The 47,222-nt window shown below is 45.1% G+C and carries 42 protein-coding genes; 12 read left to right on the top strand and 30 right to left on the bottom strand.

Annotated features, from left to right (window positions below; genetic code table 11):
- Nucleotides 1-419 precede the first annotated feature (419 nt).
- A complete protein-coding gene (locus QUB10_RS23925; protein ID WP_333205729.1) occupies nt 420-950 on the top strand; it encodes a hypothetical protein in 531 nt (176 codons plus the stop codon).
- A 224-nt stretch (nt 951-1,174) separates the two neighbouring features.
- On the opposite strand, the gene QUB10_RS34300 is transcribed toward QUB10_RS23925, so the two are convergent.
- Together QUB10_RS34300 and QUB10_RS23920 are read right to left on the bottom strand one after the other, a co-directional pair.
- Nucleotides 1,175-1,453 carry a helix-turn-helix domain-containing protein gene (locus tag QUB10_RS34300; RefSeq protein ID WP_333365235.1) on the bottom strand — a complete coding sequence of 93 codons (279 nt, stop codon included), beginning with the start codon at nt 1,451-1,453 and terminating at the stop codon, nt 1,175-1,177.
- Complete coding sequence (locus QUB10_RS23920) at nt 1,426-1,644, bottom strand: hypothetical protein (protein ID WP_332986362.1); 219 nt, start codon at nt 1,642-1,644, stop codon at nt 1,426-1,428. The genes QUB10_RS34300 and QUB10_RS23920 overlap by 28 nt, the downstream gene beginning before the upstream one ends.
- A gap of 403 nt (nt 1,645-2,047) precedes the next feature.
- Between QUB10_RS23920 and QUB10_RS23915 the strand changes: the two genes are divergently transcribed.
- A complete protein-coding gene (locus tag QUB10_RS23915) occupies nt 2,048-2,230 on the top strand; it encodes a hypothetical protein (protein WP_333205728.1) in 183 nt (60 codons plus the stop codon).
- Nucleotides 2,231-2,304: 74 nt separating this feature from the next.
- Nucleotides 2,305-2,850, top strand: a complete 546-nt coding sequence (locus QUB10_RS23910; RefSeq protein WP_333085761.1) for a site-specific integrase — start codon at nt 2,305-2,307, stop codon at nt 2,848-2,850.
- 35 nt (nt 2,851-2,885) lie between these two features.
- On the opposite strand, the gene dnaB is transcribed toward QUB10_RS23910, so the two are convergent.
- The 4 genes from dnaB to QUB10_RS23890 form a co-directional block, all read right to left on the bottom strand.
- Nucleotides 2,886-4,241, bottom strand: a complete 1,356-nt coding sequence (gene dnaB, locus QUB10_RS23905) for a replicative DNA helicase (RefSeq protein ID WP_333205727.1) — start codon at nt 4,239-4,241, stop codon at nt 2,886-2,888.
- 116 nt (nt 4,242-4,357) lie between these two features.
- Nucleotides 4,358-6,061, bottom strand: coding sequence for a hypothetical protein (locus QUB10_RS23900; RefSeq protein ID WP_333205726.1), 1,704 nt, complete (start codon nt 6,059-6,061; stop codon nt 4,358-4,360).
- Nucleotides 6,062-7,196: 1,135 nt separating this feature from the next.
- Nucleotides 7,197-8,540 (bottom strand): helix-turn-helix domain-containing protein, encoded by a 1,344-nt coding sequence (locus tag QUB10_RS23895; protein ID WP_333205725.1) that lies wholly within the window; start codon nt 8,538-8,540, stop codon nt 7,197-7,199.
- A 63-nt stretch (nt 8,541-8,603) separates the two neighbouring features.
- Nucleotides 8,604-9,209, bottom strand: coding sequence for a Uma2 family endonuclease (locus tag QUB10_RS23890; RefSeq protein WP_333183569.1), 606 nt, complete (start codon nt 9,207-9,209; stop codon nt 8,604-8,606).
- Between the two features lie 1,111 nt (nt 9,210-10,320).
- On the opposite strand from QUB10_RS23890, the gene QUB10_RS23885 reads away from it, so the two are divergent.
- Nucleotides 10,321-10,539, top strand: coding sequence for a hypothetical protein (locus tag QUB10_RS23885; protein ID WP_333205724.1), 219 nt, complete (start codon nt 10,321-10,323; stop codon nt 10,537-10,539).
- Nucleotides 10,540-10,765: 226 nt separating this feature from the next.
- On the opposite strand, the gene QUB10_RS23880 is transcribed toward QUB10_RS23885, so the two are convergent.
- Together QUB10_RS23880 and QUB10_RS23875 are read right to left on the bottom strand one after the other, a co-directional pair.
- Nucleotides 10,766-11,566, bottom strand: a complete 801-nt coding sequence (locus tag QUB10_RS23880; protein WP_333205723.1) for an HIRAN domain-containing protein — start codon at nt 11,564-11,566, stop codon at nt 10,766-10,768.
- 115 nt (nt 11,567-11,681) lie between these two features.
- Complete coding sequence (locus tag QUB10_RS23875) at nt 11,682-11,897, bottom strand: hypothetical protein (RefSeq protein WP_333205722.1); 216 nt, start codon at nt 11,895-11,897, stop codon at nt 11,682-11,684.
- Between the two features lie 29 nt (nt 11,898-11,926).
- Between QUB10_RS23875 and QUB10_RS23870 the strand changes: the two genes are divergently transcribed.
- Nucleotides 11,927-12,133 (top strand): hypothetical protein, encoded by a 207-nt coding sequence (locus QUB10_RS23870; RefSeq protein WP_333205721.1) that lies wholly within the window; start codon nt 11,927-11,929, stop codon nt 12,131-12,133.
- Between the two features lie 34 nt (nt 12,134-12,167).
- Here the strand turns inward: QUB10_RS23870 and QUB10_RS23865 are convergent, their stop codons facing one another.
- Nucleotides 12,168-12,545, bottom strand: coding sequence for a hypothetical protein (locus QUB10_RS23865; RefSeq protein WP_333205720.1), 378 nt, complete (start codon nt 12,543-12,545; stop codon nt 12,168-12,170).
- A gap of 104 nt (nt 12,546-12,649) precedes the next feature.
- Here QUB10_RS23865 and QUB10_RS23860 point away from each other — a divergent pair, with 104 nt between their 5' ends.
- Complete coding sequence (locus QUB10_RS23860; protein ID WP_333205719.1) at nt 12,650-12,985, top strand: XisI protein; 336 nt, start codon at nt 12,650-12,652, stop codon at nt 12,983-12,985.
- Between the two features lie 383 nt (nt 12,986-13,368).
- Here QUB10_RS23860 and QUB10_RS23855 read toward each other — a convergent pair whose 3' ends face one another.
- Both QUB10_RS23855 and QUB10_RS23850 read right to left on the bottom strand, forming a co-directional pair.
- Entirely contained in the window at nt 13,369-14,514 is a 1,146-nt protein-coding gene (locus QUB10_RS23855; protein WP_333205718.1) for a ParB/RepB/Spo0J family partition protein, read from the bottom strand.
- A 120-nt stretch (nt 14,515-14,634) separates the two neighbouring features.
- Nucleotides 14,635-15,465: a ParA family protein gene (locus QUB10_RS23850; RefSeq protein WP_333183573.1), complete on the bottom strand. Its 831-nt coding sequence runs from the start codon at nt 15,463-15,465 to the stop codon at nt 14,635-14,637.
- Between the two features lie 661 nt (nt 15,466-16,126).
- On the opposite strand from QUB10_RS23850, the gene QUB10_RS23845 reads away from it, so the two are divergent.
- Complete coding sequence (locus QUB10_RS23845; protein ID WP_333147403.1) at nt 16,127-17,284, top strand: transposase; 1,158 nt, start codon at nt 16,127-16,129, stop codon at nt 17,282-17,284.
- A 28-nt stretch (nt 17,285-17,312) separates the two neighbouring features.
- On the opposite strand, the gene QUB10_RS23840 is transcribed toward QUB10_RS23845, so the two are convergent.
- From QUB10_RS23840 to QUB10_RS23800, 9 genes are all read right to left on the bottom strand, one after another.
- Nucleotides 17,313-17,867 (bottom strand): hypothetical protein, encoded by a 555-nt coding sequence (locus QUB10_RS23840; protein WP_333205717.1) that lies wholly within the window; start codon nt 17,865-17,867, stop codon nt 17,313-17,315.
- Nucleotides 17,868-17,917: 50 nt separating this feature from the next.
- Nucleotides 17,918-18,232, bottom strand: coding sequence for a hypothetical protein (locus tag QUB10_RS23835; RefSeq protein WP_333205716.1), 315 nt, complete (start codon nt 18,230-18,232; stop codon nt 17,918-17,920).
- Between the two features lie 467 nt (nt 18,233-18,699).
- Nucleotides 18,700-21,087 (bottom strand): ATP-binding protein, encoded by a 2,388-nt coding sequence (locus tag QUB10_RS23830; RefSeq protein WP_333205715.1) that lies wholly within the window; start codon nt 21,085-21,087, stop codon nt 18,700-18,702.
- Between the two features lie 496 nt (nt 21,088-21,583).
- Nucleotides 21,584-22,387 (bottom strand): hypothetical protein, encoded by an 804-nt coding sequence (locus tag QUB10_RS23825; RefSeq protein WP_333205714.1) that lies wholly within the window; start codon nt 22,385-22,387, stop codon nt 21,584-21,586.
- Between the two features lie 106 nt (nt 22,388-22,493).
- A complete protein-coding gene (locus QUB10_RS23820; RefSeq protein ID WP_333205713.1) occupies nt 22,494-24,497 on the bottom strand; it encodes a hypothetical protein in 2,004 nt (667 codons plus the stop codon).
- Nucleotides 24,498-24,666: 169 nt separating this feature from the next.
- On the bottom strand, nt 24,667-25,371 hold the full coding sequence (locus tag QUB10_RS23815) for a hypothetical protein (protein ID WP_333205712.1): 705 nt from the start codon (nt 25,369-25,371) through the stop codon (nt 24,667-24,669).
- A gap of 130 nt (nt 25,372-25,501) precedes the next feature.
- Nucleotides 25,502-26,587, bottom strand: coding sequence for a hypothetical protein (locus tag QUB10_RS23810; protein WP_333048758.1), 1,086 nt, complete (start codon nt 26,585-26,587; stop codon nt 25,502-25,504).
- A gap of 350 nt (nt 26,588-26,937) precedes the next feature.
- On the bottom strand, nt 26,938-27,924 hold the full coding sequence (locus QUB10_RS23805; protein ID WP_333205711.1) for a hypothetical protein: 987 nt from the start codon (nt 27,922-27,924) through the stop codon (nt 26,938-26,940).
- A 14-nt stretch (nt 27,925-27,938) separates the two neighbouring features.
- Nucleotides 27,939-31,142 (bottom strand): hypothetical protein, encoded by a 3,204-nt coding sequence (locus tag QUB10_RS23800; RefSeq protein ID WP_333205710.1) that lies wholly within the window; start codon nt 31,140-31,142, stop codon nt 27,939-27,941.
- An 88-nt stretch (nt 31,143-31,230) separates the two neighbouring features.
- Between QUB10_RS23800 and QUB10_RS23795 the strand changes: the two genes are divergently transcribed.
- Entirely contained in the window at nt 31,231-31,689 is a 459-nt protein-coding gene (locus QUB10_RS23795; RefSeq protein ID WP_333151780.1) for a four helix bundle protein, read from the top strand.
- A 282-nt stretch (nt 31,690-31,971) separates the two neighbouring features.
- Here the strand turns inward: QUB10_RS23795 and QUB10_RS23790 are convergent, their stop codons facing one another.
- The 3 genes from QUB10_RS23790 to QUB10_RS23780 all read right to left on the bottom strand — a co-directional run bounded on the left by QUB10_RS23790 (nt 31,972) and on the right by QUB10_RS23780 (nt 38,928).
- Nucleotides 31,972-32,583, bottom strand: a complete 612-nt coding sequence (locus tag QUB10_RS23790; protein ID WP_333109686.1) for a hypothetical protein — start codon at nt 32,581-32,583, stop codon at nt 31,972-31,974.
- A gap of 136 nt (nt 32,584-32,719) precedes the next feature.
- Entirely contained in the window at nt 32,720-35,125 is a 2,406-nt protein-coding gene (locus QUB10_RS23785; RefSeq protein WP_333205709.1) for a hypothetical protein, read from the bottom strand.
- A gap of 233 nt (nt 35,126-35,358) precedes the next feature.
- Nucleotides 35,359-38,928: a hypothetical protein gene (locus QUB10_RS23780; protein ID WP_333205708.1), complete on the bottom strand. Its 3,570-nt coding sequence runs from the start codon at nt 38,926-38,928 to the stop codon at nt 35,359-35,361.
- Between the two features lie 174 nt (nt 38,929-39,102).
- Here QUB10_RS23780 and QUB10_RS23775 point away from each other — a divergent pair, with 174 nt between their 5' ends.
- Complete coding sequence (locus tag QUB10_RS23775; protein ID WP_333151774.1) at nt 39,103-39,342, top strand: hypothetical protein; 240 nt, start codon at nt 39,103-39,105, stop codon at nt 39,340-39,342.
- Nucleotides 39,343-39,489: 147 nt separating this feature from the next.
- Here QUB10_RS23775 and QUB10_RS23770 read toward each other — a convergent pair whose 3' ends face one another.
- Nucleotides 39,490-40,113 carry a siphovirus Gp157 family protein gene (locus QUB10_RS23770; RefSeq protein ID WP_333205707.1) on the bottom strand — a complete coding sequence of 208 codons (624 nt, stop codon included), beginning with the start codon at nt 40,111-40,113 and terminating at the stop codon, nt 39,490-39,492.
- A gap of 2 nt (nt 40,114-40,115) precedes the next feature.
- Nucleotides 40,116-40,289, bottom strand: a complete 174-nt coding sequence (locus tag QUB10_RS23765) for a hypothetical protein (protein WP_333205706.1) — start codon at nt 40,287-40,289, stop codon at nt 40,116-40,118.
- A 65-nt stretch (nt 40,290-40,354) separates the two neighbouring features.
- Here QUB10_RS23765 and QUB10_RS23760 point away from each other — a divergent pair, with 65 nt between their 5' ends.
- The 3 genes from QUB10_RS23760 (at nt 40,355) to QUB10_RS23750 (ending at nt 42,106) form a co-directional block, all read left to right on the top strand.
- A complete protein-coding gene (locus QUB10_RS23760; RefSeq protein WP_333205705.1) occupies nt 40,355-41,428 on the top strand; it encodes a hypothetical protein in 1,074 nt (357 codons plus the stop codon).
- Nucleotides 41,429-41,501: 73 nt separating this feature from the next.
- A complete protein-coding gene (locus tag QUB10_RS23755) occupies nt 41,502-41,756 on the top strand; it encodes a hypothetical protein (RefSeq protein WP_333205704.1) in 255 nt (84 codons plus the stop codon).
- Nucleotides 41,757-41,857: 101 nt separating this feature from the next.
- Entirely contained in the window at nt 41,858-42,106 is a 249-nt protein-coding gene (locus QUB10_RS23750; RefSeq protein ID WP_333205703.1) for a hypothetical protein, read from the top strand.
- 150 nt (nt 42,107-42,256) lie between these two features.
- On the opposite strand, the gene QUB10_RS23745 is transcribed toward QUB10_RS23750, so the two are convergent.
- The 5 genes from QUB10_RS23745 to QUB10_RS23725 form a co-directional block, all read right to left on the bottom strand.
- Entirely contained in the window at nt 42,257-42,589 is a 333-nt protein-coding gene (locus tag QUB10_RS23745; protein ID WP_333205702.1) for a XisI protein, read from the bottom strand.
- The gene (locus tag QUB10_RS23740) at nt 42,577-42,993 is read right to left on the bottom strand and encodes an element excision factor XisH family protein (RefSeq protein WP_333205701.1); all 417 of its coding nucleotides are present in this window, start codon (nt 42,991-42,993) and stop codon (nt 42,577-42,579) included. Before QUB10_RS23740 ends, QUB10_RS23745 begins: the two co-directional genes overlap by 13 nt.
- Before the next feature lie 442 nt (nt 42,994-43,435).
- A complete protein-coding gene (locus tag QUB10_RS23735) occupies nt 43,436-43,774 on the bottom strand; it encodes a hypothetical protein (RefSeq protein WP_333205700.1) in 339 nt (112 codons plus the stop codon).
- Nucleotides 43,775-44,065: 291 nt separating this feature from the next.
- Nucleotides 44,066-45,670, bottom strand: coding sequence for a relaxase/mobilization nuclease domain-containing protein (locus QUB10_RS23730; protein WP_333205699.1), 1,605 nt, complete (start codon nt 45,668-45,670; stop codon nt 44,066-44,068).
- 65 nt (nt 45,671-45,735) lie between these two features.
- Nucleotides 45,736-46,149, bottom strand: a complete 414-nt coding sequence (locus QUB10_RS23725) for a plasmid mobilization protein (protein ID WP_333205698.1) — start codon at nt 46,147-46,149, stop codon at nt 45,736-45,738.
- Nucleotides 46,150-47,222: the final 1,073 nt, after the last annotated feature.

The raw sequence follows: 47,222 nt of genomic DNA, 5'->3' as shown, positions 1-47,222 counted from the left end.
ACCTAATTACGCACTTGATTTAGCCCAATACTTCATCTTATCATGTTTTAGGTTGAAATTAAGATGCGTTTACCCTGGACGGTATACTGAGATTTAAAGAGTTATGAAAGGGAGCATCCCGGTTTTGCAAATATGCAGAAGTATGATATTTTTGTAAAATTTTTCAACCTCCCTACTAGAACTTTGCCGAAAAATCGGTTTTAGGGTCAATGACTTATTTTATATTCGGCGAATAATAGAATGGCTCAAGAGTTACAATAGTCAAGGAATAATTTTTAGGAATCCAACATGACACCGGACGAACAAGAACGTTTAGAAGCCTATACTGCTGAAATTGCCAAAACTTTATATAAAAACACTCCCCCCGAGGCATTAGATAGCGAAAGAAAGCATAGAAAGACACCTTAGAAAACAATGGCTTGAAATGGTGGGACCCCAAGTCGCTTTTTTTTATCAAAGAAACAACGGGAACAGAAAAAGGACGTCCCCGCACCGTAAAAAGCTGTGTGGGTGAGTTAACAATAACTGAAAAACAAGCGGAACAATTAAACCTCAAAAAATCGACTCAATTAGCTCCATTTTTTGAAAAATGCTGCCTGCGACAAGTAGCCAACTTATCATATTCCAAGGCGTCCCAAGAAATTGAAGTACAGACGGGAGTTAAGATAGGTCATACCACTTTACATAGATTGGTAGAAAACCAACAATTGGTTGAACCAAGAGCCGAATTTCCCATTAAAGAAACCAGCGTAGACGGAGGGAAAGTTCGGATTAGAGGACCAAAAGGGGAGGGGTGTCACTGGCTTGATTATAAAGCTGTTCGGCTTCATGACAGCTTTTATGCTGGATATTTTCAAGAAAATGAAGTCTTGATTGATTATGTCAATCGTCAGCCGTTAAATTCCCTAGTCCAGATGAGTAAACTCGTAAAAAAATCCTTCTCCTGTTAGCGGCTCTACTGCTCCGTACAGCCACATATAAATAAAATCCCATTGTACTTTTCCTTGCGGTTTGATTCCGCGATGAGTTAACTTTCTTCTCTGAATTGTATGTAACCCCATCCGACTTTCATCTTCACTCCCATATCGCACTTTTTTCCACGGCTTTAAAAAGCTCTCACTCTGACGAGCGACTGCTTTTGATTAGAGATGACAGTTTTTTTAAAATTCTTCTACTACTCGCAACTTTTCTGTTTTTCACTCACGGGACGCGGGACTTTTAATTTCCCTTTTAGCCGATATCTTGTCCACTGGTGTACTGTCCGATATGCCACTTTTACTTCACAGCAGCTTGTCAACCATTGATGTACTTCTTTGTAGCTACTGAATCCTTCTGGGTCTTGCAATTCCTTTGATAACTTCTCTATAGTTTCAGGATTCATTATTTTTGGTCTTCCCGAACGAGGTTTCTGGAATAATAATTTTTCTATTCCTCCTTTTCTATAACTAGACAACCATTTTTGTACCGTGGTACGATGTTTCCCGTGCGCCGCACAGCAGCAGACAATACGGTTTCTACCGTTTGGGTTTTGAGCCAATACAGAAGAAGCAGTTTTTCGTGGCGGTGAGCGTCTTTCTCTCTCCCCAGAAGAGCTTTCAGTTCTTCTTCTGTTTCCCGGATATCAATTTTAACCACTCCTGACATTTTTCCGACTTCTGTTTGGGTACTAACTTACAAAAATGACCTCTACTAATTGTAGCACTACTTTAGGAAATTGGTATAACACTGGTCGATTAGCCTTTAGGGATTGAGCCTTAGCCTTGTATTTATTGAACAAAAGGTGCGCGTTCGGCGTTAAGAGTGGCGATCGAAAAGTTTCGCTCACCAACCAATTAACCAGCCCGCTCGTTTACCCTCTGAAACTTATAACAATGCTTTTGCTCGCCGACTGCAAGGGCATTTTTTTTGCATGAGTGAGGGAAGCTCTTTTCCAAAAGATTCATAACTTTTTATTGAGGAACGAAAATAGCAAAAAAACTTGCAAGTTGAATCAAAAAATAGTATAATTAAATTGTTACGAGCGCAAGTTATATTTAATCGTGCTGTTATGGTGGCCCTTGAACCTGTTACCTTCGGAGACATCATCGACGCGATCGCTACCTTGCCGATTATCAACTTTCCCGAGAATTCGAGTCAGTTGAATAGCAATAAGCGGGAAGTAAGTTGCAACAAGCGCCTCCGATTGCCCAGAAAGCGATTGAGCCGAATTTGGTTGGCCATCAAAGAATAGAAGCCAGTTAGCCTACTTGACGTAAACCCCCTTTCGTCCAATAATGAAGGAATTTACGCTAAGAGGGCTGCGCCGTGAAGGTTCAAGGGAATGGGCGCGCTAAGATTTTGACGCCCGCAGAAATTGACCGACTGTTTGACCGGGGTTTTATTACAGCAAGGGACAGGCTTTTGTTTGCTGTAACTTTTTACTGCGCCTGCCGCATTTCAGAGGCGTTAGCTTTAACAACTCACGACATTGTTGGGGGGTCAGTCACGTTGCGGAAAGCGACGACAAAGGGGAAATCAGCAACGCGAACGCTGCCGCTCCATCCTATGCTGGCTAAGTATTTAAAGGCTTACAATCCAGATGTAGGTTTTTTGTTTCCGGGGCGAGACAATACGAAGCCTTTGACTCGCGCCGCATCGGATGTGATTTTTAAAGAAGCTTGCAAGCGGGTAAGAATTAAGGGGGCTTCAACACATTCGATGCGGCGGACGGCGCTGACTAATTTGAGCAATGCGGGGGTGCCGCTGCGGGTGATTATGGAGATTTCGGGACACAAAAATTTGTCGAGTCTCCAGCGCTATTTGGAGGTACAGCCGGAACAGCTTGTCAAGGCGATTGGGCTCTTGAAGTAAGGCGACAGAACTCAATATTTTCCTGTCCTTTAATATTACCGGAGTTTATAGATATTCCGAAACCGACAGCATTCAGCATCAAACAGCAACTTAACCGTTCCCGTTCCGCTATTGCGCCCTTTCAATCCAATAATTTCAGCCATTCCTCTATCAGGAGAATCAGGATTGTAATAATCGTCCCTGTAAACTCCAAGCACAACATCCGCATCCTGTTCAATTCCACCAGAGCCACGCAAATCCGATAAAGTTGGACGTTTATTTGTGCGAGTCTCTACCCCCCGATTGAGCTGGGAAAGCAGCACAACCGGCGCGTCAACCTCGCGAGCCAAAATCTTCATCTGCCGCGTAATTTCGCTGATTTTATTGACAAAATTTTCATCGGCTGAATTCACCATCAATTGCAGGTAATCAACAATTACCAAACCCAAGGGGCCGCGCTCACAAACAAACTCCCTAACTCTGGAACGAATCTCCAAGGGAGACGGTTCCAAACTTTCGTCTATCCAAAAATCAGCATCGCTAACTTTCCCCAAAGCCGAAGCTAGCACTTCGTACTTACCAGCTAGGTTAACTTGCCTGATATCTTTCACCGACACCCCACTCTCAAGTGCCATTAACCGCGCTGCCAAGTCCCGACCCGGCATTTCCATCGAAAACATCAAAACCCGACCGTTCCTGGGGAGAGAAGCAATGTTGTACCCAAGCGCGCAAGCCAAAGCTGTTTTGCCGCTGCCGGGGCGACCTCCTATGACAATCAATTCGCCTCGATAAAATCCCCCTCCCAAGAGGTCGTCGAGGTCGTAAAACCCCGTGCTGATTCCAGGACAGTAGTTAGCAGTCTCCAAGCGCTGTTCCTCAATTTCATCTAGATATCGCCAAAGTTCGTGGCAGTATTCCGAAAGAGGCCGAATAGCTTTCTGTCGCTCTTCTTTGTACTTATTGAGGACAAAAATCTTTTGCTCGGCTTCATTTAGTATGGCATCCAATTCGGTGGAAGTTTCGTAGCCAAGCTGCACCAGGTCATTACCAATTTTGATGAGTTCGCGCCGGACAAATTTGTCCACGACTAGCAAGGCATATTGGTCGATGTTGACGGCTGAAACAGTTCGGTCTACCAGCATTACCAGTTTGGTTTGACCCCCTACTACTTCCAGCAGGTTGTGGTCGTCGAGAAAAGTGGTGACGTTCATCAAGTCTGTGGGCTGCTCTTTAGAGTGCAGCGCTAAAGCGGCCCGATAAATGTGTTGGTGGACTGTAATTGCTAACGCTTCGGGACGCAGAATATTTGCGACTCGGTTAATCGCGATTGGATCAATCAGAATTCCGCCTAAAATTGCTTCCTCTGCATCAATGTTAGTCGGCATAATTTTGTCAACAAAACTGACTCCCATATCTGGTACTCTCCTTTGAAATTGTTGTTACTTGAACTGTGTTGTTAGTTGCCTACAGAATTGGAAACTGTCTACAGGAATTGAATAATCAGTGTTTTCACAGCTAAACCTCATAGCTAAGTAGTAGACAATTTGTTCAAAATTTGTTTTAGTTGCTGAGGAAATCGATGCATCCACTGCAAGTAAATTTGCTGCTGAATACCTAGCGCTGCAAAAGCTTCTTTGCCTAGTTGCTGGAACTGTTCGCATAACGTTCGGTGAGTTTCTAATGGCATATAATGAGGGTCAACATAATCCTCAGTTATTCTTGTTGTCTGTGCAGAAGGAGAATCTTTTGGAGTTGGACAAGAGCCTGTTGAAGCTGGAGACGAAACAACATTTGTTGGGTTTGAGTTTTGAAAACCGTTAGTTTTTTCCCACCAGCGACCGCGTAAACAATCAACGACCCACCCTGAAGGGTTGGATATTTGCTTTGTTTGGCTTCGGACTTGCAGCAAGTTTATGGCGGCTTGGATTTCGTTTAAGCTGTGCTGGAGTACACAAATTTTTAATTCGGGATTCATGCCTCCTGTAGCTCGCGTAACGGCTTCGACAATTTCAGTTGCATCGGGATTGGCAATTGGAACAGCTTCGAGAATTTCAGTCGCATCAGGATTAGTAATTAGACCAGCTTCGAGAATTTCAGTTGCATCGGAATTGGCAATTGCAATTGGTTGGACAGTTTCAGTTGCATCGGAATTGGCAATTGCAATTGGTTCGACAGTTTCAGTTGCATCGGGGTTGGCAATTGCAACCGCTTCGATAATCTCAGTCGCATCAGGATTAGTAATTGGAACGGCTTTGACAGTTTCAGTCGCATCAGGGTTGGCAATTGCAACCGCTTCGACAATCTCTGTTGTATCGGGGTTGGCAATTGCAACCGCTTCGACAATTTCAGGAACTTGGGGAGTAACGGTCGAAGATATTTCAGGACTTAACGGAACAGCTTTATTGATAGGTATTGGTGATTTGGCGGCAGAGATTGTTGGATTGTCGAGGCTGTTGAGTTCTGTCAGCAGTTTTTGCGGGGGTTTAGAGGTCAAACCTATTTGTTCTGAAGTGCAAGGCATTGCCACATCGACTGCCTGACTGTTATCTGAATTAATAGTCAGACATTCAGCGGTTGCGGCGGAATATTTGTTTTCAGTAAGGGTTTTTAGTTCTTGTTCTGAATTTTTATTTAATTCAGTGTTTTTAGATTTGAGCCCAGTTATAACCTGTGGTTTTTTATCTGGTGATGTTAAATTTTCTCCCTCTTGATAAAAATTTAAAAAAACAGCAGCAACATTTTCAGTGCTTTGCTGTCCTTTTTTATCCTCTGTAAAGAGTACGGCACCATCAGGGTTTGAACCCCCTGTTTGCTCAATTTTTGGCTGGTTCAGTCGATTTTTTGACTGCTTGCTCAGTTTTTGGAATTTTGAATGGGTATGAGTGAAGGGGCGAACGTCGCCCAGGTGCTGCACTGCTATGCGGAAAATGCCACGCCCGTAGTTTTTGAGGATTTTGACTAAGCCGAGTTTTTCGAGCTGTCTGAGGGCTGCCCGCCTGGTGTTAGGGCTATAGGGTTTGCCGTTTCTGACTGGGGTGGCTCGTTTTTCGCCCAAGGGGATGCAGTTGATGTCGATTTCCTCTGGTTTGCCACCGATGCAGGTTCTGTAGAGGTAGAGGGCGAGTTTGAGGGCGCTGGGGGTAGCGCCTTCTAGTATGTCGGCTAGGGCTTCGTAAACTGCGGCGTGTCGGGCGAATGGCGGTTTGTGCCAGGTAGTTGTATCTGCAACCATTTTTTGTTCCGAGGTAAAAATGAGCGTAAATGTCCTTTCATGCGACTGTGACAGCCGCAAGGTTTGCCAGAGGGGTTGTTGTGAATTTGACCGCGGGCTATTGAGCGCTAATGCAGCGCTCGCTGCACTCAATAGGATTTCGGGTTGGCTTCAACAACCAGGTGTGGTAGTTGCGCCGGAACCCGATTCATAGCGCCGTCGCTTGAACTATCGGCAAACTTTAGTGAAGCGGTTTTAAGGTCTTGTACTTTTGCGATCGCTTTTTTGTAGCGATGCAGTTGTCCTAAGTCCAGCAGTGTTGAGACTGACCGCCCCGCTAAAAGATGAGAAAGGGTGCGCGACTATTTTTTCAATCCTGCCAGACCAGCCGACACGGGATTTGGTGGCGAATCAGTCTTATTAGACTGATCAGAGTTGTTCTAAAGGCTGAAAACTTTACGTGGTAAGAGTTTCAAAAATGACTTGTCGCGGCATTCTAGAGGTTTTGTCGCGGCATTCTAGAGGTTTTGTCGCGGCATTCTAGAGGTTTTGTTCTAACGGTCAAACTTATATGGGGTATGGATTTGAGAGCTATTTTCAATACCTATTTTTTTTAGAACAAGTTTCAGAACAGTCCGAGCATTCTTTGCTGAAAAAAAAACCAGCCGGGAAAGGTGGGTTTGTAGGGTCGCTTTGGTGAGAGTTATGTCCTGGACACACGGGTGGTCATCACCTAGCCCTGTCTGGCGTGTTAAATCTGAACCGGAGAAAAAGGATAAAACCGCTATTTCACGTTCGGGTTTTTGAGACTTCGATCAAAAAAAATTGTTTTTCGGAACTTGGACTCACAATCAAAACGCTGAAACTTAGTAACCTCGTTCCTCACGCCAGACAGGGCTAGTGGTCATCACCTGAGTTTGATGGACGAGAATACAGAGGCTACAGCCCTTGAACCGGGGAAAAAACTAAGGTTATGGCGATGTTAGTCAAGCTCTGCTTGCTGTCGCTGTTTGAGCGTAGAATCCCCGTCTCTTGACTAGCGGGGAGTATGTCAAATTAGGACTAAGGCTAAGCATCATCAGGATAGAGGCTCTTCAGGGGGGGTTGCCCCTACTTTCACACCGTATATTGAGGCTGTGCGTAAGTCCTAAATATGTCAATCTGAAATGCTTAACAGATGCCAGATTTGGGATTCTAGTTCTGGTGCAGGGATTCGCTCCCCACGTTCCAACATAGATACATAACGCTGCGACACCCCTAGCCAGCCAGCCAATTGTGCTTGACTCCAACCTTTGGCTGTTCTTGCTTCTTTTATCTCATTGCTTGTCAGTTTAGGTTTGAGAGCTTGTTTCAGGCGGGGTTGAACCTGTTTGAGTTCAGCTTTGGTTGCCAGGAGTTGGGGGATAGGTGCTGGCGGATGGATGGTAATTTTGGCTGCCAATAGCGTGTCAAAGTATCCTCGTTTTTTTCGATACTTGCTACCGGGTCTCAGCCATTCTGGGTAGGTCTCTTGGTCAAACTCGATTTGAAACGCTCGCTGGAGTTTCCACAGCACTTCCAGGGTGTGATTCCAGCTATTCATCAGCGTGTAAGCTTTTCTACGGTCAGACCGGGCTATATCGATTACCGTTTGGGGTAGGAGCGCTTTTAGAAGGGTTTCCACTTTGTAACTGCCACTGGTGTGAAATCGGCTTTCCATCGTCAGATGAAGTGCTAAGCGCAAAGCCAGTTCATCATGGTAGGTATCGATTTTGAGAATCTCCTGAGCTAAATAGCCAAACTGATACAAGGCTTCTTTGGCGAAGTAACCTGCTTTGTTCAAGAAGGCATGAGTCCAGAGCCCCGGTTGGACTGTGATGTAGACTTCATCAGGCTGCTCTATTTTGCCCTCCAGATTCTGCTGACCTGTTAACTGAATTTGAATATTCCACATTCGCGAGATGTCAACGCTGGCTCTAATTCCACCTTTTTTGTGTTGGCCTTCAACCCATGTGGCTTTGATTGCTAGGCAACCTAGAGCATACGCAGTTTTAGCTAGTTCATTCAGTTTTTTAGACGCGGGCAAGTCTGTGCGTTTGTCCCAGCCCATTTCCTTGATTAAGTCACTGCCTTCGAGAGTGAATAAGCTTTCCCACGGCTCTTCTTGTCTCATAATGTGAGCCGCAAAAATCAGGTGCAATTTGGCAGCAGTTAGCCCAAATCTGTCAATAATTTGCATTGCCTCGTCTAAAGGCAACAGCGTGATGTCGCCGGGGCTGGCAATGTAATGCTCAATGATGTTGTTGGGGTTGCCCTTGGCTCGGTGTTGGAAGTAGCCGACACCTGAAGGGTATTCTTGCCACAAGTCTGTTCTGAGTTGTGCGTGGAGGCTGGATACCATAGGAGGGGGTGTCGCAACAGGGGCGATCGGTCTACTCTGGTACAGACGAGGTTCTGTAATGGGTTTGTCTGGGGTATCTCTAACTTCAGCCAGACTTTCTGAGCTGGTGCTGTCACTCATAGTTTTAGTCAATAGTTAGAACCTAGTATTTTAATCACTGGATTTTTAATAAATTCTAGAATTTTAAGTCGGCATAATGTCGTCAAGTTGCAATTGTAAATTGGGAAAGAGGTAAGAAGAAATCGGCTCTCCCAAGCGATATTGTTGCTGCTGGTAAACTCCATCAATCAACTGGCAGACCGTGAAAGTAGGTTGCTTGGGATTGCCGATAAATTGCAAACCCCCCAAGCCTCGAAAGTCCACAATCCAATATTCTGCAATCTTCAAGAAAGCGTATTCTTCCACTTTTCTTGCATAATCATCTTGCCAATTAGTGCTGACAACTTCGGCAACAAGCTTAATTGTACTATCTTTACAAATCACTGGTTCTTTTTGCCAAAGGGGTTCACTACTAAGTTCTGCTTTATCTAAAACAACTACATCAGGACGCAGTGCTGTGGCCTCAGCGTATAGGGGTTTTATTAAACAAGTTTTTGGAACCAACCAATTGAAATTACCACGAAAAATTTCTACGTAAATTCTACCAGCAATACTACCTGCAACCGCTTCGTGAGGACCAGTAGGTTCCATATCTCTGAGTTCTCCATCAATGAGTTCATATCGTGTATTATCCCCATATAGGGCAATAAACTCCTCAAAGCTAAGTAGTTTGGATGGGGTGTATGTCATAGGTTATTTTTTAATGGGAGGTAGCTTAATTAGAAGTTTTGTGGGGTAGTGAGTAGCGATCTGTTAAGTTTATTATACTCGCTCGATTGCATGACCGCCTTCGAGCTTGTCAAACTAATGGAGGCGGATTACGAGCTGATAAATCGCCTCGTGCCGATTCCAGAGAGCACTCCATAATATCCCAGTCAATGTCATCATCGGGGAACAGCGATAATTGTCCAGGCGAGACGTTGGATTGCCCGCGGTTGTGGTAAGAAAGATGACACGCAGTACAAAGGCCTATGAAGTTTTCTGGGCGATTGTCCTCCGGTATCCGGTTGCGGTGGTGCACTGTCAAAGTTAGGGAACATCGTTCGGACTTGGTTAAGCCACTTTTCTTACCGGGTCGGAGGCATTGTTGGTTGCATTTAGTACAGCGCCAGAGCGCACTTTCTTTCACGGAGAGCGCAATAAGAGTGCCAATTGTCGGGATACCTCTGGGGTTTTGTCATAGCTCATTTCTCACTCTTGCGGCGATCGCTTTTGTTACCCTCACTCGGAAGCCATCAAGTCAAAGAGTGCAGTAAATTTGCTCAATATTCCATATCTCTTAACGCCTTCCTCACTATTATTCCACTTTTAGTATAAGAGAGTTCGGATGAGTGGTACGAATACTCTTCCTCAAGCTTTAAGATTTATGGCTAACCAACTTGAAAATATCAGTGAGTTGCTTTTCGGTTTTTATAACCGAGATCAACCAGTTAAATCCTTCACGTAGCATCAACAAATAGCCCAATCAGCTTAGTTTATTTTTTCGACAATTAATCCACCCTGCCATCCCTCAAAGAATATGCCTGGAAAAATCCTCAAGCTACACCCCCAATTACAGCAGAAAACAATTTTGATCAGCTTTTAGATAAAATCAAAACTAGAACCGCCCTTTATCTCGGCAAGCGTTCTATCTTTAGTCTGCAAGCTTTTTTAGAGGGTTACACTTTAGCCTGTCGCCAACTCGGAATTCCTGTTACTGAAAAGGAACAAGAATTTGCAGAATTTAAAGACTGGATTGAAAAACAATTTAACCAGCCATCTACCCAGTCTTGGGCGCGAATTATCCTTTTGTATTCAGAAGATGAATTCCAAGCGCTTGATACATTTTTTCAGCTATTTGAAAATTTTTTACAGCGCGAATCCTCGCTTGATGCCGACACAATCTCTCGCCACCAGCAGCCCCGAAAATGGTAATAAAAAGCAGCTAAATTCAATGCTTGAAAACTTATCCGAAGAAGCGCTTGCCCAACTTCGTGAAGAAGCCGAATCTTTGCACCAACAAGAAAAAAGCCCAGTATAGAACCGCTTTGAGATCTTGAGGGCGATCGCTCGCGAGAAGTCGATCGGCTTTTAGCAGTCGGGATCTCTCGGATATTTGGTGCAGAAGGTAGCAATTGATACTAAATTGCTATAAGTCCCCACTTCAGTAGCACTCCGGTGAGACCGGATTGGGGAAGAAAGCGCTGATCGAGCAAGCCGGATTGCGAAAAGGCTCCTGAGCGACTTGCGGTGATGAATGGTTTGGCTCAACTTTGGCAAGAGGAGTCTAACTCGAAGTTGCGGGGGTTTTCCAGTACCCAAGAACTGCTGAGCGGCTGATATTCATAACTTGAAAAGGGGCAAAAGTCATTAGAGTCTTGAGCAGTTATATTACACAGCAGGCGAAACTGGAGTGGTGTCGGCGGTTGATTGACACGCTCTACGCGCACCTCTACCAAACTGGGATTCCTCAATAGAACTTCAAAAATCTCACTATTCAAATATCGCGGACAATACCCGACGATCTGGTGGTCTTCTGTATTTAAAGTCAATGCTTTAGAATCATAGGGGTTTTGAAATTCGTGAGTCAACCACAACTTTTCTCCTGTCTCTAAACGGTTAATTCGCTCAATTGCACAGGGTGGCAAATACCGCAGTCCGTGCAAGAAAAAGTGAAGGCGATACCGCCCTTCTGAATCTGGCTCAGGAATGAGAAAAACAGTTAGAGTATCTGTTTCTCGCCGCCCACCGCTACGAGCTAACATGGCAATTGGATCGCTTTCATTTTGAGTCAGATTTAGCCAGTGAAGAAAACTTGAGTAATCGGGGCGATTTTTCGGCATCAACCGATTAGCAAATACGGGAAATAAGTAGGTTGATGTATATACTTCACCTAAGCGCGGAAACGAGGGTAAGGGTTCAAAACCGCACTTCTGTTGAGCTTCTAAAACGCCTTGCGTGTAGGTAAATTCGTAGTTGGTTCCATCAAATGTTAGCCTGCCAATGGGAAACCAGGAAGGGGTGTTTGGATCTTGCCAAGCCAAAAAAAGCGTTGAGTGTGTTTTCACGGTAGCGTTTTCCTCAAGTTAAGCAGTCTGTGTTGATTGAATTCAAGAATCTTTTGGGCAAACTCGGCTGCAATCGGTGAGATACGAGTGTTAGGAATTCGATGAAAAATATCCACTATACTCGCCTTTGAGATACTTTCAAGTCGCTCAAGCCATATATGCGCTGCATTCGGAAATCGACGTGCAGCGCAGTCAAATACATCAATTGTTTTGAGAGGCTTTTTATCATCAACGCTGCCATAAAACGCCGAGAAACATTTGTTAGCATAAGCCTCAACTGAGCGTTTTTGCCTTTGTCGATCTGAGAGGTCGCGCCCCAGACTGGAAGCATGATCGTAACTGGGTGCTAGGTGTGCTGTTTTGGATGTAGTGGACGCTAGATTTACTGTTTCGGATGCACTGGGTGCTAGGTGTGCTGTTTCGGATGTAGTAGGCACTGCCTTATTTCGGACACCAGCAGCCGATCGGATTGCAGCAACCTTACGCCTCGAAAAGCTCTTTTTTGAGGTCGTTCGCTTTAAACCCATAAAAACCGCCTCAAAGGCGTGTTTAGCCCAAGGAATTTAGAGCGTTTTTGGAGTTTTCCTAAAACAACAGAAGCCTACATTGTACCCGCAAGGCACAGTGTAGACTTCTTCACTCTGTCATAAGCTGCATCTACGCGGCTTTTAAGCGATCGATCCGGTGCAGTCGCCTCCCCTATACTTTTGGCTTTTAAATCGGCCATGCGCTGTTTGATTTGGGTCAGAGAGAGGTCGAGAGCGATCGCCTCTTCTAACAATTGGGAGCGCTCTGAGCTATCCTTAATTCGGGCGATCGCTCTGGCTTTGGTATACTCAATCCGTCCTTTCCGCAGCGCTCCAATCACATCATCTGGCAGGTTCAGCAAGGGGAGGCGATTGGTTCGGAAACTCTCTGGAGTGTACTTCCCGACGAGTGCAAATTGCAGGGCCTCTGCGTCTGTCAGTTCCCGAATCACAACAGGAATCTCAGTATTTTCAGCGAACCTATTGGCGAACTCGCCATTACAGAAATACCCTTAAATTTGGTAGTAATCGATTTAGAAAAAATAGAGGTTCAACAATGGATAACTTAACGGATAATCCAACCACATACCGAGAAATTGTCAAACAGGTAATCGGGAAATATGCCCAATTAAAGCCTTCTCACGGAGAGATCCGACTTGATCCCGTGTTTGACGAAACTCACGATCGCTACGCCTTGATGCAAGTTGGTTGGGATCGGGGGCGGCGAATCAGAGGAAACCTCATTTATATCACGTTGGAAGCTGGTAAAATCTATATTGAATATGACGGTATGGAATGCGGCATTACCCAAAATTTAATTGAGGAAGGCATTCCTCAAAACGATATCATCTTAGCTTTTCTGTCACCGCCGCAAGTCCTTATTACCGCATAAAAACAATGCCCGTGCTGCTAAAGAAACCGGGTTTTTTACCTAATTTGTCGGCGACAACATTTTATTGGTAGCGCGCCTCAGGTAAAAAAATATCGGTAATGTGAGAAAATATTGGGGTCTGACGCACTCTACTAACTGCTATATGACAACCCCCGCCGAAGTCCGCCAACACCTAATCAACGCTTTACAACTCGACCTGATCGGCCCCATCCCCGACGACGAAGCCCACGCCGCAGAAATCATCAACCAACCCCCTTCCCGCTGGTATCTCAGCGGTTTTCTCGTACCCTGGTTTGCCAAGATTAGAGGCATACGGAGCGATGAAAACGGCGAGTGTTTCCACTCGATCGATTTTAGCAAGCAGACCGATCGAAACTTTGCCGTTATTTCTCAGTATTTTGCTTTAAAACCGCCTCAATTTCCGCCAGCTTTTGGCGCAAAACCTCCTGCAACTCCACAAGTTGGTCAACCTCAGCTTGCTCCAACACTTGAGGTGAGAGCTTTTTCAAATTCCCGGCTGCCAACTTAACCTGCTTGAATTGGCGGGCTGCCCCTGGGAAATCATCCAGATTAGAATTGATAATTTCTTGCACCAATTTACGAGTTTGAGTCACCGACAATTTCTCGGCAATAACTCGATCGGTTGCTTGAACTCTAATCGGCTGCGCTTCTTCCTCTGGCAAGACTAAATTTTTAGCAGAGAGTTTAGAAAGAGCCATTGCATGAACCCCTTTAAGTCCTAATTGCCTGATAGCAGTCTTAAGGTCATCAGCCAAAGACAGCATCGGGAAAATGTTGGCATCGATAGAAGCGGGATTGAGCTGCAAATCCAACAGTGTCCGCAAAACGGCCAACTCTTGTTCATCCAAACCCAAAGCGGCCCAACCCTGTTGCTGCTCGTCAGGTGCCACCGTCACCAACTCGGAAACCAAGTTCATCCGTTTTTGCGCGTTCAAGCGTCGCACCACTGTCGAGAGAATGCGGGGGATAGTTGCAGCTTCCAAACCCGTATTTTCAGACAACTCCCGCACAATAGCTTCTGCTTTATCGAGGGGATTGAGATCTTCCCGGTGCAGGGAAGTCAGCAGTGCTTTGCGGTGCAAAGCCGCGGGTTCTGGAACGATCACAGCTTGTAAAGTTTCCCAGCCCAGATTTTTAGCGCTGCGCCAGCGCCGCTCTCCATCGAATATCACCAAATCCCCCCGTTGAATCAAGATAATGGGTTGCAGTTGTCCGTCACTAGCGAGGGAACGGGACATGGACTCGATACTTTCCGGCAAAAATGTCTGTCTGGGTTGTTCAGGATTAGGCTGAATTTGGTCTAGTGAAATGGAGAGGATACCGCTGGCGGATTCTAGTTGTTCTCGCAGTGCAGTCAATTGAGATTCCAATTCCGTTGAACCCGATTTTCGCAGTTCTTCAATTTCTGCTTTGAGTTCCTGAATCTCGGATTCAGCTTCAGAGAGGTGCATTGACTGCTTGGCGGATGAAAAATAATTTCCCAAGTCGGGAGCTTTACGGGTGGCCATAGCGATTTTAGATTTTAGATTTTAGATTTTAGATTTGGATTGGAGAAAGTGAGTTCATGGCGAAAGCAATAAACGAAGGATTCGTTTTCGCCGGCGCAAGTTGTGACTGTGAATCAAACACTATTTCTTTTTTTTGCCTTTTTTGGCAACAGCCGGGGCAACTTCATTTCCCATTAAGGTAGCCAGGTGCTTAACAATTTCTTTGAAGTCGCCTAAAGCAGGGTGAAGGGGGCGATAAAGGTGTAATGGCAACCCTTGACCGCTAGCATTGACAAATTCTGCACTGTCCCGAATTGGTGGAAAAACGCGGATATTCATCTGCTCTAGCTGGGCTGGCAATGACTCTAAAAGTTGTCGGTGGACGGCTCGTTTCGTATCGTATTGGTTGGGTACAAACCCTAAGATTTCTGGTTGTGGCTTGAGGCGTAATTGTTTGCAATGGTGATAGTACCACTCCAGCAGGTGAGCTGCTCCTTGAATTGATTTTGGTTCGAGCTGTACGGGCACTATTATATGAGTGCAAGCAGTTAGTGCCATTAAGGGCAAGGGGCCGAGGGTAGCGGGGCAGTCGAAGATAATTAGGTCGTGTTCCAAAGGATAGTCGCTCAGGCAATCGCCTAGAAGATAAGCGCCACGTTTGTGCAGAACTAACTCGTCTGCTGTTTGTGTCAGCGTCATTCCGCCTTGACAAACGGTTACATTATTGGTGTGGGAACTCCAGGTAGGAGTAAGAGGCCAAGAGCCGTTGAAGCTTTCTCGCATTATGGCGGACAGTGTGTGTTCTGGCTCTGGCGGATTTAGACCGCAAAAAAGGGTCAGGGAGCCTTGGGGGTCGAGATCCATAATGGCTACTTTCAAACCCCTTAACCCCAGTTCGTAGGCGAGGTGAACTGAAAGTGTGGTTTTGCCAGTGCCGCCAGCATTGCTGATGACTGCTAGTCGAATTTGCATGGTTTTGAATTAAGTAGATGATTTAAGTATCATATATCGAGAGTCGGCATCAGATATCGATATATGAGAGCATCGCGGTAAACCACCGTTGGGCCCCACGTTGAAACAGCAAGTTAATATTTAGTCTGACGAGCAGATTATCGTCAAGTTTAGTACGGGGAAGATTGTTGAAAAGAATTTAAGTTTGATCGCTCGACTGAAACACGGAACGTCATATATCGATATCTGAGGTATGGATCTAACCGCCGAGTTAACTTCGATCGCAGTCTTGGGACGGTGCGATCATCGTACAATCTGCCGAACGTCATATATCGATATCTGAGGTAAAGACTCTCACCGCAGAGTTAACTTTGAGCGCAATCTTGGGAGTTGGCGATCGTATATTGTACTAGGGAACTTCAAAGGCAGGGAAGGGTTGGGCGAGTCAACTGAACAATTTGCATTAACATACCTAGAATTAGTTGAATGTTTTCAACTAAAACAGCAGGATTCCCCCACCATACCGAAACGGTATGGTGGCGTGAGCAATGCGCGTGAGAGAGCCATTGCACCACCAACCAAATCGATAATCCCGTAGGCGCTAAACAAGTGAGGCGGTGTATAAGTAAACGAACAAATTATTTGATTGTCATAGTTTCACGCGTTGAGATATAGTGGCGTCATGAAACAAGTCCTGACAGTATCTTGCAAGCTCGAAGTAACGCCGGAGCAATCGACGAAAATCGATTCGACGCTCCTGGCGTTTGCTAATGCTTGCGAATACGTGAACCAAACTGCTCCTCCAACTCTGACAAACGAGTTGGCGATACAGTCCTTGGTTTATCACGATGTCAGAACTAGATTCGGCTTGTCTGCTCAGTTGGCGATTCATGCGATTAGACGGGTTTCTGGTAACAGGAAAACGGCCAAGAAAGATGGCAAGCCAGTTAAAAACTTTGCTCCAACAAGTGCCACTTACGACCCCCGCACCTTCTCTTTCAGAGAGAAAGACTGGACTGTAAGTTTGACCACTATCAACGGTAGAGAGCGATTTCCACTTGCTATTGGCAACTATCAGCTTGGATTGTTGAAGGGGCAAGTCCCCAAAACAGCCACGCTAGTAAAACGTAAAGATGGTACTTACTATCTGAACATTCAGCTTGAATCTGTACCACCAGAACCAATCGAAACCGACAAAGTTTTGGGGTGTGATTTGGGGCGAACTGACATTGTTGTTACATCCGAAGGGGATAAATTTAGCGGCAAAGAAATTACCGCAATTAGAAATCATTACGCCAAACTTAGAGCGGATATCCAACAAAAAGCTACGAAAGGCACACGCAGTGCTCGACGCAGATGTCGAGCATTGTTGAAACGGTTGTCGGGCAAGGAAAAACGCTTTCAGGAATTGGTAAATCACACCATCAGCCATCGACTGATAACTAGGGCTAAGTCGAGTAGCCAAGCTATTGCTTTGGAAGATTTGACCGGAATCAGAGAGCGAACCAATAGCCTTCCTCGCAGCAAAAAAGAGCGGAGGTTGAGTAATAGTTGGGCGTTCTTCCAATTGCGGCAATTCTTGATTTACAAAGCGATAAAATATGGCGTAAAAATCTTGTTGATCGACCCTAGATACACGTCGCAGACTTGCCATAACTGCAACCATATCCACCCGGTTCGGGGTGAATCTTATCGGCAAGGTAAGCAGTTTGTTTGTGGACATTGTGGCTATGTTGGCGATGCAGATTATAACGGGGCGAAAAATATTTCGGCTCTTGGGGTTGTTGTAAACCAGCCTGAAGGTTCGGGGCTTTGCTGTTCTTTGAGCGGTGATGCATAGCGGGCTATTGAAAGCCCCCACTATACCGCTATACGCGGTTGGTAGCGGGTAGTTTACTATAAACCGTCCTATCTTCTAGTTTCATGAACCTCCAGATACTGCCTGTTGTCACTGCACCATAAACACAGGAAATGCTGTTATCTTTTTGAATATTAAAAATCTGGGCTGCCAACATTTCTGCAATGCACTGGGCAATTCCCGATTTGATATTGTCATTCTTGGCTTCGACAAGTGTAAACACGGGAGCATTTAAAGATAATTGTTCTGGTGAATGACTAATCATAAAGTCACAAATGCCATTCAGTCCTTTGACTCGATCAATATTAAATTCCGTACCGGAAAAGAGGCTGATTTGACGATCGCACCGCCTGCGGAGTTCAATCAATACTGGAGCGACAATCATCTCCGATCGCGCTTTTTCCGTATCTATTCCCAAGGCTAAGGGAATATTTTCGGCTAAGGTTTCTTTTAAAAGCTGACTGGGTGCGATCGGTTCTACAGCCATAAAGACTTCAGATACTTCTCGAATTGTTAAGCCGAGTTTATGCTTAATATCATCTAGGGAAAATTCGCTATAAGACATAGTTGCACCTTTCACTCCGTCGCTCTAATTTTATATTTAGATCACGTTCGTTAAGCCAGGAAGCTATTCATAGCTTTATCGCGATTTTGGTAGGTTTTTACGAACGGATGTTCCGAACAGATATGACCAATAATAACCTTTGTTCCCGATCCCAGCTCGCTCTGAATCTCCAACTGAGCGCCAATCTGCTCGACCCGCTGCCACATTCCAACCAGACCAAATCCGCGCTCCTTGCGGAGGATCGAACCCGCATCCGTCGTTGCGTACAGACAGGTAGAACCGATAGCATGAAGTAAACAATCAAGCGAGCGCGAGTTGTAGGCGGATTCGATCGGCTCTACCTGCGATTGGCATTGCTCAGTCAAATCGTGCTCATCTGAACAAAATCGTCCTAATGCTTGGCGATCTACGGAACGTCATATATCGATATCTGAGGTACGGACTATCAAAATCGAGTTAACTTTGAGAACAATTTTGGGATTTGGCGATCGTACAATCTGCTGAACGACCTATATCGATATTTGAGGTATGGACTCTCAAAACCGAGTTAATTTTGAGAACAATCTTGGGATGCTGTGAGCGCCTGAAATACCGAACGTGATATATCGATATCTGAGGTACGGGTTGTAAGCACAGAGTTAACTTTGAACGCGATCGTGGGATGGTGCGAGCGCCTGAAATACCGAAATGCACTCTTTGAATTTCATATATTGATATATGAGGTAGGAACTACCAACACCGAGTTAACTTTGAGTAAAATTTGGGGAGGGTGCGAGCGACTAAGGTTGAACGACCTATATCGATATATGAGGTGCGGGTTCTCAACACCAAGTTAACTTGGAACAGAGTCTTGGGATTTTGCGATCGTACAATCAGCCGAAATGCAATTCTGAGTCAAATCGCTGATAATATCTAAGCTCATATTGTCAACTAATTTAGTCAAAGCCGCAGCAAGAGACTTCTGCGACAGGGGAATTCGCTCAATCAACAGCCTTACCGCTTGCTCGTCTCCACAAGCGGCTGCTTTATAAAGCTTCTCAATCGACTTTCTCGGCAACACAGACAGCGACTCAGGAGTCAGTTGCACAACGTGCTCATCCTGTTCGGACTTCCTCGGCGACTCCTCTTCATAGATATAGCGAACACCCAAATGAAGCGCCATCTTCTCAAAAATTACTGTTTCTCGGAACGGTTTGGCAACAAAGTCATCGAAGCCGTTCGACATGGCGAGTTCCTGGGTTTTAACAAAAGCATTAGCGCTCAAAGCAATAATTTTAGTGTTAGAACCGTTAGGCAGAGTTCTAATTTTTTGAGCAGCTTGAAAGCCGTCTAGAGCAGGCATCCTCAAATCCATCCAAATTAAATGCGGCTTGTACTTTCGCCACAATTTAACAGCCTTAATTCCGTTATCCGCGAACCACACAAGAAAGCCAGCCGACTTCAATATCTGAGTTAGCAGCAACCGATTTGCCGACTCATCGTCCGCTACCAGAATGCGATATATTTGTTGGTTGGATGCCAACCCCTTCACTCGTTTTTGCGGCAGTCTGTCATAAATTTCGCTCTGTGTTGCATGACTGACTTTAATGTAAAAACTAAAAACCGTACCTTTCCCCACAGAACTTTTGACCTTAATCTCGCCACCCATCAGCTTGACGAAAGAGCTACTGATTGGCAATCCCAAGCCCGTTCCCGTTTGCGATTTCCTACCAGTTTCAGTTTGCACGAACGGCTTGAACAAACGGCTAATCTCTTCAGGGGCAATACCAGGGCCTGTATCCTTCACAGAAAACAGAAGAAAGAATTGGGGTAACGGTTTTTTAGCCATAGACAGAAGGCATTTTACAGTCAGCTTCACCCTACCCGTCTCAGTAAATTTAACAGCATTGCCCAACAGATTAATCAAAACTTGGCGCAGCTTGCTTTCATCAGTTCGGACGTATTGCGGTACATCTTGCCGGAGTTCAAAAACAAGCTGCACTCCTTTAGACTGAGTTTTGAGTTGGAACATCCGTTCTATGTCCGAGAGCAAACTGTAAAGGTCAAAAGCATTTGATTCGAGGGTAATTTGACCAGCTTCAATCTTAGACAGCGACAAAATATCGTTGATTAGTTTCAACAAATGCTCCCCGCTGCGATTGATAATATCTAAACTCGACTGCTGTTCCGGTGCAGTTTTTTTAGAGTTTACAAGGAGATGGGCAAAGCCGATAATCGCATTCAGAGGCGTTCTCAATTCGTGGCTCATATTCGCCAGAAAGGTACTTTTAGCGCGATTGGCACTTTCGGCTGCAATTTTAGCTTGTTTTAGTTCCTTTGTTTTCTGTGCAACTTGCCGCTTTAAATCGCCCGAATATTCTTCTAACCGCTGGCGAGATGCTTTTAACTGGGAATTCATGCGCTCGAAAGCACAGGCTAGGGCTTCGAGTTCGGCAACGCCACTACCTGAAACTGTTGAGTCGAAGTCGCCACCAGCTATCGCCTGTGTTGCCGAAATTAACCGCTGCAGCCGTTGTTCTATTCTTAGGGAAATGGACAGCAAAAGGCAGATAGAAAGAACCAAAGCCAGCAGCACGAGCAAAATAGTGTTGCGGGTGTTGGCCTGAACTTTGCTCGTGAAGTCGGTTTCGGGTACAACTGCCACAATCAGCCAATTTAAGCCTTTCGAGTTTTCAAAAGGTCTGACTTGCAGCCAGTATAGTGAGTTGCTGGCAGTAAAGTTAAGATTTTGGCTGCTGTTAATAGCAGCGAGGCTGCCATAATGTTTAAGCAAATACTCTGTTGAAAGCTGGATTACTTTTTGTTGCAGAGCTTGGGCGCTTTCTCGCTGCAGTCCGTCAACAGAAATAGACGGTTTTGGTTCAGTTACCTCGTTCCAAGCAACTAAATGTCCCGAACGGTCTAAGATAAAGGCTTGACAGTTAGGGCTGATGTGGAAATCGTGCAAGTTGAATTTTGAGGTTGGGGTAGAAAAAGCAGAATTTGTTTTTTGTTGACGGAATATTGTTTTTGCAGAGTCTGACCCATTTCTTTTCCCATTTGGTTTGATTGTGACTCCGGCTGTTTGACTTGGGGAAAGTTGGTTCACCGAACCAGTTTGCATTTTATTATAAGTCCCTTCTCCTTCCCCAACCCCAACCCCTTCTTTTAAGTAGTTGTCAAGGCGGTCAGAGATGCGGCTCGTTACTTCTCCCAATAGCTGTGCAACTAAGTCATTCATTGTCTGCCGCCCTGTTTGAAAAGAAAGCCATCCCGTTAGAGCTAGTAAGGTTGAAATTAGGAGAGCGTTGGGGACTGTAAGCACAACGCGCAGCGGGAGGGCAGACTTTTTTTGAACAGAGCTTTTTGGGCGGAACATTGGTTGAAAAAAGGGAGTGGGGAGAGAGGGAGAGAGGGAGAGGGGGAGAGAGGGAGAGAGGGAGAGAGAGGGAGAGGGGGAGAGAGGGAGAGAGAGGGAGTGGGAGAGTGGGAGAGTGGGAGAAGTTTGAAAACTTGCAACAACCCGATAAAAACTAGAGGGCTTCAACATCTAACATATACTCACCCAATTGAATAGAAATGAGGGATTATGTAACTGCAATCTACCTGAAAATTCAAACAGCTTGCTGTTTACTGCACACCTCTAATCTCCCACTCTCTCACTCTCTCCCTCTCCCACTCTCCCACTCTCCCCCTCTCCCCATTCCCGTTACCTATTCCCGCAGCTCCGGCTCCAATCAAAAAGCAGAGCGACTTTTAAGAAGCCGAGTAGTTCGGGCTGTTGGCGGTTGTCGCTGTTGAAATCTTGTTCCAGGGTAGTTGAATTCTTCTCGTGCAATGCGGCTCAGCTCGACAATCACAGACAAGTCTACTCCGGCTCGTGCAGCAGCATCGGCCGCCGATAGATTCTGATTTCTTACCAGAGCTAAAAATTGTCGCACGCTGTAGACTACTGGGTCGTTGGCTGCTGTGTAGCCTTTTTGAATGGCAATCAGCAATCCTTTTTCAACATCTGATGCAGCGGGGGCGCGACCTCTATCAACGTTCACAGTCGGCTCCATTCTTGGCGTGACGGGAGCGATGCGAATTCCTAAGTGTTCTGGTTCTTTGTTGGTAGGAACGATGTTGAAGTTGTAAAGTCGCTGTTTCCCTTTTGAATCTACAGTTTTGATTGAAAGGTTAGTGATGGTAGCTGTGGTAGCTCCCGGAAAATTGAGCGCTTGAATGGGACGCAAGAAAACAGTTTTGGCTTTGCCGCTTGCCAACTGTGCATCGGTGCTGAAAACTATTTTTGAGGGGTCGGCAATTAAAACGTAGGCGAGAGCTTCGTCGGTTGAGCTGAAGTCGATCGCACTCGCGCGACCGGGATAGACTAAAATATCGTGAGCACTATTGACGGCAATATCTCGACCCACAGTTTGATAGCCTGTTACTCTTGATTGAGCAAAAGCACAGTCGGGGTAGCTTGCAGTAGCGAACACTGCTGTGAACAAAAGCCCTCCGAGGGAAAGCATTCTTGGGGATTGGATGCGATTCGTCATGGCAGTTATCGGTTGATGTTGAGAAAATTGTTGACAGTAGAAACGGGAATTTTCTTTACTAATCGCAGTCGCCCCAATGCGACTTAACAGTTTACCGACGGCTCGGTCAACGGTAAATGTTGAGAAAGCTGTTAACAGTAATAGAAACCGGGGTTCCTTTATTAACCACAGCTACATTAGGGCGGTTTAAAAGTTCTTCAGTTGCTCTATCGGAGCGGCTTTCCATCCGTTTTGCTAAGGGGCTGAAGAAGCCATCGAGGACGGCTGACCAAATTTGCGGGTCTCGACTTTCAACGGTGGTTATACTGCTGCCAAACCTACCGCTCATACTGCTAGAACTCCTGACTTTAGGCTCTGCGAACACTTGACCGACTCGTCCAACTCCCGACAGCACTGCGGTGAGGATATCCTGTCCGGCAATATCTGAACCAGGGTCGAAGTAGCCTGAAGCAATCAGCGGCCGCCCGCCCTCTCCTGCAATCAAAATTGCGCCTTCTGGAATGGGCTGCTGTTTAATCTGACCGTTTCTATCAGAGTAGACGAGCGCCACAGCAGTAGCTTGTACCATGCGATTGGTCTTGCTGACGGTGCTGGCTTTGGCAATGACAACCGTGCCCTTCCGAAAAGCAATAGAGCCGTCAGTTGCCGTGAAGTCGGCTGTGAGGGTGACGGCAAATTTGTCGTAAAGCTGTTTGCCTGAGCCTTCATCCCACAGCAGGGGAACCGAAACTACGCCGTTGGCTGTGGTTCCAAGGGGAACCTGAGCTGTTTGGGGCGTGCGGTTGAGAATGCCTTTTGCCCCTGGGGAATTTACTTGTTCTAGGGTTGGGGAATTTGTTAAGGCAGAAGCCTCTGGAGCAGTTTCTGGGGAAAGGGTTTGAAATTCTGTATCGGCGGGCAAGGACGTTGGACGAGCGCTCAGTCGAGCCTCCGTCTCGATTGGGTTATCGGTAGAATCGGAACTTATTTGGGGGGAAAGGGGAGCCGGAGTTAATTGGTTAGTGGGGTTTTGGGAGTTGTCGGTGGTTTCGAGGCTGTCCCCTCCATAAGGAAACTCTGGGTGTAGCCTTTCCCCGCTGGCGTTATTTGGGTGGCTATATAGTTTTTCTGGGATTTGCTCGAAAGAAACGTATGAGGGTTGCGACTTTTGGTTGCCGATATTGACTGTTAGGAATTCAGTTGTTGGAGCTGGCTTTGTCAGAGCGGCGGCGGTAGCACTTGTTGTCGCTGGAGTGCTTGGTGTTGCACTCACGGCATTCGCTATTCGGTTAGGGTCAAAATTTCCCCTAATTTGTCCGAGTTGGGCGAGTTGGTTCCACCGCTCAAACGGGTCGATTTTTTCTTCTGTTGGAGTTGGAATTAAAGGTGGGGGTATTAACGGTTTGGGTATGGGGGCTGGTGGGGGCGCGGGTGTTCTTTGCGGTATGGGTGCGGGTACTGTTACCGTCCGCACTACTGTTCGGGGTGCGGGTAGGGGTTCGCGTAGAGGAGTAGGTGGCGGTGCAGCGCTCCGGGTAGCGACTAGACGCGGAGTTCGAGGAGAAAGCGGGGCTCTTGACGGTTTGGGCGACGGTTCTGTTTTGGGTTTTGCGGTTTTTTGCGGTTTTTCGGCTAACAGTTTTTGTTGGTCTTGGTAAGCTAATTTAGCCAGCAACTCCGGTTTTTCATCTTTAATGGTGGAAGAAGAGCTTTCTTTTGGTGTTGATTGTGCGATAGCTTCGCGAGGTGATTTAGGCTTGATAAATTGCCAAATCAGCAGTCCTAGCAATAGTATTCCACCAGTCAATAGCAGTATTGTCACTGCTCTAGGAACGCCTCTTTCGGAAACAGGCGGGGGCAGTGGGCTTTCCTCATCTTGAGCGAGTTGATATTGAGTTTCAAGTGTTAGGGGTGCATTGGGGTCGAAATTAGCAATGAAGTTTTCATCAATATCATCGTCAGAAGGGGAAGGGTTTGGAGAAGGGGAAATAGGGGAATTGATGTTATCGTCATCATTATTAGGGGTATATTCACTTGATGCAGTTGTATGATTCATATTGGCTGTAGTGGTACTATTATCAGGAGTGGTATTAATGGGATTTTCGGTTAATCCATTTCTTTTGTTAATCATGGCTTTAGAGTTGAAGGTGTTGTGTTTAACTGTACATAAAAAAGCAAAGAGAGAAGACTTCAAGCAAAGGGATGAAACATACTAAATGTTTAAATTATTTAGTTGTTACGGTAGGTTTTTAAATTTACCCACTTGCCGGTTCGTCCCCTTTCCATGTCTCTTTCCTCTTCTATGCTTTGAATTCGACAATTCGGGAAATTTCTAATCCGGCTGCTCTCAAAGAGTGAATAGTCTTCTCTAATTCATTAGCGTTTTCTTTGAGAGGCGATTTGGGAATTTCTACGGCTTTGACGGTGAAGGTTCGATTAAACTGTTCTCGGCTTTCTCCAATGCCTTGTTCCAGCACGACGCGAGTAGCAATTACATCTATTTCCCAAACTCCTCTTTTTATTTCTCTGGGTTCTGAGATGTGAGAGATATAGACTCCAGAGCGGGTTTTTCCTGAATAGATGGTGTTGGGAACGAGTTTGGCAAGTTCGACCAGGGAAGCTTTACCAAACTCTGATTCCATCATCAAGGAACCCATCCAAGCAGTTGTAGGAACTTGGGAACCTTTAACTTTAATGCCGGGGTCTGGGTCATTTGTGCCGGGAATTTTGCCTGACCAAGCCCAGGTTAAATTTACCCAACTGGATACAAAATTTTGGATGATTTTCGGCTCTCTGTACAGTTCATCTTGTTCTGCAATTCGTGCTGCGGTTCCGTCTTTTAACTGGACAAAGGTAACTTTTCTTTGAGATAAGGCTCTCAAACTGACTGTGTTAACTAAAACAGCAATTGTCAGAAGGAAAACAAAGCTTGTTAGCAGGACAAAGCACAAGGCTAAGGTGTTTTTAGATTCAGGGAGTAAGGGTTGTGATTGTGGAAATTTCATATTATCGAAGGGGATGGCGACATGGGGATAGAGAATAGGGAGATAGGGAGGGAATGGATTGGGAAACTGGGTTTGAGTAGTGAGTAACAACTCGGTGCGGTGAAGAAAAAGCTATCGGAATTTCCTTCCCCTAGATTAGTTTTCCGGCAATAACGCCGATCGCGTTACTGGCAATATCTGTAAGCTGTTTGGTGCTATTGGCGATCGCACTGTACAAAGCAGTTCCTCCACCCTTGGCTATTAACACGGCTAGAACGGGAGAAAACACAGCTAAAAAGAATAAAAAGGCGATATCTGTAACTAACTCTGCATCGGACTTGACAATCACTACAGCGACTAATCCAACGACGATGTTGTACCCCAATTGCACTCCAAATAACGACATAAATCCTATTAGCCAAGCCCAGATTGGTTTTCCTTGCAGCGGCAGCAGCGACAAGCCCATTGCCAGAGGTCCGAATAGAGCTGTTAGCAACAATGCTGCTTCTAAAATATTGACAAATGCCCACTGTACTGATCTAAGAATTAAGCGAATGATGGGCAAGACAGTAGACCTAAAAACTTGTCCTGCAAAATCGCCATTTCCTATATCCTGAAGATTGGCAACATTGCCTAAGTTTTCGACAAATCGCTGCAAGCTTTTGAGAGGTCCTCCATTTTGCTGTTCGGCTGCCTGGAGGATTTGTTGAGCTGGCTGTTTTTTGCTGTTCCAACATTCCACTAAAGCTGATCCAACTTTGCCCTGACATTCGCTGTAGAGTTTTTCGATTTCTTCTTTGCCAGCACTGGTGAGGTTAACGTCGCTCAGGGCAGTTCTGAAGGTCATTTCTCCGACTTGAATTTTCATAATTTCTTGAACTTGAGTGCTGCCTACAGCTTTGATGAATTTGACGCTTTCAGCTAAGACTTTACCGTTGTTGCTGAGAAATACTACAATTACGAGTGGCCAGATAAACATGGCTACTAGCTCTGACCAAGACTGTTTTTCGATGATTTCTTTGCCACTGGTGACAGCGAGGTAAGTAACAGATATTCCCGCCAGAATTAGTCCTAGTTTGACTAAGGCAATCCAGAGAGAGGATTCTTGAGTGTTGAAGGTGTTAAACCAAACTAAATTCCACGATTCGACGGTTTTTTGAGAGACTTCTATGGCATCAGAGAGAGTGTCCAGGGCTTGTCCTGCTGTGCTAGTTTGGGCGATTAGTTGTGTCAGCATCTTTGGAAGGGGAGGGGGAAGGGGAAGGGGAAGGTTAAGAGAAGGGGAGGGGAAAGGGGAAGGGGAAGGAGAGGGAGAGAGGGGGAGGGGGAAGGGGAAGGGGAAGGAAAAACCAGGTTATTATTAGCTTTGCTCGCTACTAATTAGTGGTAGTTTCGGAGTTGAGGAAGGGGGAAGAGAGGGGGAGGGGGAAGGGGAAGGGGAAGGGTAGAAAAATTTGGGGAAAATCGCGTCATTTTCTACATTGGGGAGCTGATTATTTACACTTTGATAAGTGACAGAAGAAGGTGCAACTCAAAAAAGCGAAAGTTTATCCTTCCTCCCCCTTCCCCTTCCCCTTCCCCCTCCCCTTATTCACCCAAGGTGATGCCTCCCGGCATTTGGAACAGTCCGGCTTGAGTAGAAGAAGCGGTAGCCGCCGCAGCATCTTGCCGTCTCTGGGCTGTGGTAATTTCGTTGAGTTCTTCAGCTTGTTGAGCGTTGAGAATGTTGGCAAAACTGCGATCGATTTGAGCTTGCTGGCCCTGCATGACTAAAGCACTTTGATTTTCTGCTGATAAGGCTGCTTGCTTAGCTGCGATCGCACTTTGTTGAGATATATTTCTCATAATGTTCTGGGTGACATCTTGACCTTCTGAATCAGCACCCAATTCCATTGAATTTTGGCTCTCGCGATTAGTTTGCTCTACGTTTTGCTGGACAATTTCTTTCATCTGAGCTTGCTTTTGTTGAGCTTCTTTACTGAGAGTGGCTTTATTGGCTTCACTGACAGCACTTTCTCTTTCTGCGAGTTCTGCGGTATTCTCTTTGAGGCTGTAAGAATCTTGTGGTCTCTTCTCTAAAGCAGCGGATAGTTTTGTCCCTTCGCTTTCGGAGGTGTTGCCGTCCATTATGCTTTTAACTGCTTCTTTTAGGTCTGGAACTTTCAATTCTCCCAGAAATGAAGAGAGGGTTGACTCTATTTCACTGCTAAATTTTTCGACTTTATTTAACAAATTGTCCCAGATGCCTGAGATGCTGTCGGAGATGGTGGAGATGGTATCTGAAATTTCGCCTGTTATGTCGCTAATTGTGTTTTCTATACCTCCTATTTCTTTCGGGTTGCTCAAGAAGTTATTAGCTGATTGTTGGATTTGGCTTTCTATTTGTTGATTGGGAACTGTGAAGCTGGAGCGGTTGAAAGTGCTGCTGTTAGGATTGTTTAAGCTGGGAAGCTGTGTTGCAGTCGGATTGCTGTCAGAGGTTTGAGCTTTTGCTTCAACAGAATTTAGTATTAAGCTCAGCCAAATTGCAGGAATACTGAGGGCAAGTTTGACAACAAACTTCGGTGATTTCATCGGCTTTTCTCCGTCTAGCTAGCAATAAGGTCTTGAGGGGATTTGTGTCCATTGATATCAGTGACTGCATTCTTGCCAATATTGGCTAATGAACGCCCTTCTTTAACGGCTTGTACATATTCAGAGGCAAATTGTTTGAGTGCTAGCAGTTGGCCTTTTAACGTATTGGGATATTGAGCCATCACTCGTGCGCGAGCCATCAATTCAGCTTGATTGTTAGCCACACTTGCTAATATCATTTCGCCTGGATAGTATCGGCTTTGCCAGAAACGACCTCCTTTTTCAATTAGCCAATTGGAATAAAGGTCGGCAGCTCTGGGAAGGAAAGCTTCTGTGGCATTTTGGCTAATAATTTCAGCCGGATATGCCAAACGTTTAATCCAAGAAGTGGCTCCGTTTGATGTCAATCTTCCGGTAATTCGATACACCATGTTTTGCATAATCATAGTTCCCGCACTACAATCGCAAATACTGTCGATATCTTGGGCTAGCAAGAGCACTGAAATGCCATTCTTTCTACCCACTGCACAGAGTTCGCCTACTACTTCAGCAAATCCGTCTTTTTTAAACAAAATCGAAAGTTCGTCTCCGATAAATAGGCTTTTAGGGTGAGAAAGTGCGTTGCGGATGCAAGCAGCGTGGGCGTTAATGGCCATTAAATACTGGTCTTGTTCGTTACCCAAACCGCTAAGGGCAAAAAACTTAACAGCGGGTTCGGGTGAAAATGTACTCGGTCTGCCAATTGCTTTCCCTAAAGGTGAGGCTAGTAATGCGTTGCATTGAGTGATAATTTGGTTGATGGCAATGCGGTCGAAGTCGGTAAAGTTTTGTAGGTTTAGTTGCTCTTTTGTGCAGAATTTCAGGAGGTTTGTGAGGGTTGGCATTTCTTGCCACGCGGTCGATTTCCAGCCTTTTTCAAATGCCGTATTGTAGCGCTCGATAATGTCTGGGTCTTCCAGAAATTTTTTCAGAGTTAGCAGCAACATGGCATCGACTCGCTGCGCTAATTTTGGGTCGCGGACTTTACCCATGCTGATAATAGTCAGCGCTTTTCTGATAAACTCTTTCCATTGGTCTAGTCGGCGCGATCGTTCTTCTCTATCAAAGCGTCTCAAATCGGGTATTTCGAGTAGATTTGAGCTTCCAGAGGTGATGTCGTAGTACGCACCGTCGTCGCCTAACAGTTTCACTGCGGTCTCAAAGGTGCTGCCGCTTCCTGCTGAGATGTCCATACCGACTACTGGGATATTAGCGGCTATTGCATCGGCTGCAAATCGCCATCCCAAAACACTTTTACCGGAACCAGACTCGCCTGTTATAACGGCGCGGCTGGTTTGGTTGTGCATGAGGTCAACGTACACGGGTTTGCCGCCTTTGGTGATGAATTCAACTCCTTTTGAGTCGATGTCCCTTACAGCAGTTAAGGGCAAAATACCGGGGACAGTTTCGGTGTCTAAGGTGAGGCGGCGTTCGTTAATTAGCGAACTGCTATGCAGCAGCCAGCTTACAGTAATGGGCAAAGTTTCTAGCCACAGTTGCCAAGCAATGTTGCGCTCTCTTAATACCTTGGCAGAGCCGAAGCTGTGGGAGAGCATTTGGGAAGCGTGTGTTAGTTGCTCCGGGGTTGGTCGGTAGACTAAGAAGGTGACAGCAGCGTGAATTGCTCTTGCACCTTTGTACATTTTTTTCTGGGCTTCAAAGGATTCTTCCTGTTTGACTTCTGCTCCTACATCGCGACCTTGACCTTTTTCTAAAGCGCGTTTTTTGGCACTTTTTGATTGTTTAGCTTGCCTTGCTAAGTTGTCTTGAATAATAAAGTTGGGAGCGGCGCTAATTTCGACAACGGCTTCAGTATCGCGGACGTAGCTGTTGCTCATAATTTTCCAGAGCCATTGCAGTTGCTCTCTGGTATTGAGCCAGCCGCCGGGGCCCTCTTCCATTGTTAGCACACCGCATTCTGCGTTTCTGCCGGGGAGCAAAATGCGTGAGCTAGCTTTTCTGTGTTCTGGGCAGCTCGAACGGCCGCTCATACCTTCAATTAAAATGGTGCAGGCGTGTTTGTGACTGTTGAGGGTTTCGGTTAGTTTGTAGTCCGACGCGGTTTCTTTTAAGGTGAGAAGTTGGGGAATAGGGGGTACGGGTGCGCTGTTGAATTTTTGCCACAGCCATCCCCACAATGCTTGGGCATTCATGGGTTGAATTTCCAGTCCGATTTTGGTGTTTAGCAAGAGTTCCCACCGGATATAGCCTTGCTCGAAAGCGTCGAGCAGCAGTTGTTTGTAAAAGCGTTCAGAGTAGATGCGCTGGTTGCCTGTAAATTGTGCAGCAATGCTGTTGGCTGTGTTGATAATTCCATTGATGAATTTACTCAGAGGGTCGTTGGATTTGGAGCCAGATTGAGCGTTGAATGTCCAAGTGCAGAAAATAGTTTGGTTCCACAGTTGTCTGGTGCCTGCTAAGTTGAGTTCTTGAATGCGTTTCTGTTCGTTACGAACGAGTACAGAAATGGGTTTGAGGTGACAGTTGTCAGCCAATTCAGTTAACTGTTGCTGGCGAAGGCAATCGCTGCTGTAGCAGCCGGTATGAAAGGTCATTTTTTCACCTGGGGGAATGTCTTTTAGCCCTTCTTCTAAGGCGGTAGCTGCATTGTTTACTTCATGACGGTAGAGAATGTTGTGAAAGCCAGCCGTCTCGAATCCGAATACAATTTGGTATTGACTGCCTTCATTCAGTAAGTAACCCGAAACTTCTCGACCATCCTTTTTGATAGTGACTAAACACAGGAGGTTTTGGTAGTTTTGGAATGGCATAAGTCGGCTGTTACCTCCTTGTTGATTGGGAGCAAGTTTGGGTTTAAGTTTGACTCGGACTTGTGAATCGCTGATTCGGTGGCGAATCGGGTTTGGTCGGTATTGGGGAACGGGAGAAAGGTATAAAAGATTGCCGTTGTACCACTCATTGCCCGGCGGAGGTCTAAACCTGTCTACAAAAAGGTGAGGTTTGTTACCTGTCAGGAGCCACCAGCTTACAATTAGCCAGAAAGTAGTGATGAAAAACCAAGGCATTCCTAAGCTGAATAGGCCGTTGGTGAGGATGTAGGAAATTACAGTGATTAGCATCCAGGGAATTAGCTGTTCCGCTGGGATGATGCCGATGCTGGCTTGTTTGCCGAGAATCTTATTGACGGAAATAAAGTCTTTATCTGGGTCTTTAAGCATGGTAATAGGGGGAGGGAAAGAGGAGGGGGAGAGTGGGGGAGGGGGAGAGGGGGAGAGTGGGAGATTCGGAGAGGGGGAGAGTGGGAGAGTGGGAGAGGGGATAATAGAAAGCGGAGTTAAGAAATTAGAGCTTGAAATGAACAGAAAACCAATTCAATCCCACCGAGATTTAGAAGTGTATCAGCTTGCATTAGATGTGGCTATGCAGATTTTTGAACTCTCTAAAAAGTTTCCTATTGAGGAACGATATTCATTGACAGATCAAATTCGTCGGTCTTCGCGTTCTGTTTGTGCCAATTTGTCTGAGGCATGGCGTAAACGGCGTTATGAAGGAGCTTTTGTATCCAAATTAAGTGATTCTGAAGCTGAAGCTGCTGAAACTCAAACTTGGATTGAATTCGCTGTTAAATGCAATTACTTGGATGTTCAGGTTGGTAGAGAGCTGTATCAACATTACAATCAAATACTGGGTACACTGGTCAACATGATTAATAACCCTTCTATGTGGCTCCTTCCAGTGTCAAAAAACCATACTAAGAGTCGGTGAACGAAAGAGTGGGAGAGTGGGGGAGTGGGGAGTGGGGGAGAGAGGGAGAGGAGGAGAGGGGGGGAGAGTGGGGGAGGGGAAGAGTGAAAGAGTGGGAGATTAGAGGTGTGCAGTAAACAGCAAGCTGTTTGAATTTTTAGGTAGATTGCAGTTACATAATCCCTCATTTCTATTCAATTGGGTGAGTATATGTTAGATGTTGAAGCCCTCTAGTTTTTATCGGGTTGTTGCAAGTTTTCAAACTTCTCCCCCTCTCCCCCTCTCCCACTCTCCCATTCTTCCCTAAGCTCCTCCACCTCCGCCATTGCCAACGAACAGAAAAGTTATTACGTCAACGGCAATTACAATGGCAAAGGCTAAGGCAACTTGGGTAACAATTGGTCTCCAGTCATTACCTTGTTGTGCTTGGTTGTAGGCGAAAAGAGAAGCGGCTGCTACTAACAAAAGAAATGCTCCGCGAATTAAGTTGAAAATCAGTTCGATGACTTCGGTATCAATAGCTTCGCCTCCTGCTGAAGAGGCTCCTTCTGCGAGTTCTTGCATAAATTCTTCTAAGCCGGAGAGGAAGAGGGCGTTGGCTGGGGAATCGAGTACGGAGCAAAGCGCAGTAGAGGTGATAATGGCAGTGGCAATGTGCCAAAAACGAATTTTGCAGCCTATGTATCGCTCTACAATGGGAATAGCTCTAGTGAGATGCCATAAACTCAAAAACACAATGCTGGAGCAGCCTAAAGTCGCAATTAAGAGCGGGTCATGAATGCTGAAGTAGATGAGTGAGGCTAGGCAAATGCCGAGGAATGGAAGGTCGCCCAGTTTGATTTTCTGTTGTTTTAACCAGCGTGATAATGAGTTGCGGTTTCGTTCATTTCTTGTTTGGTCTAAGTAAGTAGCCATGTCACTATCTCGATTAATTTAGTGCTTTAATGCTAATTTAAGTTGCATCTAATCCCTGCAAAATCGCCAAAAAAGGTGATTTTATACAGTGAGAGTGACCCCCTCCAAATGGAGGGTGCAAGTGAAAAAAGTTATTTCAAATTTCCATTTCGGTCTCAGTTTTTCTCGCTTCCTGCTTGTTGGAGTTCTGGTTTGGAGCAAGTTGCTGTTGGGAGAGGAGATTTTCAACTACTTCTGGTGGAATGTCGCACAGAAGTACCTCAAGATTACCTTTTTGGAGGCTGGCCTCAAAAACTATCTCGCTGTGAGAGTTAAAGCCTTTGACAGTACCCTTCGACTTGGATTTATCGCTGAATTCGACTTCAAAGTCGAGGCGCGAGCCCTGGGAATCGGTAAAGCTCACTTCATCCTGACCGCTTCTCTTTACCATTTCAGCTAGACGTTCTTGGTTGAGAGCTTGTTGAAAAATCTTTAAACGGTCGAGTTCTTCTTTTTCTTCAGGTTTCAGGAAGTCGTTTGTAACTTCCCATTCTCCAGTTTTATCCTGTACTGCTGAAAACAGTTCCTCGCCTTCCTTAGTTTTTAAGCTGACAGCGGTAGAGGAGTCAAAATTTGTTACATAAAGTTTGGCTTGTCCAAAATCTACGCCGTCTTCTAATGCAATGCCTTCCGCATTTGCTTCTTCTTCAGCTAGGCTGTAAATTTTTGCCAGTGTTGCTGCAAGTTGGGAGTCCTGAGTAAGATTTTGGGCTGTCACAGTGATTTTTTTAGCAGTAGCGTTAGCGCTGCTAGCTGGGATTGTTGATTCTAATGAAATTGTTTCACCTATTTCTGTTCCGTTTTGTACGAATTGGTCGCTGAGGGATGGAGTCGAGCTTTCGGGCGGTTCTAATTTTGCATCGCCAGCTTGAACGCCTGTCTCGCTTTTTTGAAGAGAAAGTTTGTTCTCTAAAGCTTCTATTCGCTCTTCTAGGGTATCGAGTCGCTTTTCAAGTCGGTTGAGTGCTTCATTTATTTGTACGAGTTGTTCTTCAAAACTCGCCTCTGTGTCAATCTTAATAGCAGCCGTTTTTTCAGAAGTGTTGTCTCTCACACTGCCGGAAATTTTATCAACTTTTCCGTGAACTTTGCTAACAGCTTTAGCTAAGAGCATACCGGGTGTTGACACAAATTCGGCATCCGGTTCAGGTAAGATGTTTTGTTCCGGTTCTGGCTCCGGTTCAGCTATCGGTAAAGCTTCGGATTCGACCATTGCATCTGCAACTGAATCCGCTTCAACCAAGTTGGTAACTCGCTGGGAGAGCGAGTCAGCCCGCTGGCTTTGAGCTTGGAGCCTTTTGACAATACCGGCAACTTGGCGCTCTTTTCCAGCCCCAAGAGCAGCTTCTATAATTTGAGAAGCTGCTTTTTTGCCAATCAGAGTAGCGAGAACTGCAACTTGACCGCTCATACCGCTGACAGTTGTACCTTCTACCTCATTTCCAGAAATGGCTGTTCTACCACTAACTTGTACAGCAGCATCGAGGATACTATCGATGTTCTGGTCGTTTGATTTTTTGCCTTGAGGTCGCTGTTGGCTCGTTCGGGTTTTTGAAGGTGTGCGTGCTAAGGATTCAGCAACTTCTACCGCTTCATCTGTCTGAAGTTTTCTTTTGGCTTGGGATTTAGCTGATAATTCTTCGTCTTCCAAATCTTCTCGCTCAGAGTTTTGAAGGTGGCTTTTAGTTTGAGGCTTAGCTTTAGGTTGAGGTTCTTTGAATTCAAACTCATCTAACTCACTTAGCTCATCTCTCGGAGAGCGGCTTAAGGCTTTAGATTTAACCAGTGGTTCTTCCGACTCTAACTCCTCTACGTCATCTTTTCGGGGTCTTCTTTTGGTTTGAGAGTTGGGTGATGGCTCGTCGTCATCCGAATTTTCTATTTCATCTTTTTTTGATTTGATATTGGCTTTAGATTTCGATTTGTGCGAGGGTTCATCATCTTCTAAGTCCTCTAGCAAATCGTCTTTTGGAGACTTGTTGGCCGTTTGAGATTTCGATCGACGCGAGGGTTGCTCATCCTCTAATTCATCTAGTAAATCGTCTTTTTTAGACTTAGTTGCAACTTTAGATTTAGACTTGGGGGAGGGTGGCTCATCATCCAATTCATCTAGTAAATTGTCTTTTTTAGACCTTGTTTTAGTTCGAGGCGAATCGAGTAATGCTTCAATTCCTGTTTTAGTAAATCGGTTGTCGTCCGGCTCTCCCAAGTGTTCCATCATGTATTTTCCTGTGGTAGAGCCGTACTCAGGTCGATCGCTCAAACTGAGGACGAGTCCGTTGTGCTTGACCTCCACGCTAATGCCAGGTTTGCCGTCTGCTTCCGTTAGTTCTTCAATTGCATCGGCAAAATCTTCTACGCTGGTGAGTCCGTTGTCCAGGCAGTAATCTAAAGCTTTCTCGCAGCGATTTCTTAGGTAGTTGAGGATTTTCTTGCCCTCCGCTGTGTTAGGGGTGATGTAGTTTCCCTGGCTTCGGCTTCGGTATGCTGTTTTTGTAGCCATAATCTTTGTGGCGGCGTGAGTGGATATTTCCCATGAAATTCGAGCAGTATGGCTACTGACTTCACTCGGAAGAGCGGTTTTGGGGAGTTAAAGTGACCCCCTCCAATCGGAGGGGGAATTGTCGTCTACTAATAAATAGTTCCTGTTTGGAACTCGCTAAAAAACTAACTGTTCGGTCAACGAGCTTTCTTGGCGTTCACACTTACCCGGTCTTAGATGTAGGGTAGTTGATGTTAAAGTTGTGTATCTGCATCTCTTTTTGGTGAAGATGTAGAAGCTAATTCAGCATCAACTTCTTTGAGGTATTTGATAAACTGAGAGCTGCTGTTTTCAGAAAGTTTCTTAATGATTTGACCTGTTTTCAAGTCAGCAGCCAAGACCGGATTATCAGCTTTATCTCTGACTAAACACCTAACATTATTGCGAGATTGGCTAATAAAAGCTGTCCAGTTCCCCACAGGGATTTTAGTTTCTCCAGTTTGGTTATATGCTTCAGAAATCGCATCTTTCAGCAATTGTGAGAGGTGGGCGGGGCTGGCAGCAATGTTTTCGGGTTGAGATGGCGGTTTGTTTTGGGTAGGGGTTGGCGGTACGGATTGCGATCGCTTTTGGGTAGGGGTTGGCGATACAAGCGGTCGCTCTTGACAAGGAGTTGGCGATACGGATAGCGATCGGTCTTGACAAGGGGTTGGCGCGACTTCTGAAAGTTCCTCAACTGATTCAATTAGTTGCACAGAGCTAGGGTTGATGTTTAAGATCAGAGCGCTGCCTTTAGGCGAGGGTTCAATAGTGGCCTCAAAGGTAGTGCCGATCGGCAATTTAGGTGAATTAGCAGAGAACATAGCTAATTCTTGTCCGTCAAGGAGGACAATAGGGCTGCCGTCGCGCCTTGAATCGGTACCGCTAACAGAACCCACCTCAAAAGTCAATGTTTTCTGCCTCCATTTGGGACTACTAAAGTCAACATCTTTCAAGTCATTGTACTTCTGTCCAATCAGTTCAGCTCTGTCAAACTGAAAGGTTTGCAATTGCTGGCAAATTTCATCTGTAAACAAATTGAGAACCAATGCTGCTTTAGGTGTTTGGTTTTGGGACTCAAGCCAAGTATAATCAGCAGGAGCTACAATACGTGAACTGACATCTTTGGTGCGACCAAGACCATCGCGGTAGGTTAAGTCTAAACTGTCGATGTCGTTGACATTTTCGCAAAACTTTTTCTCAAGAATTCCCACCAGTTTTTCGCTGGGTTCAATTAAGGCAAAATTGACCATTGGCAGGCTCGGATGCAAAGTTGCTTCATATTTAATGCCTTTGCTGTCTAACAATTCTTTCCAATGTCCAGCTAAGTCTTTGCCAACTGGCTGTCGCTTCTTATCCATGACAGTCTTATTGCTGCCGTCCCGTTCAAATTCCTCGAAAGGGACGCTCAGAACGTAAGTGTCTTTTGGCATTGCTTCGTGCAGTCGCTCGTACTCAGGTTCAAGGTTGAATTCAATCAGCAGTTGGCGAGAAAGTTCCTTACAAGCTTTGCGAGGAACTTCTAAGTTGGGATTTGCGGTTTCGACGTGCCACATCGCACTAGCAGCTAAAAACCGTTCTTTAGGGTCAGTCCAAGCTTCAGTTACATCGGCTCTTAAGCTCTCGTATAACTTGCTGACGGCTTCTTTAATTGCCTTAGAATCGCCGCCGCACTCCAAGTGAATTTCACCCATCCTTTCTCGATAGCGTTCCTTAATATCTTGCGCCCACCTGACATAATATTTCTCCCATTTTTCTCGTTCATCTAAATCAGAAGGAGACTCAAACAGGTAGCGAAATTCGTCGCGGTGGCGGCTTTTTAGACGAGTCGGTTCCCACTCTGGATTAACAGCCTCCCTAGCAATGCAATTGATAGCGGTGCCGTCTCCTATAGGTAATGGCACGGTTTTGTAAAGCCTGGGGTCGTCTTTGTAATCAAATAGGTAGCTTGGGTGCTGTTCTGACCACTGCTTAGCCTTGGACAATAAGGTGGGGTGGTGGTCTTCGGTGCGAGTAGCACTTTTGGGACTGTCCACTTCAATTTGCAGGGCATCAAATAGCTTTCCAAGAAGCTGCCGCTTCTGTTGATTGAATAAACTTTCTGGCTGTCCCGGTTCTGCTGCTGACGATTGCACTCTCCCGATTAAGGTAGCCACCCAGCCGATTTTATTTTGGGCGATGGCTACGGCAATTTGCCGCAATTTGGTATACTTGCGATCGCCATTACTATCGGTAGCTTTATTGTAGTCAACTTTCTCTCGCTTCTCAACTGCATCGTACTCATTCTCTTGATTAGCGTGCCTGGTTTCAGAGGCGATATTCGGCATTCGGGAAGCAGGCGTAACTACCAGTTGGTCGCCGTCAAAATCGCATTGATGATGCTGCATGGCTTGGTCGGAGCGAATGAAAACGCACCCTTTGTACTGCGTTAATTCAGGCTGGCTTTTGTTGTCTACTGTGTAGCGGCGGATGTTATCTTTACTGACGATGGGGTATCGGGTAACGATGACTTCTGTGCCGTGTCGCAAGTGGGGGGCAACAATTGTACCGGGCTTGAGGTTTTCACAAGGTTGAGCCATTGCTGAACCATGATGAATTGCTCCCTTAATTGCTAAGTCTTTCCACTTTTTAGCCAGTTGTTCTTGCATGAAATCGACGACTTTGGGAAAGTCGAGGAGTTGACCGAGTTTGTCGTTCCTCAAAATTGATATTAACCGGGATTCGTTGCGCTGGGCTTTTTCATCTGCTTCGTCTTCTAATCCGCTGCTGTCTTCGTGAAGGCTAGATTGAAAAGCAGCTTTTTTGTCGTGCTGCTCCACTAAGTATTTGGCAAGTTGCAGCCGGTTATTTTGCAAGTCAGCTAGCTTTTGGGCTTCAATTTTGGTCGGTGTGGCTATGTCAGCCCCAATAGCTGCTTCGGAATACCAAATCGAAAATTGCCAGGAATTTTCGTATTCAGTTACTTGGGCGTTGCCTCGATTTCCCAGTATAGCTTTGGGAAATTCGTAGTCGCCACAGGGGATAAGTTCAGCTAATTGCTCTTTAGCAACTCCTTTGATAGAGGAGCGATCCATGATGATATCATAACCCAAGTCGGAGGTTAAATTAGCATCAGGCAACAGCGTTCCTTTGGCAAGAAAGCTAATTTCTGGAGTGTGGCAGTCTTCTTGTCCCCATTCCTGCATCCAGGCAAATCTGAATTGAAAAGGTCGGTTGTAATTCCCTCCTAATTGTTGGGCTAGTGCCGGTGAAATTTTACCGTGACAGTCTCCGGTTTGCCACTTATGAGCTTTCGCTTTTTCACTTAGGTCATCGCTTTGAGAATCAACAATTTTGAGTCGCAAGGTTTCGCCGTCAAGGGAGCTATCTAATAATTTGGCTCCAAGGTTGCAACTGCTAACTAGCAGTGAGCCATAGCGACAGGCGTGGTCGGGTTGAGTTTTGAATACGCTCAACAGTTTGGTTGAGAGTTCAATGTCTGCAAAGTACACATTTTGGCCGGATCTGAAAGCAACTCTTCTGGTAATACCATCTCCGAAATCGATGTTTTTCAGAGGGTCGAAGCTGCTATCATTTGGGTCTGGTTTAACGATGCTTAGGGATGCTAATTCTTCAGGTTCAAAAAGCAGTTCAAGCAGGGAGTTACGCAGCACTTCTGATTCAGCTTGGTACCGCCCCTTTGCTCTACCGTCAGTCAACGACATATCAAAGACTGGGATTTTTAGTCCTTCCCCAGCTACCCATTCTGTGGAGCGATGTTCTGGGGTAAGTTTTCTTCTGCTCATTGATTAGCTCCTGAATCCTAGTTTTTACATTTTTAGGACTTACGCACAGTAATAGTCCAGATTTTGACAAGGTTGTTCCTTCACAAATTCCTGCTACTGAGTGATATTCACCCCCTCCAATTGGAGGGGTTTAGAAGAAAGAAGTAGCGTGTTACCATCAGAATGACAATCCCAATGTGGAGAAAAAAAGTGAAAGTAGTTCGCACAACTACGGCTATGGAAAGCCAACGGGATTATTTCTCTGATAGCGATAGCGATGCACTTGCTCGCGTTGCTTTTGGAGAAGGTGAAAACAGTCAGCAGTTTGGAGGTTTGAGTTTTGATGCTGACGGGGTTATTAAAGATAGAGTGTCAAAGTTGTTCAACGTCACCGAAGAACAAGTGGAGAACCCTCAATACTGGATTGATTTGTAAGATATCCCGACCCCAATTAAGTTGCGCTCTTACAAAACAAGCGTTTTCTACTCTAATTCGGAAATTTTTAATTCGGAGGTGTCTAATTCGGAGAGCTTTAACAATTCAGGTGTCAGACCAAGGTATTCCTGACACCTAAAAAGATGGCTAACGCCGTTTTTTGGACTGCGTTTTATCCGAAGAACGACTCTCAAGCGTCTGGTTGGCTTGAAGAGAGTGTAAATTGTTACCGGGAAGCAAGCTGTAAACCACTTTGCGCTTGCGGAAAACCCTAGTGCCATCTACAGGCATTCCTTGTTTCCAAGCGTCTGAAATCGCCTTTTTGTCGGCAGAAATTACGGTTTTGGTTTCGACTCGGCGATAGGGTTCTGGCAGTTGAGATGGGTCAATCAAAACTTCACAGGTAGGCGGATTTTCCTTGACAGCAATGCGGCGGTGTTTACCAATAATTTCTGAAGTTAACACGCCGCACTCGTTGAAGTAGAGAACGGTTTTATCTAAGCGCTCTCTCCACCCCTGGAGTTTGTTGAGAGCTCTTGAATGCAGTTCTATCAAATACTGCATCCGGGCTGTAATTCCTGCAATTTCGGCATCAATTTGGTCGGCTAAGTCGGCATGGGCATCAACAGCAAGTTCCTGAGTTTCTTGCGTTTGCCAAAGGGATTGCAGCAGTTGGTCAATTTCTTCTGAGCTTTCTGCTGACTCTAGTTGATGCCAAACTTGAGCCGCAGTTATTGAACTTTGAGCAAGCGTCGCTGTGGCTAAATTCATGCTTAGTATCCTCCGTTGATGCAGGTGTGATAATAATCGCGGCGTTCTTCGAGTTGAGTAAGCGCAGCCATTGTTGCCGCGTCGGATTTAAGAGAGATTTGTTTGTCCTTTTGAATTTTGCTAACTGGTTGAGAAGGAGTAAAATTTTGTGAGTTTGACTGGGTGATTTTTTGCATACAATTCAAAAAACTTTCTTAAAAATAGCGCGACCGCGCTCTTAAAAAAAGGAGTATTTAAAGTTATGAATTATCCTATAGTTTTTTACCCAAAAGTGGTAATGCAGTTCTGCCATCAATATCCTTTGCCAGAGGCAACTTCTAGTTGTGCCACCTCATCCCAACTTCAAGAAACTCAACAATTCGGGAAACCTGTTGTTTTGTTGACTCCGCCTCAACCACCTGTGGTGTTATCTGTCAAGTTGCTGTGGTTAATTTGGGTGTTTTGGCTCTATGGTGCGATCGTACTTCCGCTGTTAGCTATTTCCTGGGGTTGGCTGTGGTGGGAAATGCTGTTGGTAGTAGCTGCTTATTCATGTTTAATTGCGGCTGCTTATAGTTATGTGTTTGGTTGCCGTCAAAAACTGCTATCCAGGTATAAGCAGCAAGTTCTTGAGTACAACCAACAAAATATATTATTCCCTCAACATTTATCCTCGAATAAACAGCAAGAGTTTTCTAGTTTTAAGGTGGAAAAAGAAAGGTTGCAGACAGGTTTAAAAAGCGCTCAACTTGAGTTGGATTCCAGAAATCGAGCGCTCAAGGATTTGATGTCACTTCGGGTTAGTCATAATGGCATATCTCAAGCTCGGCAAGGAGTGAGTGAACAACTCTTTTTGCAATATTTGCAGCAATATTTCGAGGAAGTTGTCCAAGCAGCAGAGTTTAAAATTCCGTCATCTCAGAGGAGCTATTCAGCAGATTTTACTGTAATTCACACTCCATCTGGGATAGGAATTGATGTCGAGATTGATGAACCTTATGCTGGCAAATCTAAGAAGCCCACTCACTCCTGTGATGCTGACAGCGATATGCGCCGCAATCAATTATTCTTAGAGTGGAATTGGATTGTGGTTAGGTTTACTGAAAAGCAGGTGGTTCAGGCTCCTTTGAGCTGTTGTAAGTTCCTGGCTCAGGCGATCGCCTTTGTAACGGGCGATCGCTCTTATTTAAAGCAACTGGAAACTGAACCCGATTTGCTGAGCGTCAAACCTTGGACAACAAGAGAGGCAAGGGCTATGGCTAAAAGCAACTATCGCCTTACTTATTTACCTGGATTTGGCGTCGGTTCTGCTTGCGAGCGGGTTTCAAAGTTTTGATTAAGCGCCCGCAATATCCGAGTTATTGACTGCAATAAATGTTTATAATTAATACAAAGGAGATAAAATAGATATGCTGTCATTTGAAGAGGGGTTCATTGAAAGTCAACAGCTCAACCAAAGACTTTTGCAAACGATTCGCTTGGTTGGAGAGTACAAGGGCAAGCAGGAGTTATTCAAGCAACAAGCCCCGCAAGTTTTAAGCACTTTGCGCCAAGCTGCGGTTATTCAGAGCAGCGAATCTTCTAACCGCATTGAAGGCATTACTGTGCCCCTAGAACGCATTAAGAAATTAGTAACTGAAAAAACAACGCCACACGATTGTTGAGAACAAGAAATTGCGGGTTATCGGGACGTGCTAACTACAATTCACACCAATTATAACCACATTCCTTCTATTACCAGGCGTGGGAGTATTTCTTGGGAGTCATGCTGCTATCAGCTTATCGGGAGTTTGAGCAGCGGGTGGGATATGTTACATCCGCAAAAGGAACTAAAACGGCGATCGTATTGGATGCAATTAACAATTTGCCTCAAGAATTCTCCAGTAGGGAATTGCAGGAACGGTGTCCGACAGTGGGAATTAATTTGATTCGCCGTCTATTGCGCCGGGAAAGGGATGCAGGACGTTTAGAATGTCGGGGACGAGGAGTTGAGGCGCATTGGCGAAAGCAATAGATAGAGGAATTATGCACAAGCAACTGAGTGTTAAGTTCAAGTACGAAATATAACACCCAGTTGCAAAAATTATACAAGCTGACGAAAGCGGTTAAGTATTAAAAAAGTAGCCTTCAAAACAGCTAATTTTTTTTAACACTTAAACGTAATCTATCCGAGCGCAAATTCACTTAATTGTCGCATATTAGGGGGGTCAAAACCCAGTATTATGTCTTGTTTAGGAACTCCTAATTCTACGAGTTCGTTGGCAATACCTACCTCGGTTCCATCCTGCTGAATCCAAATTTTATTGTCCATAATATCCAGGTGCAAAACCGGGCCATAAATTCGCCGCTGATTGCGCCAGCCCACATATACTAATTGATAATGATCGCGCTCGGTATCAAAGATAGTTTGAGCCTGAATTCGCTCATCCCACACAAGACTAGCGTGTTGGGAGAGCAGATTTTGGATGTGCTGCCTATAAAGGTCTACATTTGCCATTGTGCGATCGCCTCCTGCTCTATATCGTAAACAATTAAATGAATTTTGTTTTGTTGAATTAAAGACTGAATAAACCCCATTGTAAAAAAACTCTCGTAGACATTGCTGGGTACTGCTAGGTATAAAATGCGGTCAGTTTCTTGTTGTTGCAAAGCTGCTCGATAACTAATGAATTGTCCTAATGCTGTGTAAAACTGGGAGATTTTGGAGGGGCCAATAAAGCTTTTGATTTCAACGGCAATTTTTTGTCCGTCTTTTTCGGCCGCAACCACCCTTTCGGCACCCAAGTCGATGTAAAGTTCGAGAGTTCCTGCTTGTAAAGTGTATGGATCGTGAGTAATCTGCCATCCATCTTTCTGGAGAGCGATTTTAACGACTTCGTGAAAGACATCTTTAGCAGACATAGCTGTACTGACTCGTTGTGTTTAATATCTTCGATAAGTAGGTAGGCGGCATTAAACCGAATAATGTAACAGTATGTAAATAGGCTTAAGTCAGCCAGTAGAGAGCATTTGGACACTTTACATCGTTTACATAGTTGCGTTTTAAAGCGCCGACTTACTTAGTTTTATTTCAAGTATATACGCTATTTATTTGAAAGCGATGTTTTCGGGCAGCGCCACAAAACTTTGCCCCTCGGCTTTTTTTAGATCAGAAAAAGCCTTTCGTCCAAATATGATTGTCCAGCCGATATAGTGTTGCAGCCGACGAGTCGAACATATCGGCTTGCTCTTAGTGCAGGAGATACACCTATGCTGCTATGAGAGGAAGCCATTTTTGGATGTGGCGAAAAATGTTTGCTATTGGCTGCCGGAGAAACAAACTTGTCTCTCCGGCATAATTTAATTACCAGTCGATTTTTAGCTCGCAGTTTTTGTTGCTGCCGTTGCTGCTACCATTGCTGCTACCATTATTTGTGTCGTTGTTGCTACGGTTGCTGCTTTCGAGAGGGAATTGGAAGTTTAATGCCAGCAGTTCTTGCTCAAGAATTGACTTTCGATCTTGGACTTTTTTGTCTCTCACAAGTCGCAGAGCGTGGATTATTTGGTCGATCGTTTGATAGCTTGTTTGTTGAAAATTCAAGACAAGTGTTGTTTGTCGGTCCATAATGTACAGTTGGTTTTCTGTTTGGTGGACGAAGGTTAAATTATTGAAGTAGTAGGTGTTGGTTTGTGAGACTTCCATTTTTTATCTCCGATACTTTATTTTTTGGCGCGACAGCGCTCATTTTTTTTGGTACTAAATTTTACGAAAAAACGTATAAATAATTTATTGTTATCAAGGTCGGCTCACAAAAAAAATGAGCAAGCGCCGTCTCAAGTTACTTAGCCAAATCAGAAAAAATAGTTGATAAATAAATCTATTCATAAATTGGTAATACTTAGTGGCAGCGCTATCAGTAATTTAGGTTGCAAGTTGAAAATTTGTTAAGTAGCATTTTTATTAGACAATACTCACTTTGTCAGGGAACCATAACTAATCCAATTCAATTTCTTGGATGCGCTGTTTATAAGGTTGGTTATTTTGTTGAATATTTTGCTGTTCTTGCTCAATTAATTGTATCCAGATATCATTCCAACTTGACTGTGGATTAACAACTTCTGCGTTCGGTAGCAGGGCGCTCGCATTTAGAGCGAGATGAGAATCTTCTGCAATCGCTATAATAACGCTATCGAGTTCTTGTAAGAATTGTATAGGCAGTTGTGAAGCTCGTTCAATTCCTAGGTAAATTGTGGGTGGTAGTGTTGCAGAGTTATCCTGGTTATTTTCCTGTTCAATAAGCAAAATTGAAAGAGCTTCTATTGGGTTACAGGCAATCACAGCTCGCTCAATTTCTCCAGTAGTGGCTACCCAGAAAGCAGCTTCAGATGACAGGGGTTGGGTTGTAGTAAAGTTGCCTCTTTCATCTAGAACAAAAGCGAAGCTGGCTTCCCCCTCAAGCGTCCGTGCCGTAAATACAGCCTTTTCTGAGTCGGCATACAGCCAAGAATGAGAGTGCAATTTTTCAAGCAATTCTAAAGGTAAACTGTACTCGACTGCTAGATGCAATCGGACTTTTTGCCACTGAGTTTCATTCCTTTCAGGAAGGATTGACAGTTGTAACTCTAACTCATTTGCTGCTGCAGGAGTTCCAGGTGCAGTTGTTTCTAGCTCAGATTGTGACAACCCTAACTCATTTGCTATTGCAGGAGTTCCAGGTGCGCTTGCTACTAATTCGGATTGTGACGACTCTAGCTCATTTTCCTCTGCCTCACTGGGGGCGATAGCTAAGTGTTGTGGCTGCATTAAAGCTTCAATTAGGGCGTTATCTCGCCCTTTGTCATAGCTAATGCCTCGATACTTCTGCAATCCACAAAAAGTGTAGGCTTTACCCAACTGAGTGCCACTTAAAGCGACTCCATCTAAATTGTAAGAAATGCCTGTACTGAAGCCAGTTCGAGTCAATCCGACTTGCACCTCTACGCCTTGTTGCTGCAACCGTTCAACGAATTCTGGCATACTTGGGTTGTCTTGGGTGACTTCATCAATTAGGTCTTGCAATTGCACCCTGACACTCTTGTTTCCCTTGCTTTTTAATTGCCTGTGTTCTCCTGTAGTCTGAGCTCGCTTGTCTGTTTCCCAACTGGGTGTAACAGTTTCCAGGTTGTAGTTCCGTTCGAGTTGGCGAATAGTTTCTTGGCTTTTGTAATAATCCCAGCTATCGTCAACAACACCTCCATCTAGGCAAATGCGACTGGCGACGATGTGGATGTGGTCGTGTTCTGTATCGCTGTGCTTGACAACTGCGTACTGGTTGTTGTCAAATTCCATCGCTTTCATGTAGTTGGCTGCGATCGCCAGCCAGCGTTGGTCATTTTCTTCAGAATCTTCTAGTTTTTCGGTGCTACCGACAGATAAAGTGGCGTGAAAAACTGCTACTTTCAGGTTAGGTCTTAGTTGTCGGGCGATGGCAAATTCAGCAGCGAGTTCTTCAGGAGTTTGTCCGCACATAGTACCGCCAATTAGAGCGGCGTCTTTTTTGCCCAGTACGTAATTCAGACAGCCCCGAAAGCCTGTACCTTTAATTTGTTTGCCAATCATAACCGAAAAGCCGTCAGTTGCACAGAATCGATTGCTCAGGCGGTAAAGCCGAGCCTTGTTAATAATTAGGGTACTGTAGATTTGGCAAGGTTTGCAACCATAGCTTTAATTGCACCCCCGTTTTCTCGAATGAGTTGCTGTACGCTTTCTAAGAGTCCTGTATTGACAACAATGGGTTCTCCCAATGCCACAGCACTATTACAAGCTTTAGTAATTTGATTTAGGTTGTTTCCTGCAATTCTCAATTGGGCATCAATCTGGCACAAAACTTGATAGGCTTTTAAGTCAAATGCAGCTAGAGGGCGTGGCAGGGTTCTTCTCAAAGCTGCACGGCGCATGAAGTCGCTCATGCTCAAATTGACTTGCTCTGCTCTTGCTTTGATTTGATTGTAGTCTGAGTCAGACAATCTCAGTTCCAGCCGACTCGAAAGTCTCGGATTTTGCTGCTGTTGAGGAAATTTCTTGAGCTTCATAGTCATAAAAATAGTTTAGTTTATCTCATTTTATAAACCTATAACTACTTTCAACTTCACCCCAAAAGAGCCAAATAGGGGCGTAAAGTGACCCCCGCCATCTGAGGATAACTGGTTGCGATCGTCGCTACTCAATAACTGACGAGCTTATCTATTTGCTTTTTAAAGTGTTTGCTCGACAGGCTCGGCGTTGTTAGCTCTTCTTGGCCTGGTGATTTATTATAGCTGTATAATATCCAGCTTAATTTGTATTACAGTTAGCTACATTTGTCATTAAAGCTTAAGAAAGTCTTAAGCCCGACTTTGCGGCTAGGATTCCGCATTCATGAGGGTGCATTATTTTTATTTAAAAGCAATAAATAAGGTTTTGTACGGACAAAAACATTGCTTGCTACTAATCGAGAACAGCCATAACCAGCCTCAAGAGGTTAAGGCATGAACAGCACAAAAAAGCAGCAAGTTGACCGACAAATTCAGGTATTTGCCGGACATTTTCGGATAAAAACAGGTAGAGTGCAGTTCCTGCAAATACCTGTATCTCACTGATTTTGTACTGCAAACGCCTGATTTTGTACTGCAAATGCCTGCGTTGCGATCGATCGCTATTTACAGTCGATGGCTATCGTGTTGACAACTGTAAAAGTCAACGCATACTCCGCCCTTCGAGCGCTCGACCTTCGTCATTAACATCGGACGATCGTCCGATGTTTGAAATAAAGAAAAGTTGTTTCTTTTCTGCGACCACAAATTATTCTCATTCGTGAGTAGCTGAATAACCGAATAATTACGAAGGTCGGATAAAGGATTGCGAATTATTCGCTCCCTCCGCTTTAATTCAATCTTGTGCTCGAAGCGCAGTTCCCTCCTACCCACTCGGTTTACAGTAGCCGTGAGGGAACTGTGGCTTCATTTACAGCAGTCGTGAGGAAACGGCGGGCTTGGTTTACAGCAGTCGTGAGGGAACGACCGCTTGGTTTACAGCAGCCGATCGACTCCCAACTATCAACCCACATTCCGCACCCCCAACTGGCACATACGCGGATTGAGGGGGTAAAAGTGAATCATCCGAGACAAAGCGT

Origin of the sequence: Microcoleus sp. B5-D4, from assembly GCF_036705145.1 — a bacterium.
GTDB lineage: Bacteria > Cyanobacteriota > Cyanobacteriia > Cyanobacteriales > Microcoleaceae > Microcoleus.
Note: the sequence above shows the minus strand (reverse complement) of the source record. Positions and strands in the feature narration are given on the sequence as shown.

Bases quoted from the DNA above. Each gene is read 5' to 3' on its own strand.
- dnaB (WP_333205727.1), bottom strand. From the start codon at position 4,241: ATGGGAGTCAGTTTTGTTGACAAAATTATGCCGACTAACATTGATGCA.
- QUB10_RS23900 (WP_333205726.1), bottom strand. From the start codon at position 6,061: ATGGTTGCAGATACAACTACCTGGCACAAACCGCCATTCGCCCGACAC.
- QUB10_RS23915 (WP_333205728.1), top strand. From the start codon at position 2,048: ATGGTGGCCCTTGAACCTGTTACCTTCGGAGACATCATCGACGCGATC.
- QUB10_RS23775 (WP_333151774.1), top strand. From the start codon at position 39,103: ATGTGGAGAAAAAAAGTGAAAGTAGTTCGCACAACTACGGCTATGGAA.
- QUB10_RS23765 (WP_333205706.1), bottom strand. From the start codon at position 40,289: ATGCAAAAAATCACCCAGTCAAACTCACAAAATTTTACTCCTTCTCAA.
- QUB10_RS23730 (WP_333205699.1), bottom strand. From the start codon at position 45,670: ATGATTGGCAAACAAATTAAAGGTACAGGCTTTCGGGGCTGTCTGAAT.
- QUB10_RS23745 (WP_333205702.1), bottom strand. From the start codon at position 42,589: ATGGCAAATGTAGACCTTTATAGGCAGCACATCCAAAATCTGCTCTCC.
- QUB10_RS23815 (WP_333205712.1), bottom strand. From the start codon at position 25,371: ATGAAATTTCCACAATCACAACCCTTACTCCCTGAATCTAAAAACACC.
- QUB10_RS23780 (WP_333205708.1), bottom strand. From the start codon at position 38,928: ATGAGCAGAAGAAAACTTACCCCAGAACATCGCTCCACAGAATGGGTA.
- QUB10_RS23825 (WP_333205714.1), bottom strand. From the start codon at position 22,387: ATGACGAATCGCATCCAATCCCCAAGAATGCTTTCCCTCGGAGGGCTT.
- QUB10_RS23875 (WP_333205722.1), bottom strand. From the start codon at position 11,897: ATGCTTCCAGTCTGGGGCGCGACCTCTCAGATCGACAAAGGCAAAAAC.
- QUB10_RS23805 (WP_333205711.1), bottom strand. From the start codon at position 27,924: ATGAAATCACCGAAGTTTGTTGTCAAACTTGCCCTCAGTATTCCTGCA.
- QUB10_RS23820 (WP_333205713.1), bottom strand. From the start codon at position 24,497: ATGATTAACAAAAGAAATGGATTAACCGAAAATCCCATTAATACCACT.
- QUB10_RS23760 (WP_333205705.1), top strand. From the start codon at position 40,355: ATGAATTATCCTATAGTTTTTTACCCAAAAGTGGTAATGCAGTTCTGC.
- QUB10_RS23840 (WP_333205717.1), bottom strand. From the start codon at position 17,867: ATGTCTTATAGCGAATTTTCCCTAGATGATATTAAGCATAAACTCGGC.
- QUB10_RS23860 (WP_333205719.1), top strand. From the start codon at position 12,650: ATGGATAACTTAACGGATAATCCAACCACATACCGAGAAATTGTCAAA.
- QUB10_RS23770 (WP_333205707.1), bottom strand. From the start codon at position 40,113: ATGAATTTAGCCACAGCGACGCTTGCTCAAAGTTCAATAACTGCGGCT.
- QUB10_RS23785 (WP_333205709.1), bottom strand. From the start codon at position 35,125: ATGGCTACAAAAACAGCATACCGAAGCCGAAGCCAGGGAAACTACATC.
- QUB10_RS23890 (WP_333183569.1), bottom strand. From the start codon at position 9,209: ATGACATACACCCCATCCAAACTACTTAGCTTTGAGGAGTTTATTGCC.
- QUB10_RS23810 (WP_333048758.1), bottom strand. From the start codon at position 26,587: ATGCTGACACAACTAATCGCCCAAACTAGCACAGCAGGACAAGCCCTG.
- QUB10_RS23845 (WP_333147403.1), top strand. From the start codon at position 16,127: ATGAAACAAGTCCTGACAGTATCTTGCAAGCTCGAAGTAACGCCGGAG.
- QUB10_RS23885 (WP_333205724.1), top strand. From the start codon at position 10,321: ATGAATTCCAAGCGCTTGATACATTTTTTCAGCTATTTGAAAATTTTT.
- QUB10_RS23855 (WP_333205718.1), bottom strand. From the start codon at position 14,514: ATGGCCACCCGTAAAGCTCCCGACTTGGGAAATTATTTTTCATCCGCC.
- QUB10_RS23920 (WP_332986362.1), bottom strand. From the start codon at position 1,644: ATGTCAGGAGTGGTTAAAATTGATATCCGGGAAACAGAAGAAGAACTG.
- QUB10_RS23895 (WP_333205725.1), bottom strand. From the start codon at position 8,540: ATGAGTGACAGCACCAGCTCAGAAAGTCTGGCTGAAGTTAGAGATACC.
- QUB10_RS23755 (WP_333205704.1), top strand. From the start codon at position 41,502: ATGCTGTCATTTGAAGAGGGGTTCATTGAAAGTCAACAGCTCAACCAA.
- QUB10_RS23735 (WP_333205700.1), bottom strand. From the start codon at position 43,774: ATGGAAGTCTCACAAACCAACACCTACTACTTCAATAATTTAACCTTC.
- QUB10_RS23750 (WP_333205703.1), top strand. From the start codon at position 41,858: ATGCTGCTATCAGCTTATCGGGAGTTTGAGCAGCGGGTGGGATATGTT.
- QUB10_RS23850 (WP_333183573.1), bottom strand. From the start codon at position 15,465: ATGCAAATTCGACTAGCAGTCATCAGCAATGCTGGCGGCACTGGCAAA.
- QUB10_RS23790 (WP_333109686.1), bottom strand. From the start codon at position 32,583: ATGGCTACTTACTTAGACCAAACAAGAAATGAACGAAACCGCAACTCA.
- QUB10_RS23740 (WP_333205701.1), bottom strand. From the start codon at position 42,993: ATGTCTGCTAAAGATGTCTTTCACGAAGTCGTTAAAATCGCTCTCCAG.
- QUB10_RS23830 (WP_333205715.1), bottom strand. From the start codon at position 21,087: ATGAATGACTTAGTTGCACAGCTATTGGGAGAAGTAACGAGCCGCATC.
- QUB10_RS23725 (WP_333205698.1), bottom strand. From the start codon at position 46,149: ATGACTATGAAGCTCAAGAAATTTCCTCAACAGCAGCAAAATCCGAGA.
- QUB10_RS23800 (WP_333205710.1), bottom strand. From the start codon at position 31,142: ATGCTTAAAGACCCAGATAAAGACTTTATTTCCGTCAATAAGATTCTC.